This window comes from Desulfatiferula olefinivorans, from assembly GCF_054657895.1.
Window position 1 is genome coordinate 57,672 of sequence record NZ_BAAHXV010000016.1, and the last position, 44,072, is coordinate 101,743.

The window sequence follows — 44,072 nt, forward strand, 5'->3', positions numbered from 1 at the left end:
ACCTGCCCGGAGTGTATGTTCCCTCGTTTTATGTTCCCGATTTCGTTCAATCGGGCCCTGATTGTTTTCAGACGGTTCGTCCTGTCCCGGGTATCCCGCACACGGTCCGACGGGCGATCCTTCCCGATCTCGAACGGGCCCCCTTTCCCGATGCGCCGGTCATTCCCTGCGGAAGGCCGGTCCACGAACGTCTTCGACTCGAAATTTCAAGGGGTTGTAGCCGCGGATGCCGGTTCTGCCAGGCCGGGATGATTTATCGGCCCGTCCGGGAACGGAACACCGATACCCTGCTTGATCTGACCCGGCGCGCCGTTTGCCGGACCGGTTACGAGGATCTCTCGTTTCTGTCTCTCAGCGCCGGGGATTACGAAAACCTTACCACGCTGATGCACGCCCTTCTTTCGGATACCGATCATCAGATTCACACCCAGGGACACCTCTCGTTTTCCCTGCCCTCAATCCGGGCCGACCGCCTGGATGAAGCCATGATGGAGGCGGTCAGGCGGGTTCGAAAAACCGGTTTCACCATCGCACCCGAAGCCGGTTCACAGCGTCTGCGGGACGTGATCAACAAGGGTCTCACCGACGAGGATATCATCAATACGGTGGAACGCGCCTTTCAGCTCGGTTGGACGGTCATCAAACTGTATTTCATGATCGGTCTGCCCATGGAAACCATGGAAGATCTCGAGGAGATGGTCGATCTGGTCCGCCGATTGTCGCGTCTGGGATCGGTCAAGGGAAAGAAACGGCAGATCAACGTCAGTGTTTCAACCTTCATTCCCAAAGCCCACACCCCCTTTCAGTGGGAAAGACAAATTGACGAGGACGAATCCTGGACCCGGATTCAATGGCTCAGGGATAAACTCTCGATGCGAAACGTCACCTTCAAATGGGGAAAAACACAGATCAGTTTTCTTGAAGGTCTGATGTCCCGGGGGGATCGCCGCCTGACCCCGCTGATCATTCGGGCCTACCGCAAGGGATGCCGACTCGACGGATGGAACGAGCATTTCCGTTATGATCTGTGGAAGGAATCCATCGCCGAGGAACAGATCGATGCCGCGTTTTTTTCCCATCGCTCCCGATCCCTCGATGAACCGCTTCCCTGGGATCACATCGATTCGGGCATTTCAAAACAGTTTATGATCGACGAGAAAAAGCGGTCTCTTCGGGGAGACCTGACCCCCGATTGCCGGAACGGGGCCTGTTCCGGATGCGGCATCTGTGATTTTGATACAGTCATGCCCCGCATCGAGCCGCTTATGAGCGATCGGTCGAAGGCCCCTGCCGCTTTGAAGACCGAGTCGCCTTCCCAGCCGTCTTACATCAAAATGAAATGCCGTTTCCAGAAAACCGGCGACGCCCGTTTTTTCGGTCATCTGGAAATGGTCAACACCGTATCCAAGGCCGTTCGACGGGCCGGAATTCCGGTGAAATACACCAGCGGCCACCATCCGATCATTAAATTGGTTTTCAGCAACCCCTTGCCGGTGGGTTACGAAAGTCTCGATGAATTTTTTATCATTGAAGTTCATGACGATTTTGATACTAATAGAATGCCGGTTATGCTCAACGCCCAGTTACCCGATGGGCTTCACGTGGTCGAATCCGTCCCAGTGAGGCATAAAGCGGATGCCATCGAAAAACCCAACACGCTTTTTTCCGTGGTACTCACCCGTCATGACGTTTCATCGTCATGTGTCGATTCGTTTTTAAACGAGCAACATGTTCCATTTGAAAAAACGAATAAAAAAGGGAAGGTGACCCGACTTGATTTGAAAGAGATCGTCCATGACCTTAAAATTATTGATAATCATACGATTTCATTTGAGATTCATCCAAAGGACGGTGTTCATGTCCGCCCTGAGGCGGTCGTCCGTCGGATTTTCGACCTGTCCGACGATGATATGGCCGGGCTTGATATTCGAAAGATCAAGCATATTTGTTGATCCTTATGTATAAAGAGTTAATCGTAAACGTCACTGAGAATGAAACCCGGGTCGCCCTGATCGAGGACGGCAACATTGTTGAGCTGTTCATCGAACGCGGTGACGAGGAAAACATCACCGGGAATATTTACAAAGGCACCATTCAGCGGGTTCTTCCCGGCATGCAGGCGGCCTTTGTCGATATCGGTCTCAAACAGGCCGCCTTTCTCTATGTGGACGATGTCATCAAAAAGCAGAATCTCGATGCGGACGAACCCCCGGACAATGCCCTGCAATCGTCCGACGCCTCCGACAAGGATGATTTTGCCCCGGACAACACCTCCCGCAATATACCCATCGAACAGCTCCTGCGTGAGGGGCAGCAGATCATGGTCCAGATCGTCAAGGCGCCCATCGGCACCAAAGGCGCCCGGGTATCGACCTATATCTCCATTCCGGGACGGTATCTTGTGCTCATGCCCAACGTGGACCACATCGGAATTTCCAAGCGGATTGACCATGACGAGGAACGTCTTCGTCTGAAAAGCTTGCTGACCCGTATCCGCAAGGTCAAATACGGGTACATTTTCCGGACGGCGGCCGAAGGCATCGATGAAGAGCAGCTCAAAACGGAAATCGATCTTCTGGTCAATTCCTGGGAAAACATCAAACGACGCTACCGTCAGTACAGTGCCCCTTATACCCTGCACCGGGACCTCAAAGTGACCTTTCGCGCGATCCGGGACCTGATCACCCATGAAGCCAACAAACTGATCATCGATTCGTCTATCGGCTACGAGTCGATCAAGAGTTTTCTTCGAAAGATCATGCCCGAACTGAAGGTCAAGGTCGAACTGTATGAAGGTCAGGAACCCATCTATGATTTTTACAACATCGAAGGGGATATTGCCCGGGCCCTCAAAAAGAAAGTCTGGCTCAAATCGGGCGGGTATATCGTCATCGAACACACCGAAGCGCTGACGTCTATTGACGTCAACACCGGTCGTTACGTGGGCAAGCAGAATTTCGAGGAGACGATTTTCAAGACCAACCTGGAAGCCATCAAGGAAATCGCCTATCAGATCCGTTTGAGAAATATCGGCGGCATCATCATTCTTGATTTTATCGATATGGAAAAAGACGAGAACAAGGTCAGGATCTACGAAGAGCTCCGTGAGGTGTTCAAGAACGACAAAAGCAAGACCAATATCCTGCCCATGTCCGAAATCGGCCTGATCCAGATGACGCGTAAACGGGTCAGGAAATCCCTTAATAAAATTCTCTGTGAAAATTGTCCCAACTGCAGCGGAGACGGATTTGTCCTTTCCAAGAAATCCGTGGTTCAAAAAATATACCGCGAAATCAGACGCCACAATCGTGATATGACCGGTTCCGAATTCATTGTCCGTGTCCATCCCGATGTTGCGGATTACATGTTTCGAGAGGAAGCGAACATCGTATCGAGGCTGGAAACCGAACTGTCCCGCTCCATCCGCATTCAGAAAAACGCAAACTTTCATATCGAAGAATTTGAAATCACTGAAAAAATTCATTATTGACAAAAACGGGGATTTGTGTTTAGATCTTCCGGTTAAGTTTTAAATTTATTAAAAGATTACAATGAGTTATTAATAAACCATTCCAGGAATAGAAGGTGTTTCAATGAAAAGAACATATCAGCCCAGCAAAATCAAACGCGCACGCAAACACGGATTTTTGAACAGAATGGCCTCCGCGGCCGGTCGCAACATCATCAAACGTCGCAGGGCCAAGGGAAGAAAGAGACTTTCCGCTTAATTCATTAACGGACTCAGGTCATTGCGTGAATTTTCTTTAACCAAGCACGACAGGCTTCTCAGATCCAAGGATTATTCAGGCCTTCGATCAGGCGGAAAGAAAATTGAAACAGATGAATTTATTATTGTTTATAAAAACAATATGTTGAAAAATTCACGCTTGGGAATCACCGTATCAAAAAAAGTCGGCTGCGCTGTCGTACGAAACAGAATCAAAAGAACTGTACGTGAATTTTTTCGAACAAACAGGTTTCTGATCGTTGAATCCGTCGATATGAACGTTATTTCAAAACGGTCCGCGGGTTCTCAAAACAATCATACTTTGATGAAATCCCTGAATGAAGCATTTATAAGAATTGACAAGAAAATCAACGCTTAGTATACCGATTTTACTATTGATCAGGTTTTATCAGCTGGCTGTTTCGCCGTGGATGGGACCCCATTGTCGATTTTATCCGACCTGCTCGGAGTACGCGTATCAGTCGTTTAAGCGGCACGGATTCCTCAAAGGCGCCTACCTGTCGTTCAGGAGGATCATCAAATGCCATCCCTTTCATCCCGGGGGTTTTGATCCTGTACCTTGAAAATTCATTTCATTTGTCAGCGCATTCCCTCCTTCTTTTCGTGATTCTAAGACCGGTCGTCAATCAGGAGACAACATGGAACAGAAAAATTTGTTCACCGCCATAATACTGTCCGTTCTCGTTTTTATGGTGTGGAATTATTTTTTTATGCCCGCTCCGCAGGAGTTACCGCCCGCTGAGCCCCAATCCCAGGAGGAGGTGATACCGACACCCGACGATTCGATCACCCGGGTTGAATCCCTGAAGGATATCAACACACCGGCTGCGGATCAGAGCATCAGACTCACCACGGTTCGGACCCCGCTTTATGAGATCGTTCTGTCCAATCGAGGCGCGGTCATGAACCAGATCAAGCTCAAAGCGTACAAGCAGGAAAATACCCCGGATTCGGATCTGAAGTCCCTGATCGACCCGGCCCTTACATCCGGGAACTACGGGCTGTCATTCAAGAACAACAGCCTTCCCGGTCTTGACACGGCCCTGTTTGCCGTATCCGTCGATGAGTCCGACATCGATGTCGTTTCGTCGTCCCGGTCACTGGTCTACACCTTTGTATCCGAATCGGGCGTGGTCATTGAAAAGACCTTTGTGTTCAGCCCCGACACCTATCTGATCGATTGCCACATTACCGTGAAAAACGCATCCGATCGGAATTTCGGTGATGATCTCATGGTTCATCTGTCCAATCGAATCGCCGATAAAACAGCCATTGCCTTCGAAGGACCGGCTTTTTTTCTGAACAATGAACTCAATGAAATCAAAATCAAAAAAATCGACGAATCCGGTCGGTTTTCCGGCAATGTCAACTGGCTGGCTATTAAAGATCGGTATTTCATGCTGAGTCTTCTTCCCGGGGAACCGGCCGGCACAGACATTCTGTTGACCCATGACGAGACGTCGGAAATCATCACGGCCCATCTGGTCAAACCGACGGGGGTGATTGCTCCGGGGACGCAAAAACAGTTTCGCTATGCGATTTACAACGGACCGAAACAGCTGTCCATCCTCAAGACCGTTGGCTCAAAACTCGACAAGGCCGTCAATTTCGGCTGGTTTGATTTTCTCGCCAAGCCTTGTCTGACGCTGATGGATTACATCTATCTGCATGTGGTCGGCAACTACGGCATCGCCATCATTATTCTGACCATTTTGTTTAAAATCATTCTGTGGCCCCTGGGCAGCAAAAGCTACAAGTCCATGAATGATATGAAAAAGCTCCAGCCCCTGGTGGCCGAGATTCGTGAAAAACACAAGGCGAACAAACAGAAAATGAACGAAGAGATGATGAACCTTTACCGGACCTACAAGGTCAATCCCTTGAGCGGTTGCCTTCCCATGGTGGTTCAGATGCCGATTTTCTTCGCGTTCTACAAGATGCTCTACCAGGCGATCGAACTTCGCCACGCCCCGTTTTTTGCCTGGATCACGGATTTATCGGCCCCGGATCGTTTGTTTCATTTCAATGTCACCATTCCTTTTTTCGAGCCACCCACCGGAATCCCTGTGTTGACCCTGCTGATGGGCGCGTCCATGGTACTTCAACAAAAAATGGCCCCTCCCGCAGGTGATCCGGCTCAGGCTAAAATGATGATGTTAATGCCTGTGTTCATGACGTTCATCTTCATGAATTTTTCTTCAGGGCTTGTACTGTACTGGCTGGTCAACAATATTGTGTCGATCCTTCAGCAGTACTACATCATGAAAAAGAACGCTTAATACTGGAGGAATCCATGAATTCTTGTAAAGAGTTTGAAGGCAAGAATGTCGACCAGGCCGTCGAACTGGCATGCCAGACCCTCAATATCACGAAAAATCAGTTGAAGTACGATATCCTGTCCAACGGCTCAAGCGGAATCTTTTCGATCATCCGCAATAAAAAGGCCAAAATTCGTGTGAACCTGGAAAATTCCACACGCAACAAACAGCGGGTGCTGAATCTGGTTGACGAGGCCTTCGGCGTCAAAAAGAACCAGGTCGAAAACACCCGAAAGCCCCGCCTTGAAAAAACGGACAAGCCGATTGCGTCTCCTGAGATTGCTGAACTGTCTGCCGAAGCAAAGCCTGCGACAAAAAGCGAACGGACGGATCGTCCCAAACCCAAACCCGCTCCCAAACCGGTTCCCGCTCTTTATGATGATGAGGAGGAGGGTCCGGACGACGAGCCCCGTGAACGGATTATATCCGATTTTTACAAGGGCAAGTCAGCCGACGTCATTGGCCGTGAGGTCCTTGAAACCGTTCTTCCCTACATTACCGACGGATTTGAGGTGCGGGTTGAATCCAGCGGCGAAAATCTCGTGTACCACATTTCCAGCGAGGATTCGGCCGTGATCATCGGCAAGCGGGGGCAAAATCTCGAAGCCATGCAATACATTGTCGATAAAATCGTCAACAAGCATTCCCTGGAACGCAAGCGGGTTCTGATCGATGTGGAAGGGTATCTTGAAAAGCGGCGTGAAAATCTTGAAAAGATGGCCATCCGCATGTCCGACAAGGTCACCAAAACCGGAAAACCGTCCACCATCAGTCAAATGTCCGCCCAGGATCGCCGCATTGTTCATCTCGCCCTCAAGGACAATAAAAGCGTCCGCACCCAGAGCATGGGTGAGGGGTATTACCGTCGACTGGTCATTTTTCCCAAAAAAGGAAAAGCCCGTAAAAAGAAAGACTGACAAGCGTAATTCATTTAACCTGATAAAAACCTGCTCCTCATTTTCCTGTGGAGCAGGTTCTTTTATTTGATGGATCAAAAGATGGCTCACGGCACCATAGCAGCCCTTTCGACCCCGACCGGTCGGGGCGGTATCGGCATCATCCGCCTGTCCGGACCCGATGCCCTGTCCCTGGCATGTTCGGTGTTTGTTCTTCCGGATCATCGCGTCCCCGGGACCCTGCCGTCCCATCATGTGACCTATGGGTTTGTTCAAGATGAGCAGCAACGGATCATCGACGAGGTCCTGATCATTTACATGAAGGGCCCCCGATCCTATACGGCCGAGGATGTCGTTGAAATCCAGTCCCACGCCAGTCCCATCGTTCTACGGAAAATCCTCGACCTTCTCTACGCCCGGGGGGCCCGCCCGGCCGATCCAGGTGAGTTTACCAAACGTGCTTACCTCAACGGGCGCATCGACCTGACCCAGGCCGAAGCGGTCATTGACATCATCAACGCCCGAACGGCGTCATCCCTCGATATGGCGCTTTCTCAGGTTCAGGGAGAACTGCGCCGGTGCATCCAGTCCGTGGTTGATTCCCTTTCGGATCTTCAGGCACGCATTGAAGCCGCCCTTGATTTTCCCGATGATGTCGGTGATATTCTTGATTCCCGGGACATCCTGACCCTGATGTGTGCCCGTGTTCAGGAGCCCCTGCTGCGCCTTAAAAAAAATTTCAATGACGGCAATATCTACAGGGACGGCCTCAGGGTCGTGATCGCCGGTCCTCCCAACTCCGGCAAATCCAGCCTTCTCAACGCCCTGCTGGACAAGGACAAGGCCATCGTCACCCCCATTCCCGGAACCACGCGGGATCTGATCGATGACCTGATCACCATCGACGGCATTCCGTTTGAACTGACGGATACGGCCGGCATCCACGACACACGGGATCAGGTCGAGCAGATGGGTATTGCCCGTACCCTGGACCGAATGGAATCGGCCGATGTGATCCTTCTGATGGTTGACGGATCACGCCCCATGGACGATGCCGAGAAAGAGACCCTCGTGTCTCTCTATCAGCGATTTCATACCCGCAAGATCGTGGTACGGGTCGAAAATAAAGTCGATCTCGGCGGTTCCGGGAACGCGGCGCCCAGTCTTTTTGACCCGGATATTCGTATTTCAGCCTTGCATCGTACCGGCCTTGACCAACTGAAAACCGTCCTGGCCGATGCCGTTCTCGGAGATTTACCCGAGGATCGCAGCAGTGTGGTTCCCAATGCCCGTCACATGCATCTGATCGAAAAAGCTTTACAGGCCTGTGACGACATCATAAAAGGGGTGAATGACGGCCGGGGGGTCGAGCTGACGGCCGAGGATGTGGCGTCCTGTGTTGACGCGTTAAATGACATTCTTGGGTCGTCGGTTCGCGAGGATCTCCTGGACCGGATTTTTCAGGGCTTTTGCATCGGTAAATAATGACGGCTTTGAAAAAAGTCAATGTTTCACGTGAAACGATAGAGAGAGATAATATGGATGTTTCTATGTTTTTCGAAAAATATGAGTCGCTGGTCAAACACATTGACAGCGTCTGCGACCAAGTAAAAAAAGACCACGGTACATGTGTGACATGCAAACCCGGCTGCGCCGACTGCTGCCACGCATTGTTCGATCTGACCCTCATCGAGGCCATGTACATCAAACGCCGTTTCGATGAACGGTTTACCGGAAAATTGCGTCACGAGATCATCACCTATGCAGGTGAAGCGGACCGGAAGATTTTCAAACTGAAAAAACAGGCCACCGAGGCGGATAAAAAAGGAGTCGACAGCGAGAGAATCCTGGAGGTGATTTCCAAAACCCGGATTGCCTGCCCCCTTCTGGATGAAACCAACCAGTGCTGGATGTATGACAGTAGGCCCATAGCCTGCCGGGTTTACGGTATCCCCACGTCCGCCGGAGGTATTGGGCATACCTGCGGCTTGTCCGGCTTTGAACCGGGTAAACCCTATCCGACGTTGAATATGGATGCGGTTTACAGTCAACTGTACGCCATCAGCCATTTGATGGTCAGAACGATCAAATCCAAATACAAGCAGATGGGGGATATTCTGGTGCCTCTGTCCATGTGCCTGCTTACCGATTACAACGAGGAGTATCTGGGCCTGCCGGGGCTGGAGGTTATTTCATGACCGCCCGTGACGAAGACCGCGAGCGACGGAAACAAGCCATCTTCGACGGCATGGGGAAACGGGGGCAGAAACGGATTCTACAACAGGGATACGAGGCATGGGATCCCTTCGAAGAACCCAAGGACCCCCTGGATATCCGTAAAGACGTATCCAAGCGTACGGTCAACCAGTTGGTTCACGAATTTCTCCAGACACGCCGGGAAGAAACCTCGTCGGTGGCCTTTGCCGAAGGGGTTATGGAAATGGCCTTGGCGCTGATGAACAACAACGATAAATACCGGGGGATGTTTGCCTATGCCCTGTGGTATGCCGACTTGCTCAAGCGGGAAGGCCATGACGGCACCCTGTGATCCCGAAAACGAGCATCAATTGCTTGCATCCCGGATTCTGACGCATCTGTCCGTGCAGGAGCGGATGTGGACTCCGTCGGATTTGATTCGCTATGTGCGTGATCAAAGCGGTTTGGATTATCGGCGGAGTCGCCGGTTGATCGACGACCTGATTCGGGATAATCAGTTGGAGTATCTGGACCTTTACGGCCGGACCTGCGTGGGCCTCTCCTTCAACCGGAAGGTTCGCGTATCGTCACGGATCGTGCTTTGTCCCCCTGAAATACGGGTTGATGCCGCCCGGACCGAGGTCGTGATCCGCCTGAACAAAGGGATCTCCTTCGGACGGGGAACCCATCCCACCACCCGGCTTTGCCTGGCGGCTCTGGATGAGGTGTCGACCCGAAAGCGGTTCAACCATGCCCTGGACGTGGGCACGGGCACGGGTGTTCTGGCCGTTGCCATGGCTCTTCTTGGGGCAGAGCTGGTCCTGGGAACGGATATCGATGCCGTTGCCCGAAACGAGGCGGACGAGAATGTCCGGCTGAACGCCCTCGAACACCGAATCCTCATCGATGACACCATTCCACCCGAAATGTGCTTCGATCTGATTGCCGCGAATCTTCGTTTTCCCACGCTGATTGATATGGGCCGTTTTTTTCGGGACCGGTTGACCCCTGACGGAGTTCTGGTGATCTCCGGTTTCCGTGTCGAAGAAAAAGGGCAGCTGATCAGCCGGTATGACCGTCTTGGGATGACGCCGTCCGGGGAAACATGTGAAAACGGGTGGTGCGCCCTGGAACTCGGCCACAGCAAAAACACCCCGATTTAAAAGCCGCCAAACAACGCGATTTGAGGACCCGAATCCTTTTTGTAAGCCTGTCTATTCGCCAAATTAAGATCGTCTGAATATCGATGTTTTTCGAAGCCGAATTTTTTGAGGCTCTGCTCCGAAAATCGGTCATCGGTGAAAGGGTTTGCCGAGGCTGGACGGAGCCGTGGCCCTCAGCCGATCGGTCAGTCGTCTGAAAAAGCGTTTCGTTTCCGCTTGGGAAGATCGGGGTGTCGTTTGGGACACGTGAATGAGCACCAGAGAAAAAATCATTAGGGGAAAGGGCGCCACCTGAAAAATCTGGGAGGGAACCGAGGGAAACCATTGTTGAAAGTAAATGCCCATCACCTGGAGAAAAGAAAACAGGTAACATCCCAACGCCACGCGAAGGGGACGCCATCCGCCGAAAATAACCAGGGCCAGGGCGATCCATCCGATGCCCTCACACCCCTGGGGACGTCCCCAACCGGCCTTGACGAACAGTGAGAAGGTCGCCCCCCCCAATCCCACCAGGGCCCCGCCGATCAGTCCGTGAACCATCTGAACCGTCGAGGGTCGAATGCCCCGGGAATAAGCCGCCTGCGGGTGTTCACCCACAGCCTTGACACGAAGCCCGAAGGGGGTTTTTTCAAGGTACCGGAAGGTCACGGCAATGAGGATGATACTGCCGTATACCGGAACCGTGTGTGAAAAAAAGACGGGCCCCGCAAAAGGAAGATCGGACAGCAGGGGGATAGGTACAGGGACCATCGGAGGGCCGTTCAGCCGGGTGAAGGGATTGCCCAGAAAATACGCCAGGTCCCGGCAGGTCAGGGTCAGGATAAATCCCACGGCTACCTGGGAAACACGCAGGTAAAGGCTGAACACCAGAACAATGAGGGTGACGAGCATGCCTGTTATCGCACCGGACACACATCCCAGGAAAAGGGACCCGGTTCGGTATGCTGTGACAAAGGCGGTCATGGCGGAGAGAAGCAGCGTACCGTCCAGAGACAGGTTGATGATCCCGCTTTTCTCGGTGATGGTTTCACCCAGGGCCGCGAAAATCACGGGGCTTGCACCGGCGACAATGCCGGAAAGAATAAGGATGACGGGAAGATCGGTCATGGTCACTGTTTCTCCGTGGGCTGTAAAAGCCTGCGCCGCAAGGCATGAAGCGCGATAAACGTCAGGACCAAAGACCCCTGAATGACGCCTCCCAGGGAGGAGTCCAGGCCCAGCACCATGGGCAGCTGGATGCTGCCGACATTCAAACAGGCAAAGATCAGGGAAACCACCGGCACCACCCGGATATCATGGCCGGAGAGCATCACCACCAGAAGGGCAAGGTAACCGTAATTACTGGAAATGGATGGAATCAGACGGTGATAGACGCCGGTCACCTGGATTGCACCGGCCATGCCCGCGAGACCTCCGCCCAGGCATAAGGCCAGCATCATGTATCGGACGGGCCGCAAGCCGTACAGGCGCGCAGCCGACGGATTGAGACCGATGGCCTGGAAGGCCAGGCCGATCCGGGTCAGATGGACCAGGAAAAAGGACAAAAGCAGAAACAGAACCGTCAGGACCAGAGCCGAGGCCGGAATAGCCGTGGGTTTGATCAGGGAAAGCCACAGCTCCCGGGCAATCATCTCCGTACCGCTCATCGAAGCAACGCCCGGACGTTTCCAGGGCCCGAAAATCAGCCACAGAATCCAGCCCTGGGCCACAAAATTCAAGCCCAGACCCGCAAAAATTTCATTGACTCCGCCCTTGGTTTTCAAAAAACCTGCAACCAACGCCCAGAGGGCGCCTCCCATCATCGAGGCGGCCATGGAAATCACCAGCACCGCGACGGGCAGTCCGGATGTCGGGAAAAGGCGCAACACAGTCATGGCAAACACCGCACCGATCATCATCTGACCTTCCACACCGATGTTCCAGAGATTGATCCGGAAGGTAAACACCAGACCGATGGAACACAGGGTGAGGGGAATCCAGGCCTTGATCACGTGGCCCACCCGGACCCAGGAGGACAGGGATCCCAGAATGATCTGATGATAGGCATGGTGGGGGTTCACCCCGCTGACCAGCAGGATCAGATTGGTGATCAGATAAACCGGGATCAGGGACACCAGCAAGAAAACCACAGGATGGGTCAACATCATTCGGGCAATTTTTTGTGTCGAAGAAACCGGTTCCATCATGAAATCACTCCTGTTTCACATGAAACAATTGATTTGAATGGTCTTTAAAATCAAAATGATACATCCTTTCCAGATAAAGCGGCACCAAGCTCCCTGACGGAGGTGTCCTGGGTCGGACGGTCAAGAACCATAACGCCGTCATAAAAAACAAGAATCCGGTGGGCCACCATCATGATTTCATCGAGTTCCGACGAGGTAAACACGATGGCGGTACGATCCGTGAGGCAGAGCGATTGAAGTTTTGTCCAAATGCTATAGGCCGACGAGAGGTCCAGGCCCCGGGTCGGCTGTTCAAGCAGAAGCAGACGGGGACGGGGGGGCAGCAGGGACAAAAGGAGTCGCTGCTGATTGCCGCCGGACAGGGTTTCCACACGGGACCGGGGCTGCGCCTTGATCTGAAAGGCATCGATGGCCTGTCGGGCCTGTCGGTCGATGCGGCGTCGGGACAAAAAAAACGAAGGCGGTTGAGAGCCCAACGCATGGTGATCCATCAGGGAGAGACCGGGAATCAGGCCTTCTTCAAGACGCGACGACGGAAGAAAAGCGATTCCGGCCCGTTGAAAATCGACATGACTCCGACGGCTGAAGTCCTCGTTATCGACGAACAGCGCTCCCCGGCTCAGGGGAACCAAGCCCGACGCCACACGCAAAAAGACGTCCTGACCGCTGCCTTCAAGTCCGGCCAGGCCGATGATTTCCTGTTCATGAATGTTCACGGACAGGCGGTGAAGGCCGGTGCGTCCGCCACGGGCCGAGACCTTGTCCATACTCAGAACAAGGGGACCGGGACGGGGACGGTGTCGTTTTGGAGGGTTTGAGGGGGCGTCAAACATCATGGAAAGCAGGGCCGAGGTATTAAAGGGCCGGGTCATGTGTCCGCTGACCCGACCCTGTCGCAGGACCGTGATCCGGTCACAGAAAGCTGCCACATCCTCGAGTTTATGAGAGACCAGAACAATGCTTTTTCCCTGTTCGGTCAGCCGGGTGAGAGCGGTAAACAGAATGTCCTTCTGAGTGTCGGAAATCCCGGTGGTCGGTTCATCGAGGATCAGCACACGACGGCCCAGGGAAAGGAGGCGGATGAGTTCAAGCTGCTGACGTTCCCCGACGGTTAACGATGCCGCCGTTCGATCGGGATCCAGCGAAAAGCCGAGGGAGTTTGCGATGCGGTAGAATTTTCCCACAAACCGATCGTTTCGGATGAACAGTCCCCGGGCCTGACCGATCATGAAGTTTTCGATCACCGTCAGCTGGGGAAAATCCATGGGATCCTGATAGAGCATGCCGATGCCGGCATCGGCCGCATCCCGGGTGGAGGAAAAGGACACGGGCGTCCCGTTGACGATGATCCGGCCGGAGGTTTTGGGGATGTAGCCGGCCAGGATTTTCATCAGGGTGCTTTTCCCGGCGCCGTTCTCACCAAGAACGGCATGAACGGCACCGTCCTCGATGGTCAGGCTGATGCCGTCGTTGGCCCGTAGGGTCCCGTAATGCTTATGAATGTCGATGAGTTCAATCAAACCGTCCGCCTTGTGCGACAGGAAGAAAGGTCAACAGAGCCGTCAGGCCGAGAAAAAGGGCCGTAAACCCGGGGCAGGCACCGTTATTTGACACGACTCTGTCCGTGCATGCCCTGGAGCAACTGGGGCATGTACCAAATATTCCGGTCCGTGGCGACGTCGCCCGGGGCGAGAAACACGCTGCCGTCCTGATAGTTCAGGGGACCCGTGAACAGGTGAACCTTGCCCGATCCCAGATCGGCGATGAATTGATCCAGGGCGGCGGACACGTCGGCGGTCATCGCAGGTCCTTTGAGGAAGCCCACATGACCGGCATCGGGATCATTGATATCCGACCAGTTGGGTGAGAGCCAGATCCATTGCTGGGTCAGCGTGCCGGCCATGGCCCGGCCGATCAGATCGACATAACTCGGACCCCAGTTGAAATAGGGTACACCGAGACAGACCGTATCGGCGCCGTCACAGGCATGTTTGTAGTCATAGGGAATGGCGCGGACATCCTTGCCGGACAGGCGCTTCTGCTTTGCAACACTGACGGCTTCGGAGGTATCGATACCGGAAATCAGAACATCGAAGCCCGAATCGAAAAAGTGAGAGGCCACCTGGGTGGGATCCGCGGTGACACCGGGAATGTTAAACCAGAAACCGATCCAGGACACCTCGAAACGAAGGTCTTCGGGTTTTCGTTTAAGCACGCGGTCCCAGGCGTAGCGCGCACCCAGGAAGCAGGCCACGCTCAAACGCCGTGTCTCATCGTTGATCAACGGTCCCAGGTAGCCGATTTTTCCCGTGCGGGTGGTCATGGCCGCCGTGAAACCGGCCATCATCTTGGCATACTCCATCCGACCCATGACATTGCTGAGGTTTTTCGGAGCCTTGCCGGTCAGGGCTCCGTCGCCGGACACGTGAATGAAGGCGGTGTCGGGATGCATCAGGGCCGCTTCGAGAATGCCGTCACTCATGTCATCGGAATTGGCGATGATCAGCGAGGCCCCCTTCTCGATCATGTCGTCAACCAGCTGGGGAATCGTGATACCGGGGCGATCGGCGGGATTGACCTTGTCAATGAACAGCATTCGGGTGCCGGGCAGATGCGTCTCAACGTATTTTCCGGCATCGTAATGGGCCTGGCTCCAGCCGTGGTCGTTCATGGGACCCACAAGAAGAAGGCCGAAGGTGAAGGGCGATGCGGGGTTGGCCTGGGCCGGATGGACCCACGGAAAAAGACAGAGGACGAAAAGGGTTAAAAACCCATGGAGTAACAAACGTTTTCGAAAACGCATGGACTTTCTCCTTAAAAAAGGGTGCGGAGGTTAAGTGACTTGGAAACGTTTGGGGCAAAAACGGTTTTCAAGGCACGAAAGCGTAAGACGTGTCTGGTTTTGTTGAAAATATAATGGGATCGAACGGTCAGGTCAACAGTAAAACCCGGCCGGCCCCGGGGCGGTGAATCAAATGAGAGACAGGCTGGACAGGGTGCGGTTCAAATCGTCGAGGCCGACGACCTGATGGGCGTTGAGGCCGGCCTGTCGGGCCGATGCGATGTTGTCCGGGTGATCGTCGAAAAAAAAGATCTGTTCGGCGGGGCTGTCCAGCTGATCGATCACATAGGTGAAGGTATCGATGGCCGGCTTGACGCGGCCGATCTGATGGGAGGGAAAATTGTGATGGAAATACCGGTCGATACCGAAACGTTCACAGAGATTGGTCCAGTGGATGGCATTGGTGTTGGACAGACTGGCCAGGGTGTAGCGTTCCGAAAGAGCAGAAAGAAGGCGGCGGGAGCCGGGGAACAGATGGTTCGACCATGAAGAAAAATGGTCCAGAAATACGTCGATGTCGATGGACAGGGCGTAATCGTCGATCACGCCCTGGGCAAAGGACCGGGGATCGAGCAGGCCGCTTTCAAACCGTCGCACCGCCTCCGAATGAAGCCAGATCGACCAGAGTTCGTCGACCGAAAGCCGGTGACCCGTCCATTCGCGCATCTGGGAAACACCGGTCAGTTCGATAAAAACGCCCCCAAGATCGAAGATCAGGGTCGGTTCGTTCATGGGTCACGCTTCCGGTGAACGATCGGGCTTGGACGGACGTCTCGAGCGGGATCGTCGCCTCGGGCCCGAAGCGCGGGGGGGGCGGGACGAGGACGGGGCATCACCGGAATCCGACGGGGGACGACGGGAGTCACCGCCTTCGGACCGGGGTCTTCGGGTGCGGGATCGTTTGCGCTTTGGATCGGACACACGGTCCGACGCGTCGCCTCCGGCATTTCGGACTGGGGCCGGCGGGTCGGCGAGCAGGCAGTCGTCGGGGTGTTCACAGACCAGATCGTTGCCAAGGAAGGCCTCGATGTCGGGAATGTGAAAGGAATCATCCTCGCAGGCGAAACTGACGGATATCCCCTGGGTGCCGGCCCGGCCGGTGCGGCCGATCCGATGAACGTAGCTTTCCGGATCCTGGGGCAGGTTGTAATTGATCACATGGCTGATATCATCCACATGAAGACCGCGGGCCGCCACATCGGTGGCCACCAGGACACGGCATTTGCCTTCGCGGAAATCCTCCAGGGCCCGGATGCGTTTGTTCTGCTGGATTTCACCGGAAATCAGGGCGGTTGAAATGCCGTGATTGCTCAACTTGCGGGACAGATCCCGGGCCTGGTCACGCCGGTTGGTGAACACCAGAACCCGTTCGAGTTTTTCCTGGGTGATCAGATTGTAAAGCAGGGAAAATTTTTCACTGGTCGTGGTGATGTAGATGACCTGCCGGACCGATTCCGCCGCCACATGTTCCGGTTCGATTTCCACCTTGCAGGGTTCGCGGGTCCACTGTTCGGCCAGTCGGGTGACTTCGGGGGTGAAGGTGGCGCTGTAGAAAAAGGTCTGCCGCTGATCCTTGTGGGGGGTGCTGTAGACGATTTTCCGGACATCGGGGATAAACCCCATGTCCAGCATCCGGTCGGCTTCGTCGAGCACCAGAATTTCCACCTTGTCCAGCTTGATCAGCTGCTTGTTCTTGAAATCGATCAGACGGCCGGGGGTGGCCACGATCACGTCAAAGGATTTTTCCTTGAGGGCCCGGGTCTGCTTTTCATAGCCCATGCCGCCAAACACCGACAGGATTTTGAAGGGGGTGTATTTGGAAAGGTCCAGGGCGTCTTTTTCGATCTGCAACACCAGTTCCCGGGTCGGTGCGAGAATCAATGCCCGGGGCTGACCCTTTGGAGGGCCGCCCTTGACGGGATGCTTGAACATATGGGTGAAGATGGTGATCAGAAAGGCGGCGCTTTTCCCCGTCCCGGTCTGGGCCTGGCCGATGGCGTCTTTGCCGGAAAGGGCCTGCGGCAGGATACCGGCCTGGACCGGCGTGCAGTACTGAAAATTCAGGTCGGCAACGGCATGAAGGATCGAAGGCGGCAGGTCGAGGTCATGGAACCGGACCTTGCCCTCGGCCGGAGGAACCTTGAAATCGTCGATGCTCCAGGGGGCGAGGGTCTCCTGCTTTTCGGGCTGGGGTCTGGGTTCACGGGGCTTGGGAGCCGATGTCCGTGCCGGTTTTTCGGATTTGGGCCGTTGATCACGGGGCCTGGGAGCCGGTGTCCGTGAGGGTTTGTCGCTTTTGGTCCCTGCGTTGCGGGGATCGAACCGGGGCGATCGTTCCTTTTTGTCCGTTTCCGAATAGGGGACGTTCCTGACAGCTTCTCGTGATCGTTCAGCAAAGGGGATGGCGGCTGACCGCTGTTTTTTGAAAATGGATTTTAGTTTTCCAAAGAAATGTCTTATCACCGTGTACCTATATGTTGTTTATGCCGTTCCACCATCAAAGGGGCCTTTGGGGATTATTTCATGCATCCGGCCGGCGGTGCGCCGTATTAAATTCATAAAGCGGCAAAGCGAGAAGATAATGTGAAATAAATCCCGAAGCACTTCCGTTAAATACCGGACACATATAATCATCAATGGGCGACAAATACAAGAAAAAACCTGCCGGCCGACAGTTCGGGCAAGGGCAGATATGATAATTCGGTTTTGAAAGATCGGGTTTTGTGGTAGTAGACGGGAAAAAATCGTCTCAACCGTGAATCAAGGACGCCATACCGGTGAACAGACAGGGCAAACGTAAGAAAAAAACAGCGCGAAAACCGGCGGGAGGGGCTTACATCGAGGCTCTGGTGGCCCGACCCACAGGCGAGGTGTTCGAACTTTCAGGGTACGCCGCGCTGGGCATGGACGGGGACCGGTTTGTTCCGCTGACCGACGGAAACACCGGGGCCATGCCCCACGGCAGTGAAATCATGATGCTGCCGGACCGGAAGCCCATGGTTTTCAACCTCAGGCGGGGATGCGTGGAAACCCTCGAGGAAAACCCATATGAGCCCGGTGAGCCGCTGTTTCCCGTGGCCGTGTTCAATTCACCCGGGTATGTCAATACGGCGGTTTGCGCCTATGAGGAACGAGCCGGCGCCGGATTTCTGCCCCTTTTTTCTTACGGAGCCGCCGGATGGGGTCCCGGCGGTTTCCGTTCCGCGGCCATACAGGTGGATCGTGAACGGCGCCAGGATCTTCGTTTGATGCCCCTCGACAAGGTCCGTGCCGGTGTTGCGTCCCTCAGAGTCAAATACCCCGAAAACCGCCTGAGAGAGCATCTGGAGCATTGCGCCCTGGTCAGCGGGTGTCCGGCGGCGAAGAATTTTTTCATCGGGCGGTGCGAAGCGCCCCTGCCCAGCTCCCGGCACTGCAACGCCCGCTGTCTGGGATGCATTTCCCTCCAGACGACACCGGCTCTGTCCTGCTGCCAGGAGCGCATCGCCTTTACGCCCACGCCCGATGAAATCGCCGAGGTGGCCCTCGAGCACATTTTTGCGGTCGAGGAGGCCGTGGTGAGTTTCGGCCAGGGCTGTGAAGGGGATCCCCTGATGGTCGGAGAGGTGATCCGCGAGGCTGTGCTGATGATCCGCCGTCAGACCGATCGGGGAACCATCAACGTGAATACCAACGCTGGCCTTCCCGCTCAGGTCGAGGCCCTGTTCGATGCCGGGCTGGACAGCATGCGGGTGAGCATGAACAGCGTACGGGAAGCCTGCTACACGGCCTACTTCAGGCCCCAGGGATACCGCTTCGCCGATGTGCTGAAAAGCATCGACATCGCCCGTTCCAAGGGTGGATTTGTGGCGATCAACTATTTGAACTGTCCGGGCATCACCGATACGGTCCAGGAGGCTGCGGCCCTCCTTTCCTTTATGAAGGAGCATCCGGTCCATCTGATTCAATGGCGCAACCTGAATTACGATCCCCTTCGGTATTATCAGGTGATGCGCAGCGCCGACGCCCAGGACGGTCCCATGGGCATGGGACGTCTGATCACCACGCTGAAAAAAACGTTTCCCTCGCTCAAACACGGGTATTTCAACCCCCCCAAAGAGCGGTTTTCAATACAATTATCCTGAGGGCACCGACAATGAAATGGATAGAGATTGCCGTGTTTTTTCAACCCGACGAAACGGTTCTGGTCGAGGAGTTGATCGCGTTGGTGTTCGAAGACGCCGGCGTGGGCGGGGTGTCGGTGGAGCGGCCCGATCTGGAACCCCCCGAAGGCTGGGACCCGGGACCGGTCAGCCGTCCGGAACGCTTCTGCGTCCGGGGGTACATTCCGTCGGACGACGGGGCCCGGGCGGTCTGCCGCACCATCGAGCAGGGCATTGACCGGCTGAACGGCCAGGGCCTTTCTCTGTCCATTTCCTACACCGGCCTGGCCGACGAGGACTGGTCCGAAACCTGGAAAGAATATTTCAGGCCCGAGCGAATCGGTGAACGGATCGTGGTCAAACCCACCTGGCGGGATTACCGGCCCGAACCGTCGGACATCGTGGTCGAGATCGATCCGGGCATGGCCTTCGGCACGGGCACCCACCCCACCACCTCCATGTGCGTCCGGCTGATTGAAACCTATCTGAGGCCGGGTCAATCCTTTCTCGATATCGGGACCGGGTCGGGGATTCTGATGATCGTGGCGGACAAGCTGGGCGCCGGACCCATGACCGGAACGGATCTGGACCCCACCGCCGTGGAAACGGCCCAAAAAAATCTGTCGCTCAACCAGGTCGCTCCGGACCGGTTCCGCCTGGTCAAAGGTCATCTGTCGGACGGGGTCCGGGGACGTTTTCCCCTGGTGGCGGCCAACATTCTGGCCGAGGTGATTCTGGTTCTTCTCGATCAGCTTGGTCAGGTGATGGAAAAGGACGGGATTTTCATCTGTTCGGGAATCCTCGAGGAAAAGGCCGACACGGTGGCCGCGAAAATGGAAGCAACCGGATTCCGGATTCTTGAACGACGCACCCGTGACGCCTGGGCGGCCCTGGCCGGTCGGTATTCGGGATGATGCGGGGCAGGCGCCGTGATTCTCCACCTTGACATGGACGCCTTTTTCGCTTCGGTCGAACAGCGGGACCATCCCGAGCTCCGGGGCAAACCGGTGATCATCGGCGGACGGTCCGAGCGGGCCGTGGTGTCCACGGCAAGCTACGAAGCCCGGGCCTACGGTGTCCACTCGGCCATGCCCCTGTATCAGGCCGTGAAACGCTGCCCGGCGGCCCGGGTCATCCGGGGCGACATGGCCCGGTATCGTGAGGTGTCCCGGCGCATCTTCAGCCTGCTTGAGCGGTTCTCCCCCTCCATCGAACCGGTCTCCATCGACGAAGCCTATGTGGATATCACGGGCTGCGAACGGATCTTCGGCCCTCCCCGTGAGATGGCACGGCAGATCAAGGCAGCCATTGTCGAGTGCGAGCATCTGACGTGCAGCATCGGTATTTCCCCTTTGAAGTTTCTGTCCAAAATCGCCTCGGACATGAACAAGCCCGACGGTATCACCCTGATCGGTCCCGATGAGGTTGAAGAGGTCCTCTTCCGTCTGCCGATACGGAAGGTGCCGGGGGTGGGGGACCGAACCTTTGAACTCCTTCGGGCCCTGGGGGTAAGAACCCTGGGTGATGTGGCCCGCGTGCCCGATCATCTTCTGACGGCCCGGCTCGGGGCGTACGGCCTGCGCCTGAAGCAGCTGAGCTGCGGCATCGATCACAACAGGGTCTGTCCGGTGTCGGAGCGCAAGTCCGTCAGCACCGAAACCACCCTGGATCGGGATACGGGAGACCGGGAGGCCTTAGCCCGGATTCTGCTCGTTCAGGCCGACGAGGTGGCCCGGCAATTGAGGCAAGAAGCGGTCAAGGCCCGGGTGGTGACCCTGAAAATCACCTTTCCGGATTTCAGGCAGATAACCCGGCGCCATACCCTTGCCGCGCCCACCCAGAGCGCCCGGGATATTTACCGTGACGTGATGCGGTTGTTTGAAAACGAGTCATTCGGGGCCGTTCGGTTGATCGGTCTCGGAGCCGCCGGACTTCTGCCGGAGCGGCAGCCGGTTCAGGCCGGTCTGTTCGAAAGCCGGGAAAATCCCTCCCGGGCGCGGTGGGAAAAGGCCGAGCGGGCCGTGGATTCCATTGTGGGTAAATACGGAAAAGCCCTGGTGAACCGGGCGGCGGCGGTCCTTCCGGCTAAGGGTCCGGTCAGCGACGATCCTGATCGCTGAGAAATTCCTTGAATTCCATGTTGTAGATGTAGATCAGAATAAGGGAAAGGCCCACGATCAGGGGGCCGTAGAGCAGGCCCATCAGTCCGAACCGGCTGAGCCCCCCGATCAGCGAGAGAAAAATCAGAAGGGTGTTCATGTTCGCGCCGCCCTGCATGAACAGGGGACGCAGGACGTTGTCGATTCCGCCCACCACCAGGGTGCACCAGAGGGTCATGAAGAGCGCAAGGCCCCAGTGTCCGGAAACCAGGAGAAACAGGGCCGCCGGAATCCAGACCAGGGCCGTGCCCACCACGGGGACCAGGGAGGTGAAGGTCATGACGGCTCCCCAGAACAGTGCCGGAAGGCCGCAGACGGCGAAGGCGATTCCTCCGGCGACGCCCTGGGCCAGGGAGGTGGCCAGGGTGCCCAACAGGGCTGATTTTCCCACATCCTTGATTTTCTGGAGAATCTGTTCCTCCTGACTTCCGGACAGGGGGATCAGGTGCAGCAGCCGCTCGACAAGATGGGCTTCGTCCCGGATCACGAAAAAGAAAACCACCAGCATCAGACCGAATTTCGCGATCAGCGAACCGATGTTGCCGGCCAGTTGACCGCCGTGATTGAGAAGCTTGCGGCCGAAGGCGGCGGTGGCGTCCATCACCAGTTTGTCCGGTTTCATGTGGGTCAGGTCCAGGGACGGAAACAGTTTCTGGATGTCGGGCAGCCGGGTGTGGACCCAGTCATACAGCCCGGTGACCAGGGGATGATTCAAAAGGGTCTGGTACTGTTCGTCGGCGATCCAGGCCGTGATGGCGTTGAACGAGACAATGCCCTGATGGATCAGGGCGATGAGAATAAGGGACAGGGGGATGATCACCACGACGGTCACCAGCAGGCAGGTCAGGGCGGCGGCCAGGTTTTTCCGGTGACCCAGAAGCCGCTCGATCCTGGCGTGGACCGGGCTGACGGAAAAACCGAGAATGACGGCCAGAAGGATGGTGTCCAGGTAGGGACGGAACATGGAAAAACAGCCCAGAAAGACGAGAAACATCAGGAAAAACAGAAAATAATGGGCGTTGATTCCGACGGTTTCCGGTCCGGACGACGGGGTCCCGGCTTCGGCGGCCAGGGCCCGGGCGGTTTTCCTCGGAAGTTTGAACGACGTTTTCGATCTGTATCGGCTCATGGCGTTCGGTATCCCGGTTTGGTGAAGACGGTTGATCGATCGACCTGTGAGGGAAAAACATACCGCCGGAATGATGCGGTGTCAAACAAATGTTGAAAAGGCCTTCCCCGTGAAAAAAGCAAACAACCATTGTAAAGAAGGGGGTTATTTTCTATAAAGAATAAATCTTGACGGCTTCGTAAAACGTCCGATTTCTGCGTTGCGCTTCATCCCTCGTCACTGCGGCGTACCCTAAGTACGCCTCATTCCTCGGGATTCGCGACGCCTTGAACTCGAACGTTTTTCTTTGCCGTCATTTGATGACTTTTTATGAGTTCATCAAATCTTTAAAACGAAAGGAAAATGAATGAATTTTTATATCGGGAATCTGAGCATGGGTGTGACGGAGGATGATTTGAAAGCGGCTTTTTCCCGCTTCGGTGATGTGACCGCCGTCAAGATCGTCAAAGATCGGTTTTCCGGGAGTTCGAAAGGCTTCGGCTTTGTCGAAATGCCCGACAATTCCGATGCGGATCGCGCCACCAAAGCCTTGAATCATACGGATATGAAGGGCCGGCTCATCCGGATCACCCAGCAGGACGCCCGCAGCGCCAAGCGGCGTCAGAAAAAAAAGCGGTTCCGGGCCGGATGAAACCGGTAAGACGGTCGGTCGACGACGTGTCGCATCGGCCCTCGCCGGCGATGAAACGATCGCCGGAATTCCCATGCGCCGGACCGTCACGGTCCGGCTTTTTATTTCTTTCAATCGCCTTTTATCATTAGCGTTTGCCTTCTTCGGGCAAGTTTGGTAAACTTTCCGAAAGTCTTCACAGCCACGCCGTGGCGACATTTCTTGTCAAGTTTTTATCATTCCTGACGATATGGATTAAATCGTACCGGGCAGGATGCCCGGATATGTTGCCTCTCTCAGGCGGCCTCGTTCCATGATGTCGGGGAAGCGAACACAGCGAGCGGATACCCAGCCATGAATCAACAGACAGATCGTTTTGAAAACGAGCGGAATACCGTGCCTGATTTTCCGGTGAACCCGGAGGCGCTGGCCGATGACCTGACCGATCTCAAACACGCCCTTGACGACATCAGTGTCCGTACCGAACCCCGGTTCATGGAGCTGGGCGGTCTTCTTCAAAAGGCCAACGACCAGGGACGGAGCATCGGACAGAAGGCCGAAGACATCGTTACGATGGCCCAGGGAGACGAGGGAAACCTTCGTCTTGCGGCGATTCGGCAGATGATCGGCCGGTCGCTGAAGGCGCTGGAGTCCCAACGGGAAACCCTTGCCCTGCGGTCCGGGTCGGTCCGGACGGTGGTCGGCAGCCTTACGGAGCTTCAGACGAAAAACGAGGATATCGAGCGCCTGGCCAAATATCTGAGGGCCGTGGCCCTGAATATTTTTATCGAAACCTCCCGATCCCAGGCCCTCAGTGAGAATTTTTCCATCATTGCGACGGAAATCAAGCAGCTGTCCGAAACCATCCTGACGCTGTCTAAGACCATCCGCGAGACGGCGGCCGAATCGGGAAAACGCTTTGCCTCGATCCGCGATGACATCGAGGCCGGTGTGGACCGGATGGCCAGGCTGACAGGCGACGCCGATCGCTCCGTGGGCCATGCCGTGGAACAGACGGACGCCTGGATCAGTCAGGTCGGACACACCGCGTCGTTCTGCGTGGACCATCATGCGGTCATCCGGGACGAGGTGGGAAAGATCGTCATGTCGCTTCAGTTCCATGACGCCATGCGCCAGCGGCTCGAACACATTGGAACCGGTCTCGACGACATGGCCGCCATGTGCCGGACAACGGATACCGGAAGGCCGGACACGGACCGTGAAAACAGGGCCATGATCCATACCCTCTGCGGTCTGTTGTCCGACCAGCTGGCCCAGATCGTCGTGGAGCTGGGCGAGGTCTACGATCGCTGCAAGGCCTCCTTCGACACGGTCAACCTTCGGATGGCCCAGGTTGAACAGTCGGTTGAACACCTGACCTTTGATGACGCCTCGTCTTCGGGCAGGGGGCCCAGGGCCTCGGACAAAGGCGTCGGTCTGGTGGACGCCCTGTCGGCGTTTATGGCCGTGCAAACCCGCGGGCAAACCCTGGCACGACAAATGGACGAGGCCTACGACATGGTTTCCGGGACAGCGGGTTCGCTTTCCGGACAGATCGGAGAGATTCATCAGATCAGCATGGACGCCCATATCAAGGCCCTCAACGCCATCATCGCCGCCACCCATCTGGGAGACGAAGGGAAAACCCTGTCCGTTCTGGCCGGTGAGATGAAAACCCTGTCGGACCTGGTCGACCGGTTTGTCCGTGATGTGGAAACGGTTTTAACCGATCTGGTGTCAAGCGCCAACGTGGAAACATCGGCCGGATCGGATGCCGGCGATGATGACGGCCGGGCCCTCGCCGACAAGGTCCAGGCCCTGCCCGAACTGATCGACCGGATGAAACAGGCCTCCCGTGACATTCGTGAGAACCGGAAACGGGTTCATCAGGTCCATGAGGACGCCCTGGCTCATCTGGGGTTCATGCCGGCCGTGGTCGATGAAATCCTTCGACAGAGAGACCGGCTGGATCGTATTCGCGAGACTCTGGCGCCGTTTAAGGATCTGGGCGTGGATGTCGGAAAACTCCATGATCTTCTTGAACAGCGCTACACCATGGAAAAAGAACGCATGGTTCATCGGAAAAGCCTTTCCGATGAGACCGTCGATCAGGCGGAAACCTCCCCGGACGACCTGGGGGACAATATCGAACTGTTTTAACGAGTGAGGACGGGGAAGTTATGGATATCCGAACGGAAAAAAAAGATCACCTGACGGTCCTTCATCTGAACGGCGACGCCACAATCGCCCATGCCGCCGCCATCAAACGCGCCATGATCGAGACGCTGGAGACGGCCGAGTCCCTGACCGTGGCGCTGGACGCGGCGGCATCCCTGGATGTGTCCTGCGTCCAGCTCTTATGCGCCTGCAATCGGAGTGCTGAAAAAAAAGGAAAAAAAATGAGCCTGACCGAGGGGGACAACGGAGACGCCCTCCGGGCCTTTTTGATCGAAGCGGGGTACGATCCGGAGGGAAGCTGTCCGGAAAGTCCCTGTAAACGGTGTTTGTGGAAAGGAGACAGACGATAATGGGGAAAAAAATTCTGACGGCCGACGATTCGGCCAGCATGCGGCAGATGGTGACCTTCACCCTGACGGGGGCCGGTTACGAGGTGGTCGAATCCGTTGACGGCAAGGACGCCCTGGCCAAACTCAAGGATCCCGACATCGGGATGATCATTACCGACCTCAACATGCCCAACATGGACGGCATCGAACTGATCCGGTCGGTGCGGGGCATGCCCGCGTTCAAGTTCATTCCCATCATCCTTTTGACCACCGAATCCCAGGACGAGAAGAAAAAGGAAGGCAAGGAAGCCGGCGCCACCGGATGGATCGTCAAACCCTTCAAGCCCGAACAGCTGATCGGGGTGGTCAAAAAAGTGTTTGGTTGACCCGGCCCGGCACCGCCATCGACGCATCATTGTCACCCCAACGTGAGGAATGATCATGGAAAACCAACGGCAGGCGTTCAAGGAAGAAGCGTATGAACTGTTGACGGAACTGGAAAGCTCCCTTCTGGAACTGGAAAACAGTCCCGGAGATATGGAGCAGATCGGCCGGGTGTTCAGGGCCATGCATACCATCAAGGGGTCCGGGGCCATGTTCGGATTCAATGACATCGCCGAATTCACCCACAACGTGGAAACGGTCTTCGATCGGGTGCGCAGCGGCCGCCTTCCGGTCACACGCAAGCTGGTGAGTCTCACCCTGTCGGCCCGGGACTACATCAAGGAACTGCTCGATGCGGCCGGGCAGGAAGACACGGTGGACAAAACCCAGGCCCGGATGATCATCGATGAGCTTCAGACCCTGACGGACCAGCCGGGGGCCCTGGAGGAGGAGCCGCAAAGGGTTTCTGAGGCCCCGGAGGCCATGACCACCTTCCGGATCCGTTTCAAGCCCCACCCGGATATTTTTTCGTCGGGCACCAACCCCCTGCTCCTGATCAATGAACTCCGGGACATGGGAGACTGCGTCGTTGTGGCGCATACGGAAAACCTGCCGCCCATCGAGGCGCTCGATCCCGAAGCCTGCTACCTCTACTGGGACATCATCCTGACCACGGCCAAGGATAAAAATGCCGTTCGGGACGTGTTTATCTTCGTGGAAGACGACGCCGAGATCACCATCGACGTGGTGGCCGAGGAAGATGCCTACGGTCTGACCGTGAACGGCGAGGACAAGCTGGGGGAAATTCTTCTCAAGCGGGGAGACCTGACCGGGGAGGCCCTGGAGCGGGCCCTGAAAAGTCAGAGGCGGATCGGCGAGATTCTGATCGATGAAAAGCTGGCCAGCAAAACGGCGGTGAAATCGGCCCTGGCCGAACAGAACCAGATCAAAAAGCGGATCGGGAAACGCTCCGAGGAAAGTTCGACCTCGAGCATCCGTGTGCCGGCGGAAAAGCTCGATCAGCTGGTGGATCTGGTCGGCGAGCTGGTGACGGTTCAGGCCCGGCTCAGCCAGAAGGCCGTCAATCAGGATGATCCCGATCTGGTGTCCATCGCCGAAGAGGTGGAAACCCTGACCAGCGGACTGAGGGACAACGCCATGGGCATCCGTATGCTTCAGATCGGCACCACCTTTGCCACCTTCCGGCGTCTGGTCCGGGACCTGTCCGGCGAACTGGGCAAATCCATCGAACTGACCACGTCCGGCGGGGAAACCGAGCTGGACAAAACCGTCATCGAACGTCTCAAGGATCCGCTGGTGCATATTATCCGGAACGCCATCGACCACGGGATCGAGGCCCCGGCCGTCCGGAGGAAGGCCGGCAAGCCCGAAGGCGGAACGATCGATCTGTCCGCCGAGCATTCGGGAGCCCATGTGCTGATCCGAATCCGCGATGACGGCAAGGGACTCGATCCGGTGATGATACGGAAAAAAGCCCTGGAAAAGGGACTGCTTCAGGGTGACGAGGAACTCAATGATCAGGAGACGTTGAACCTTCTGTTCGCCCCCGGGTTTTCCACGGCGGAAAAGGTGACCGATCTGTCCGGCCGGGGGGTGGGCATGGATGTGGTGAAAAAAAGCATCGAGAGCCTGAGGGGCAGTATCGACCTTGCCAGCGTCCCGGGCGAGGGGACCGTCATCACCCTGAAACTGCCCCTGACCCTGGCCATCATCGACGGGCTTCTGGTGACCATCGGGTCCGGATACTTCGTGCTGCCCCTGTCCTCGGTGGAAGAATGCGTGGAGCTTCCCAGGGACAGCCGGGGTAAAAACGGCAACATACTCAACGTGCGCGGCGAAATCGTTCCCTTTGTCCGGTTGAGGGACGAGTATGAGATCCAGGAGAAAACCCCGGACCTGGAGCATGTGGTGATCATGGAAACCTACGGCAAGCGGGTGGGGTTTGTGGTCGACCATGTGATCGGAAGCCATCAGACGGTCATCAAGAATCTGGGGGCCGCCTTTCAGGACGCCAGGGATATTTCGGGTGCCACCATCCTCGGAGACGGCACCGTGGCCCTGATCATCGATGTCAACAAGATCGTCAACTAGCCCGGTATCACCGGCAGGTGTGAGGAGGAAAGACCATGGCCGAAGAGCTGAAAATCGAAGCGAACCAGTATCTGACATTCATGCTCGATGACGAGGTGTATGCCCTGGATATCAAACAGGTCCGCGAAGTGCTTGATTTCACGGATATCACCAAGGTGCCCCGCATGCCCGACTTCATGCGGGGGGTGATCAACCTCCGGGGCGGCGTGGTTCCCGTGGTGGATTTGCGCCTGAAATTCAACCTGGGGGCCACCCGGAAAACCGTGGATACCTGCATCATCATCATCGACGTCACCCTGGACGGGGAAACGACCCTTCTGGGCGCCCTGGCCGATTCGGTCCGGGAGGTTCTGGATCTCGACCAGAGCCAGATCCAGCCGCCTCCCAAGATCGGCACCCGCCTTCGTACGGACTTTATTCTGGGTATGGGCAAAAAAAACGACACCTTCATCATCATTCTCGATATCGACAGGGTGTTTTCCAGCGAGGAACTCAGCCGGGTCACCGAGGGCCGGAGCGAGGCCGCGGAAGAGGGGACCCTCAAAGACGCCGCCGTGAATGTTTAGGGGCGCGGTCTCGACGTTCATACGATAACGACGTAAAAAAAGACGACTCCCTATGGCAGACCGGATCAAGGACAACTTTGCAACGAAAATTCTGTCCAAAAGCGATTTCCAAGACCTTGGGCAATTCATCTATACCCGGCTGGGGATCAAGATGCCGGACATCAAGCGGGGGATGATCGAGTCCCGGCTGCGCAAACGCCTGAGCGCCCTGAACATCGATTCCTACTCCGGCTACTGCGCCTATCTGTTCAGTCCGGAAGGCATGGAGAAGGAGCTGCCGTATTTTATCGATGAAATCACCACCAACAAAACCGATTTCTTCCGGGAGCCCCATCATTTCGATTTTATGCTGGACACGGCCCTGCCCGATCTGGTCCAAAACCGGGGGGCGGGGATCAACCGGAAGCTGACGGCCTGGAGCTCGGCCTGCTCCCGGGGAGACGAGCCCTATACGCTTGCCATGGTTCTCAGTGAATACGCCCGGGCTCACCCCGGGTTTGACTATTCGATTCTGGCCACGGACATCTCGACCCGGGTTCTGGAAACGGCCGTGTCGGGGATCTACGACGCCGCGCTGATCGAGCCGGTGCCCATGGAATACCGGCGACGCTATCTGCTGAAAAGCAGGGACAAAACCAAACGTCTGGTCAGGATCAGGCCGGAGCTTCGGCAGAAAGTCGTTTTCCGCCGGCTCAACCTGATGGATGACGATTTCAGGATCCGGCAGAACATCGACATCCTGTTCTGCCGGAACGTGATCATTTATTTCGACAAACCCACCACCGACCGTCTGATGGTCAAACTTTGCAACAAGCTGTCGGCGGGGGGCTATCTGTTTATGGGTCACTCCGAGCTGCTCGATTGCGGCAAACTGCCGGTCAAGGCCGTGGCCCCGACCATTTACAAACGCATCGACTAGACGCACACCCCGCAAAGGACGCTACGATGGGTCAAAAAATCAAGGTTCTGATCGTCGATGATTCCGCTCTGGTCCGCCAGACCCTCACCGGGGTTCTGTCCTCGGATCCGGACATCGAGGTGATGGACACGGCCTCAGACCCCTACATGGCCGCCCGGAAACTGAGGGACGCCGTGCCGGACGTGATCACCCTCGATGTGGAAATGCCCCGCATGGACGGAATCACCTTTCTGAAAAAACTGATGAGCCAGCATCCCATTCCGGTGGTGATCTGTTCGAGTCTGGCGGTGTCCCAGTCGGAAACGGCCCTCAAGGCCCTGGAATACGGGGCCGTTGAGATCATCCAGAAACCCACCCTTGGCACCCGTCAGTTTCTGGAGGAGTCCCGGATCAGGATCTGCGACAGCGTCAAGGCCGCCGCCGCCACCCAGCTGAGGAAGCTGCACAAACGGCATGATGTCGAACCCAAGCTGACCGCCGACGCCATCTTGCCTCCGGCGGCCAAGGCCATGCTGAAAACCACGGAGAAGGTGGTGGCCGTGGGGGCCTCCACCGGAGGGACCGAGGCCCTGAAGGTGTTTCTCGAAAGCCTGCCGCCCGATGCACCGGGCATGGTGGTGGTCCAGCACATGCCGGAAAATTTCACCCGGGCCTTTTCCAACCGGCTGAACGGCCTGTGTCAGGTGACGGTCAAGGAAGCGGCCGACAACGATTCCATTCTCCGGGGCCAGGTCCTGATCGCGCCGGGCAACTATCATGTGCTGATCAAACGAAGCGGAGCACGGTACTACGTGGAGGTCAAATCCGGTCCGCTGGTGTCGCGCCACCGCCCGTCGGTGGATGTGCTGTTCCGGTCCGCGGCCCGGTATGCCGGGAAAAACGCCGTCGGGGTGATCATGACCGGCATGGGGGACGACGGCGCCAAAGGCATGCTGGAAATGAAGGAGGCCGGCGCCTTCACCCTGGCCCAGGACGAAGCCTCCTGCGTGGTGTTCGGCATGCCCCGGGAGGCGATCAGACTCGGAGGGGTGGACAAGGTGCTGTCCCTGGAAAAACTGGCCGGCGAGGTCCTGAGGGCCTGCGCCTTTGCCTGATAAGCGATAATGGATGTTTATGGCCCATGATCCCACATTCAAGGACGACGAGGGTCGTCCCCTGAAAACGGTGACCATCCACATCGGCGAATATTACGCCAGCCGGGAGACGGCGGTGATCACCACCTTTCTGGGATCCTGCGTGGCGGCCTGTCTGTTCGACGGAACCCACCGCATCGGGGGCATGAACCATATTCTGGTACCGGGACGGGCGAGCTTCCGTGATTTCAATGCGCCGGCCCGCTACAGCATCAACGCCATGGAGCTGCTGATCAACGCCATGCTCACGCTCGGGGCGGAAAAACGGAAGATCCAGGCCAAGGTGTTCGGCGGCGCCAACGTGATTCCCGGTCTGACCGAAGGCCAGGCCGTGGGGGCGAAAATTTCCGAATTCGTCCTTGAGTTTCTCGCCTGCGAGGGGATTCCGGTCGCGGCCCGGGATCTGGGGGGATACAAGTCCCGAAAGATTTTTTTTCATACCGATACCGGCGTGGTCTATGTCCGGCGGAGCCATTCCATGAAGTCCAACCAGATGGCCCTGATGGAACGGGCCTCGCTGAACCGGCTGAAAGATATCGTGTCAAAGCCGTCCGACGTGGTGCTTTTTGACCCCTCGGACTGATCGAAAACGGTTTTATCTCATGATCATCAACCGAAGGAGGCGTTATGAATTTCAGGGATATCAAGATCAAATCGAAGATCATCCTCATTGTGGTGATCAGCATCATCACGTCCGTGGGGGTGGTGGGGGGGTATTCCCTTTACAAGACCATTTCCCAGGCCAATGAGGATATCGCCGTCTACAAAAACGAACTGATGAATCAGACCCAGGCTGCGTTGAAAGATCTGGTGGATGCGACTTATACCATGGTGGAAAAAACCTACGAACAATCCGCCACCGTTGAGGCGATCAAACAGCAGTATGGGCGCCAGCTGAAGGATCTGGTGGATGTGCCGTATTCGATGATCAAAAAAGAATATGATGAGGCGGTTCAGGCCAATCGGGGTTCGGAAAACCTGAGTGCTGTTGCCCTTGAAAAGGTCAGGCAGGTTGCAAAACAGGCCGTTAACACGATCCGCTACGATCAGAGCGGCTATTTCTGGATCAATGACACCCAGGGGCATATGGTCATCCATCCCATTCAGCCTGATCTGAACGGCAAGGATCTGAGCGGTTTCTCCAAAAACGGAAAGCTGGTGCTGGCCGAAGGCACCACGTCACCGATGTTTCTTGAAATGGTCCGTCTTTGTCAAAGCAACCCCACCTCTGACGGCTTTGTCAGCTACTTTTGGCCCGATACCAATGACACAAGTCGGATGGTTCGAAAACTGTCCTATGTGCGATTGTTTAGGCCCCTCAACTGGATCATCGGTACGGGTATCTCCGTGGATCAGGCGGAAATCGACGGACAGAACCGCATCAAGGAAATTATCGCCAGCATGCGATACGGTGAGGATGATTATTTTTACATTCTGGACACCAATTACAAACTTGTGTCGCATCCCAACAAAGACCTGATTGGGAAAAGCATGTACGACAGCAAGGATACCAACGGTAAATTTTATATCCGTGATCAGGTCGATGAAGCCACGTCCAAAGGGGAGTCTTACATCGAATTTTATTTTGCCAAACTGGGTTCGGACAAACCCGAACCCAAGCTGTCCTATGTGCGCTTTTTCAAAAACTGGAACTGGATTGTGGCCTCCGGGGTCTACATCGACGATCTTCAGGATCAGATCGCGGCCAAAGAGGCCGTCCTCAAAGCCGCCATGCGCGGCCAGGTGATGGTCATCGCCGCCACCATCGTTCTGTTCGTTCTGGGCGGGTTTGTCTGGGTGTTCTACATGAGCCGCAAATACGTCGAGGAGCCCCTGTCCCAGGGGGTGGCCGTGTCCAACAGCATGGCCGACGGGAATCTGACCATGGAGATCACCATTCCCGGCAAGGATGAACTGGGCCAGCTCCTGTCGTCGATGAAGAATATGCTCGGCAAGCTCAAGCAGGTGGTGATGGAGGTGAAAACCGCCACGGACAACGTGGCCACCGGCAGTCAGCAGCTGAGTTCGGTGTCCGATCAGATGGCCCAGGGCGCCACGGAACAGGCCGCCTCGGTCGAAGAGGTGTCCTCGTCCATGGAGCAGATGGCCGGCAGCATCAAGCAGAATGCCGACAACGCCCAGCAGACGGAAAAAATCGCCATGCGCACCGCCGAAGATGCGGCCCGGGGCGGGGAAGCGGTGACCAAGACCGTGTCCGCCATGAAGGAAATCGCCGACAAGATCTCGATCATCGAGGAGATCGCCCGCCAGACCAACATGCTGGCGCTGAACGCGGCCATCGAAGCGGCCCGGGCCGGGGTTCACGGCAAGGGCTTCGCCGTGGTGGCCGATGCGGTGCGGAAACTGGCCGAACGCAGTCAGGCAGCCGCCGCCGAAATCGGAACCCTGTCGACCACCAGCGTGGACATCGCCGAAAGTGCCGGGGAAATGCTTAACAAAATCGTTCCGGATATCAAGCGGACGGCGGAACTGGTTCAGGAAATCAACGCGGCCTCCAACGAACAGAGTTCCGGTGTGGCCCAGATCAACCAGGCCATCCAGCAGCTCGATCAGGTGATTCAGCAGAACGCCTCGTCCAGCGAGGAAATGTCCTCCACCGCCGAAGAGCTGGCGGCCCAGGCCGAACAGCTCAAGGACGTCATCGCCTTTTTCGATATCGGTGACATGGGATCGGTCTTCGGCGGATCTGCGATGAAAAAAAAGGGTCGCGCACCGGTCGCCCGGATCGCTCAGACATCCCATCCCAAGGGCCGGACGGAACCGCGTCTTGCAAAAGACGGCGGCGACCGGACGGATTTCATCAGGGGCCGGGGCGTGTCCCTGGACCTTGGGGACGACCAGGGGGCCGGAGCGGACGCCCTGGACCGGGATTTTGAAAAATACTGATCGTCCGACAAATGGAAAAAGGATGCGCGTCCGGTATGGGATCCCGGACGCGCCTGGGGAGGGAGAGGTGGTGCATGACGGGTGGGGAGGCCCGTCAAGGAGGTTATGGGTCCAGTGATGGACGGAAAGGAGCCGGATCGGAGGCTCGGGCGGATGCCCGAACACCCCCTCTCCGGCCGGCTGTAAGATGGCCGGGTTGTGCCTCCCGTGATCGGGGAGGATCGCTAATTCATGATCCAGACGGCCATGGAATCGCTCATCTGAATGACCTTTCGGCCCACGCGGCCGATAAAGAACTCGAGGACGGCGCTGTGGCCCCGTCGTCCGAGAACCAGGGTGCCGTATCCCTGCTTGCGGGCCTTTTCAACCAACGCCTGGGAGCGGCTGATATAGCCTTCAAGGGTGCAGGTCTCGACCTTGCCCTGGGGAACACCTTCACTGATCATCCAGGCTTTCTGGCGTTCCATGGCCTTTTCGATTTTACGTCTCTGGTTGTCGATTCGCCGGTTTTCCAGATCCGCATAACCCGAGGCGTCCATGCCCGCGGCAAACAGGTCGTACTCGCCGTCGCCCATGATCCCCAGGGAGCGGATCACATGGCAGAGCATGATGGATTTGGTGTCGCCCACGAAGGACACCAGGCCTTTGACGGCATCGATGGCGCCTTTGGAATCATCGAATCCGGCCAGGATTTTGTTCGTTTCCGGACGGCCTTCGACCACCACCATGGGAATGTGGAACACCCGGGACACCAGTTTGCCCGTGACGGATCCCATGGGAATGCCGGTCACGCATCGGGTGCCTGTTTTTCCCACCACCAGAAGGTCATACCCCTTGTGGGATTCCTCGATGATATCCCGGGTCACCCCGATGGACAGTTCCCGTCGGACATAGCTCACACGGTCTGCCGGGAATCCTTTGTCCAGGAACAGTTCCCGCGTTTTTTCGAGCCGCATGTCCATGTTTTTCTTTCGCATGTCCATCCAGTCCTTGTACGAGGCCTTTTCCAGCTCACCGATATCGGGCTTGTCCTCGATGTCGAAGTAAAGATCCATGATGTCCGCATCCACATAAAACAAAACCACCTGGGTTCTGTCCGGAGGCAGAATCTCGGCGGCGTAGGACGCGGCGTTCATGGACTGGATGGAACCGTCGATTCCGATCAGCACGCGTTTGATGGGTGTATTCATACAATCCTCCTGATCTGCAGGTTGGTGTTATTCTCATCAGGCCGGGTTTTCAGGATCACACCCGGCATCTGCAACAAAACAAAAGCAAGGGCTGTGCCAGAGACGGATTCGTGAAAGAGTCACGGTTTCAGCGGGTTGCCGGCCGGATCGGGGCCGGACGCCGGGCGGGTTCGTCGGATTTCTTTACAGGGTGTAAACCATGCAGATCCGTCAATTTATAAATTCCTTCTCCGGTCGAAGTCGGGTATAATAAGAATGTCATTCAAAGGACCCGGCCCGTCATCCCTTCGGCCGGGCTCCCGCCTCACCCTGACAAACGTTCGGACACAGGAGGTGGCTGAAATGGAAACCTTGCATGTACGTGATCTGATGGTCCCGGCGGAGAGATTCAACACGATCTCCCATCGGGCCAAGTTCTACGACGCCCTGACGGCCATGGAAAAGGCCCAGGAACAATACCTTGCCGGACAATGCGACCAGCGTATTCTCCTGGTTGTGGACGATGAGGGCCGGATTCTGGGCAAACTAAGCCCCATCGATCTGCTTCGGGGCCTTGAAACCAATTACAACCGGGTGGATGTTGAAAAGACGCTGAGTCGCTTCGGCCAGTACTCGGTGTGGAAATCCATCCAGGAGGATTACAATCTGTGGGAAAGCCCCTTCAGGAACCTGTGCCGCAAGGCGGTGGCGGTTCACATCGGGGATTTTCTCAAGGAGCCTCCCGAGGGCCAGATCGTTCACCCGGACGATTCGATCACCAAGTGTTTTCACCTGTTCGTGATGAATCGCCATGACTCGCTGTTTGTGGTGGACGACCATCGGATCATCGGTCTTCTGAGATTTTCCGACGTGTACCGGAATATATCCGCCGCCATGAAGGCATGCCGTATCGACTCATCCGGGGCCTGACCGCCCGGCAGGGCAATCGCACGTTCCACGGTCATGATAACGAGATCATCATATATGCGATTGCCCTGGACCCCCCGGTCGTCCGACTGGTTTTAAACCGAATTTTGTGATAGGATATCCGAACCTTTGCGATCGGGAAACGACGGGTGTTTCGATCGACGGATCGGGGCATGAGTCATGTCGTTTGCGTTTGTTTTTTATTTTCCATGATCGACCGGTTTGTTTTTCGCATGAGTTTCTCTTACCCACTCATAAAGAAGGAGAACGCCATGGATTTATCGACCACCTATCTGGGATTGCCCCTGAAAAACCCCCTCATCGTCGGAAGCTCCGGCCTCAGCAGTACGGTCAAGGGCGTCAAGCGGCTTGCCGACAACGGCGCCGCCGCCGTGGTGTTGAAATCGCTGTTTCAGGAGGAAATTGTTTTTGAAAGCGATGACGTGATCAGCCGCATGAAAAAAGAAAACCCCGATGTTCAGTATTTTGATTACGACGGGAAAAAGAACCCCATCGAGTTTTACGGATACAAGGTCCGGGAAGACAACCTGAACCGCTACACCTCGCTGATCCGGGACTGCAAGAACGAGGTGCTGGTCCCCATCATCGCCAGCGTCAACTGCTTTTACGATTCCCTGGAATGGCTGGCCTTCGCCCGGGAACTCGAACGGGCCGGGGCCGACGCCCTGGAGCTCAACATGTTTTTCCCGCCCACGGACTTCAGTGACAACCGCAAGGACAAAGAGCGCATCTATTTTGATACCATCGCACAGATCAGTAAGGTGGTCTCTATTCCGATTTCCATGAAAATCAGTTATTATTTCACCAATCTCGGCCCCATGATCAAGGCCCTGTCCGAAACGGGCATCAGCGGCCTGGTGCTGTTCAACCGTTTTTTCAGTCCTGATTTCGATATTCAGAAGCTGGAGGTCAAGCCGTCGTTCGTGTTCAGCGATCCCTCCGAACTGGCCATGTCCCTGCGCTGGGTTGCCGTCATGTCCGGCAAGGTCCGCTGTGACCTGGCGGCGTCCACCGGCATTCACGACGGCGAGGCCCTGATCAAGGTGCTGCTGGCCGGTGCCCGTGCCGTCCAGGTCGTCTCGACCCTTTACAAACAGGGACCGGGTCATATGTCGGTGATGCTCGACCGTCTGAAATCCTGGATGCAGTCCCACGGGTTCTCCCGCCTCGACGATTTCCGGGGAAAACTGTCCCAGGAGTCCGGTCAGGATCCCAAGCTGTACGAACGGACCCAGTTTATGAAGTATTTCGCCGGAAAAACCAACGTGATCAGTTGAGACGGATCAGGTGAGGATGGAAGGGCTTGACAAACCGGTTGAAAACACACTAAAAAGGGTGCGTACAGCCGACAGGCGCCACCTCCTTTCATCAAATGGAACCATGAACCATGAAACCGATCAAGCTGATCCTGTGCAGCGTGTTGATAGTTGTCTGGACCGCCTCGGCCGGCGTCTGCGAAGGGCGCGGGGCCGGGGTGGACGCCGACGTTCGGGAAATGACCCGGCTTTTGATGGAAAAGTGCGGGATCAACGAACAGATCGACAATGTGCCCGAAAAGACCCAGGCCGAGGTGAGGGACTGTTTCAGGCGCAATGAGGCGCTGCTGGGAAAAATATCCGATCAGGTGATCGACGAGATCAACGGCATTATCGGAGACGCCTTCAAACCGTCGGCGATCCGCGCGATTCTCGCCGATTACATCGGGTCCCGCCTGAGTCTTGCCGACATGCAGGCCGTACTGGCCTGGCTGGATTCGCCCCTGGGCCGCAAGCTGACCCATATCGAGGAAATGGCCTCCACGCCGGAGGCCTACACCCACATGGTCGCCACCCTGCCCTCGCTGACCCTCACGGCGGATTACGAAGAACGGCTGGAGCTGGTTCATGAAATCGACCGCAGCGTCAAGGCCACGGAGTTGATTCTCGATCGCATGCTGAACATGCAGGTGATCACCCTGACGGCCCTGGCCTCGGCCTTTCCCGCCATGAGCCTGCCCTCCGAGGAAACGATCCGAGCCAATTTTGAAAAAAACCGGAACAGCATTTCCCAGGCCGTCTCCCGGGAAATTGCCCTGAGCATTCTGTACACCTACCGGGATATCTCCAAGGAAGACATCAAAGACTATATCCGGTTCATGAAAACCGATTACGGCCGCCGTTACCACCAGGTGATTCAGGACGGTACCAACAAGGCCTATGTGCATTGCGGACGAAAGTTCAGTCAGGCGGTGGTCCGCCGCATCCACGATACCGCGTCCCGGCCCGTCGAACCCGCATCCGCCGTCCGCTACCCCCAGAAGCGCTGATTTCGGGGCAGGCTTTTTTTCATCAAGGAGACGCTCTCCCATGACCGCCGCCGTCTATCGGTGTTGTGATATCCTGATCGTGGGATCGGGGCTTGCGGGGCTCCGTGCGGGCATTGCCGCCCAGTCCGGCCCCCATGACCTTGATGTCTGTCTGGTCGCCCCCGGGAAAGGGCCGTCGGGCTCATCGTTCACCAATCCCAACCGGGCGTTGGGCATGGTGGTCTGCCGCAGTGACCGTGACAAAGAGGCTTTTTTGTCCGCCGCCTGCGCCATCGCCGCCCCCGGATTCATTGATTCCGCCCTGACCGAGGTTCTGGCCGAGGAAGGAAAAGCCTGTTTCGACGACCTTCGGAAGACCGGCCTCACCGTTGTCGCCGATGAAAAGGGCCGACCCCGACGCCAAAGAGCCTGTTTCCTGAAAACCCTTCCTCTGGCTTATATACTGACTGATCTTGACGCGGCGTTTTTCCGTTTGAAGCAGCGGTTTCTCCGGCATGGGCGGATGTGGGACGGCCTCCGTCTGGCGGATCTGGTTGTCAACGAAGAGGGTCGGGCCATCGGTGCGGTGTTTTGGGATCGTCGGTCCGGAACCGTTCTGGCCGTGCAGTGCCGGGCGCTGATCCTGGCCACGGGCGGCGGGGCCGCCCTGTTTGCGCGGCACCTGACCGATCCGGAAAATCAGGGCGCGGGAACGGCCCTGATGCACCGTGCGGGTGCGGATCTGGTCAACATGAACTATGTCCAGTACATGTGGTACGACACGGGGGCCGACCGCTTCTGGTCCTGCGGCCGGATCGCCGGGCCGGATGTTCGGATTATCAGCCCCCGCGGTGAGGTTGACACCCTTCCCGAAACGCTTCGTGATCGGGCCGCCGAGCGGGACAGCCATGCCCCCGTGTCCCACGGACGCCCCGATGCGGCCCTGGACGACTATCTGCTGAGCCGGGCCGACGACACGGGGTGTGTGACGGTTGAGGGCCCGACGGGGGTGCGTCACAGGGTGTGCCTGTACGCCCATGCCTTCAACGGCGGGGCCCGGATCGATGCCTGGGGACAGACAACGGTTCCCGGCCTTCTGGCCTGCGGCGAGTGCGCCGGGGGCATGCACGGGGCCAACCGGGTGGGCGGGGCCATGGTTCTGTCCGGCCAGGTGTTCGGACGGCGGGCCGGTATGGCGGCAATCCGCCGGGTCCATGACGCGGGGGTTGAACCGGAACACCGCTTTCGTGAACGCGTTGAAGCGCAAAGACGGCGTCATGGGCGGGATATCGACGAGCGGCGACGGGGACTCGGCGACTTGGGCCGTATCCTGCTGCGCCAGGCCGGACCCTTTCCCCGGCCGGAGCGGGAGGTCTGCCGTGACCGGATCCGTTCGATGGCGAGGCGTGTGCGGGATCACGACCTTGGCCTTGCCCTGTCCTGCGCCCGGCTGATCGTGGAAAAAAGTCCTTGAAATTTCGGTTGGTTTCCATCATATTACCTTTTTTATCACAACGCGAGGAACCGTCATGGAAAACGAGGCCCTGGATTTTCTGGACCGGCATTCGCCGGAATTCATCGATATGGCATACAGCTACCACCGGATGGAACGGCTCGAGCATCCGGACGGCTACGGCAAACGCACCGGAGACTGCGGGGATACCATTGAAATGTTTCTGACCGTGGACGAAAAGGAGCGCATCCGCTCCGTGTCCATTCAGGTGGACGGTTGCCTGAACACCGTGGCCACCGCCAACACCGTGGCCCATCTCAGTGAGGGTAAAACCGTGGAGGAGGCCTGGGACATCACCCCGGAAACGGTGGCCGACTACCTGAAAACCCTGGAAGACGACCACTTCCATTGCGCGGAACTGGCCGTGGGGGCCTTCTGTCTGGCCCTGGTCAACTACCGGGATCTTAAAAAAAAACCCTGGAAAAAATCCTACCGAAACCATGCCTGATGGAACCCTTGCGAACGTCGGGGCCTGAGAATAAAGGCCCCGCGGTTTTCTTCGCCTTGTCTGAGGAAGGTAAAACACGGCGGCGTCACTTCACTGTTGCATTCCCTTCGAATAAGAGTTAATAAATATTCATTGTTTTTAGTCTTTTTATTCAATCGGTTACATATGTGTTCGGCCCCATGTTCTTTGATGTGAGCGGTGATTTTATTTATTCAACGTTTTGAGGAGGAGGAACGTGTATGAGTAATGAAAGTGACGTGGTCATCAACACGGGAAAATCAGGACTATCCGATTTATGGAAACTGGAGGATTACTGGGCCATCTGGCTGGGCGTCATTCTTTTGGTTATCGGGATGATTCTCTTTCTGCCCAAGGCGGACCCGGAGATCCGGGCGAAAATCGATGCGGCCAACGCCGTCCTGGAGGCCGAATCGGCGAAAGCCCCGTTTAAAACCATCGAATGGTACAAGGCCGTGGCTGAAAAGGCCAAATACAAAGCCTCGGACAGTTCCGTTGGAAAACGGATCAAAGCCGTTGCCACGGCGCCCCAGGGCTGGAAAAGCAACCCTCTTAACGCCTTTTACCTGAGCAAGGATGCCGCCGAGGCCCAGGCCAAAAAAGCCATGGAAAAATATGAGCCCCTGGCCGCCAAGGAAAAAGAAGCCCTGGCTGCGGCGTCCGCCGCCCAGAATGCCGCCGCCCAGGCGGGGTATCAGGACAAGGAGCTGAATGCCGCGGCCGTCACGGCCATCGGCGCCTGGAAAGCCGCCCAGTCCGCCGCCTCCAAAGCCAAAAAGAAAACATCGGTCAAACCGTATAATCTGATCGGCGGCCTGGTGCTTCTGATGGTGATCCTGGCGGTGTTCTTCGGCATCGGCAAAGCCGTGATGGGCGACTCCTTTGTCAAATTCGCCATCGGCTTTGTGGCGGTATTCCTGATCGCCGTGCTGGCCTATGCGGCGGAAAACAACGCCACCATGAAGCATTACGGCATCGGCTACGCGGCCTGGGCCATCGTCTTCGGTCTTCTGATCAGCAATACGATCGGCACACCGAAATGGGCGATGCCGGCGGTTCAGACCGAATACTACATCAAAACCGGTCTGGTGCTTCTGGGGGGTGAGATCCTGTTCGGCAAGATTCTTTCCATCGGCATTCCCGGGATTTTCGTGGCCTGGGTGGTGACCCCCATCGTTCTGGTGACCACTTACTGGTTCGGCCAGAAAGTCATCAAGATTCCTTCCAAAACCCTGAACATCACCATTTCCTCGGACATGTCGGTCTGCGGGGTGTCCGCCGCCATCGCCACGGCCGCGGCCTGCCGGGCCAAAAAAGAGGAACTGACCCTGGCCGTGGGCCTGTCTTTGGTGTTCACCGCTATCATGATGGTGGTCATGCCCCTGGTGATCAAGGCCGTGGGCATGCCCCACGTGCTCGGCGGAGCCTGGATGGGCGGCACCATCGACTCCACCGGGGCCGTGGCCGCCGCCGGCGCCTTTCTCAGCGAGCAGGCCCTGTATGTGGCCGCCACCATCAAGATGATCCAGAACGTTCTGATCGGTGTCATCGCCTTTTTCGTGGCCCTGTACTGGGTGGCCAAGGTGGAACGGGTCGAAGGACAGACCGTGGGTCTCATCGAAATCTGGCATCGTTTCCCCAAATTCGTCATCGGATTCATCCTGGCCTCCATCTTCTTTTCCCTGCTCTGTCAGTCCCTGGGCGACGATATCAGCTACGTGGTGGTCGAGCACGGCGTGCTTCGCGGCTTTTCCCGACTGGCCCGGGAATGGTTTTTCTGTCTGGCCTTCGCCAGCATCGGACTGGGCACCAACTTCAGGGAGCTGAAATCCTACTTCAAGGGCGGTAAACCGCTGATTCTTTACGTCTGCGGCCAAAGTTTCAACCTGGCCCTCACCCTGTTGATGGCCTACATCATGTTTTACCTGGTCTTTCCGGATATCACCGCCGGAATATGAAAGGACACGTTATGAATGACTCCATGGAACGGACCCGGCCTTCAATGGTCTGGCGGGTGTCTCAACTGACCGGGGGGATCGCGATCATCGCTTTGTTCATGATGGTTCTCGCCCCGGCCATGGACGACAAGCCCTATGTCAAACAGCTGGTGGATTATATTGAATACCGGAACATCGATGCCGCGGCCCTGTTTTACACGGAAATCGAGGAGTTTTCAGATGCCGGCGTTTTCATGAACAACTCCCGGCGCTACAACCCTGACGGCTCCGGGACGCACTGAGCAACCGGTCTGTGATCACGGCCCCTTTCCCCGGAAAGGGGCCGTTTTTGTTTGTCCGGGTGAAAACGGCTTGATTTGGACGTCGTTCCGTCATACCTTGTCCGCATTACGATCATCCCAAAGGAACCCCTCATGATTATCCGGCTGCTCCTGGTTGTCGGCCTTGCCGCGTCGATGCTGTTTCTCATGGCCGTCGGGCTTTATGTCCGGGACATCCTGCGATGGCGGAGCATCCTGAAAAAGGCTCTGGCCGATGCCGGCCTGAACCGCCCGTCCCCGTCGGAGCCCCGGTCCCGGGCCGAGGCCTTTCTGGCCTCACGGGGCCGGGCCGTTCTGACGGGCCGGGTTCCCGTGACGGATCTTCCGGGAGACATCGCCGCCATGGTGCGCCACATTGCCGCGCTGTTTCATCCGGATCGCCCCCGTCCCCATCTCCAGGTCACCCCGGCCCACATTCTCGCCTGCGTGAGGGAGTCTTTGGACGGGCTTGACGCGATCCGGTCACGGCCGGGGTTTTCGATTCTGGCCCCGGTGTCTCTCGGAAAACTGAACCACCTTCGCCGGTGCTACCTGTCCCTGGTCGGCGGATCGGACGAGCCGTTTACCCTGCCCCTGCTGAGGGATCTGATCAACCACGCCCGCCTTTTGATCGCCGCCCGGTATCTGGCCGTGGAGATCTATCTGTTTATGGGCCGTCTGGCCGTGGATATTTACAGTGATCCGTCAACCTACCGGCTCGACGAAAAAAAAATCGATCTGGAACAGGCCCTGAGGGATCTGAGCCGGATCAAGGACCCGCCACCGCAGGCCCTTTCGCCTAAGGTGTTGCGGATCCGGTCCCGGCTGGTGGGGGTCTCCGCCGTCATGGCCGGGGATCCGGACCTGGCAGGCTGGAAGCAGTCCGTGGTCGAGGCCGCCGCCCTCATTGCCGCCGAGCGGTTCCCCCGATCCGAACGGCCGCTGCTCGAAGCACGGATCGGCCCGTTAATCACCTGTTTTCAGGATTTTTTAGCCGATCTGGGCCGGGGAGACGGCTACCGGATGGCCGGAAAGCTGTTCAATATCCGGCTGGACACCCTGTTTCAGGCCCGGAGCGTCACCGAGGCCCTGATGCCCCAGGCGGTCCGGCGCATGGTGATGCAGACACGGAAAACCTACGGCCTGCTCAAATGGCCGCTGAACCTTTACATGCTGGCCGGCAAGGGCATCTTCTGGAAAATCGCCGTGGATCTGGGCTGGTTCGCCGGGCGCAAAGCCCTTTTGGTCCTGCTGTTCGGACGGACTTTCGACAAGGCCGTCTGCGAACTGGACCGGGTGTACCGCCTGTCGAAGGGGCCTTTCTGAGGCGGGAATGAAACATATCCGGGGGCAGGGGGGGGGGGGGGGGGGGGGGTGCCAAAACCCCACAGCCACAAAGAAAGAAAAACAAGGCACAAAACCCCCCAATCGCCAAAAAACAAACCCCCCCCCCCCCCCCCCCCCCCCCCACCCCCGCCCTCTCCTCCCTCCTCCCGCCCCCGCGGGGGGGGGGGGGGG

The 44,072-nt window shown here is 56.8% G+C and carries 40 protein-coding genes (1 of these 40 only partly in view); 32 read left to right on the forward strand and 8 right to left on the reverse strand.

The features are described from left to right. From ACYQ11_RS12620 to ACYQ11_RS12670, 11 genes are all read left to right on the forward strand, one after another. Window positions 1-1,952, forward strand: the 3' portion of a protein-coding gene (locus tag ACYQ11_RS12620) for a TIGR03960 family B12-binding radical SAM protein (RefSeq protein ID WP_459924152.1). It extends 589 nt beyond the left edge of the window; the window shows 1,952 of its 2,541 coding nt (coding positions 590-2,541); its start codon lies off the left edge, out of view; the stop codon is at window positions 1,950-1,952. Window positions 1,953-1,957: 5 nt separating this feature from the next. Beyond that, the gene (locus ACYQ11_RS12625; RefSeq protein ID WP_459924153.1) at window positions 1,958-3,490 is read left to right on the forward strand and encodes an Rne/Rng family ribonuclease; all 1,533 of its coding nucleotides are present in this window, start codon (window positions 1,958-1,960) and stop codon (window positions 3,488-3,490) included. A 103-nt stretch (window positions 3,491-3,593) separates the two neighbouring features. Continuing rightward, a complete protein-coding gene (gene rpmH / locus ACYQ11_RS12630; RefSeq protein ID WP_459924154.1) occupies window positions 3,594-3,728 on the forward strand; it encodes a 50S ribosomal protein L34 in 135 nt (44 codons plus the stop codon). Between the two features lie 21 nt (window positions 3,729-3,749). Next, entirely contained in the window at window positions 3,750-4,106 is a 357-nt protein-coding gene (gene rnpA / locus ACYQ11_RS12635; RefSeq protein ID WP_459924155.1) for a ribonuclease P protein component, read from the forward strand. 16 nt (window positions 4,107-4,122) lie between these two features. After that, window positions 4,123-4,311, forward strand: a complete 189-nt coding sequence (yidD, locus tag ACYQ11_RS12640) for a membrane protein insertion efficiency factor YidD (protein WP_459924156.1) — start codon at window positions 4,123-4,125, stop codon at window positions 4,309-4,311. 75 nt (window positions 4,312-4,386) lie between these two features. After that, window positions 4,387-6,027 carry a membrane protein insertase YidC gene (yidC, locus tag ACYQ11_RS12645; protein WP_459924157.1) on the forward strand — a complete coding sequence of 547 codons (1,641 nt, stop codon included), beginning with the start codon at window positions 4,387-4,389 and terminating at the stop codon, window positions 6,025-6,027. Window positions 6,028-6,041: 14 nt separating this feature from the next. Next, a complete protein-coding gene (locus ACYQ11_RS12650) occupies window positions 6,042-6,983 on the forward strand; it encodes a Jag family protein (RefSeq protein WP_459924158.1) in 942 nt (313 codons plus the stop codon). Between the two features lie 81 nt (window positions 6,984-7,064). Further along, window positions 7,065-8,447, forward strand: a complete 1,383-nt coding sequence (gene mnmE, locus ACYQ11_RS12655; protein WP_459924159.1) for a tRNA uridine-5-carboxymethylaminomethyl(34) synthesis GTPase MnmE — start codon at window positions 7,065-7,067, stop codon at window positions 8,445-8,447. 65 nt (window positions 8,448-8,512) lie between these two features. After that, window positions 8,513-9,160, forward strand: a complete 648-nt coding sequence (locus ACYQ11_RS12660) for a YkgJ family cysteine cluster protein (RefSeq protein WP_459924160.1) — start codon at window positions 8,513-8,515, stop codon at window positions 9,158-9,160. Further along, window positions 9,157-9,510 (forward strand): hypothetical protein, encoded by a 354-nt coding sequence (locus ACYQ11_RS12665; RefSeq protein WP_459924161.1) that lies wholly within the window; start codon window positions 9,157-9,159, stop codon window positions 9,508-9,510. The genes ACYQ11_RS12660 and ACYQ11_RS12665 overlap by 4 nt, the downstream gene beginning before the upstream one ends. Continuing rightward, window positions 9,494-10,321, forward strand: a complete 828-nt coding sequence (locus ACYQ11_RS12670) for a 50S ribosomal protein L11 methyltransferase (RefSeq protein WP_459924162.1) — start codon at window positions 9,494-9,496, stop codon at window positions 10,319-10,321. The genes ACYQ11_RS12665 and ACYQ11_RS12670 overlap by 17 nt, the downstream gene beginning before the upstream one ends. 129 nt (window positions 10,322-10,450) lie before the next feature. On the opposite strand, the gene ACYQ11_RS12675 is transcribed toward ACYQ11_RS12670, so the two are convergent. The 6 genes from ACYQ11_RS12675 to ACYQ11_RS12700 all read right to left on the reverse strand — a co-directional run bounded on the left by ACYQ11_RS12675 (window position 10,451) and on the right by ACYQ11_RS12700 (window position 17,812). Beyond that, a complete protein-coding gene (locus ACYQ11_RS12675) occupies window positions 10,451-11,428 on the reverse strand; it encodes an ABC transporter permease (protein ID WP_459924163.1) in 978 nt (325 codons plus the stop codon). Between the two features lie 2 nt (window positions 11,429-11,430). Next, window positions 11,431-12,507 carry an ABC transporter permease gene (locus ACYQ11_RS12680; protein WP_459924164.1) on the reverse strand — a complete coding sequence of 359 codons (1,077 nt, stop codon included), beginning with the start codon at window positions 12,505-12,507 and terminating at the stop codon, window positions 11,431-11,433. Between the two features lie 50 nt (window positions 12,508-12,557). Then, on the reverse strand, window positions 12,558-14,027 hold the full coding sequence (locus tag ACYQ11_RS12685) for an ABC transporter ATP-binding protein (RefSeq protein ID WP_459924165.1): 1,470 nt from the start codon (window positions 14,025-14,027) through the stop codon (window positions 12,558-12,560). A gap of 83 nt (window positions 14,028-14,110) precedes the next feature. Then, on the reverse strand, window positions 14,111-15,310 hold the full coding sequence (locus tag ACYQ11_RS12690; RefSeq protein ID WP_459924166.1) for a BMP family lipoprotein: 1,200 nt from the start codon (window positions 15,308-15,310) through the stop codon (window positions 14,111-14,113). A 168-nt stretch (window positions 15,311-15,478) separates the two neighbouring features. Then, window positions 15,479-16,081 (reverse strand): HAD family hydrolase, encoded by a 603-nt coding sequence (locus ACYQ11_RS12695; protein WP_459924167.1) that lies wholly within the window; start codon window positions 16,079-16,081, stop codon window positions 15,479-15,481. 3 nt (window positions 16,082-16,084) lie between these two features. Further along, window positions 16,085-17,812 (reverse strand): DEAD/DEAH box helicase, encoded by a 1,728-nt coding sequence (locus ACYQ11_RS12700; RefSeq protein ID WP_459924168.1) that lies wholly within the window; start codon window positions 17,810-17,812, stop codon window positions 16,085-16,087. A gap of 314 nt (window positions 17,813-18,126) precedes the next feature. Between ACYQ11_RS12700 and ACYQ11_RS12705 the strand changes: the two genes are divergently transcribed. From ACYQ11_RS12705 to ACYQ11_RS12715, 3 genes are read left to right on the forward strand one after another with little or no spacing between them, the layout of a single operon-like run. Further along, entirely contained in the window at window positions 18,127-19,473 is a 1,347-nt protein-coding gene (locus ACYQ11_RS12705; protein ID WP_459924169.1) for a radical SAM family protein, read from the forward strand. Between the two features lie 11 nt (window positions 19,474-19,484). Beyond that, a complete protein-coding gene (gene prmA, locus ACYQ11_RS12710) occupies window positions 19,485-20,405 on the forward strand; it encodes a 50S ribosomal protein L11 methyltransferase (RefSeq protein ID WP_459924170.1) in 921 nt (306 codons plus the stop codon). Between the two features lie 15 nt (window positions 20,406-20,420). Further along, window positions 20,421-21,611 (forward strand): DNA polymerase IV, encoded by a 1,191-nt coding sequence (locus tag ACYQ11_RS12715; RefSeq protein ID WP_459924171.1) that lies wholly within the window; start codon window positions 20,421-20,423, stop codon window positions 21,609-21,611. Here ACYQ11_RS12715 and ACYQ11_RS12720 read toward each other — a convergent pair. Next, entirely contained in the window at window positions 21,589-22,779 is a 1,191-nt protein-coding gene (locus ACYQ11_RS12720) for an AI-2E family transporter (protein ID WP_459924172.1), read from the reverse strand. The genes ACYQ11_RS12715 and ACYQ11_RS12720 overlap by 23 nt on opposite strands. 346 nt (window positions 22,780-23,125) lie before the next feature. On the opposite strand from ACYQ11_RS12720, the gene ACYQ11_RS12725 reads away from it, so the two are divergent. The 10 genes from ACYQ11_RS12725 (at window position 23,126) to ACYQ11_RS12770 (ending at window position 33,917) form a co-directional block, all read left to right on the forward strand. Beyond that, window positions 23,126-23,410, forward strand: a complete 285-nt coding sequence (locus tag ACYQ11_RS12725; RefSeq protein ID WP_459924173.1) for an RNA recognition motif domain-containing protein — start codon at window positions 23,126-23,128, stop codon at window positions 23,408-23,410. A gap of 333 nt (window positions 23,411-23,743) precedes the next feature. After that, a complete protein-coding gene (locus tag ACYQ11_RS12730) occupies window positions 23,744-25,549 on the forward strand; it encodes a methyl-accepting chemotaxis protein (RefSeq protein WP_459924174.1) in 1,806 nt (601 codons plus the stop codon). Between the two features lie 20 nt (window positions 25,550-25,569). Next, entirely contained in the window at window positions 25,570-25,917 is a 348-nt protein-coding gene (locus tag ACYQ11_RS12735) for an STAS domain-containing protein (protein ID WP_459924175.1), read from the forward strand. Continuing rightward, window positions 25,917-26,282: a response regulator gene (locus ACYQ11_RS12740; RefSeq protein ID WP_459924176.1), complete on the forward strand. Its 366-nt coding sequence runs from the start codon at window positions 25,917-25,919 to the stop codon at window positions 26,280-26,282. The genes ACYQ11_RS12735 and ACYQ11_RS12740 overlap by 1 nt, the downstream gene beginning before the upstream one ends. A 55-nt stretch (window positions 26,283-26,337) precedes the next feature. Then, entirely contained in the window at window positions 26,338-28,392 is a 2,055-nt protein-coding gene (locus ACYQ11_RS12745; protein ID WP_459924177.1) for a chemotaxis protein CheA, read from the forward strand. A 35-nt stretch (window positions 28,393-28,427) separates the two neighbouring features. After that, a complete protein-coding gene (locus tag ACYQ11_RS12750) occupies window positions 28,428-28,958 on the forward strand; it encodes a chemotaxis protein CheW (RefSeq protein WP_459924178.1) in 531 nt (176 codons plus the stop codon). Between the two features lie 52 nt (window positions 28,959-29,010). Next, complete coding sequence (locus tag ACYQ11_RS12755; RefSeq protein ID WP_459924179.1) at window positions 29,011-29,877, forward strand: CheR family methyltransferase; 867 nt, start codon at window positions 29,011-29,013, stop codon at window positions 29,875-29,877. Window positions 29,878-29,903: 26 nt separating this feature from the next. Further along, window positions 29,904-30,971, forward strand: coding sequence for a protein-glutamate methylesterase/protein-glutamine glutaminase (locus ACYQ11_RS12760; protein WP_459924180.1), 1,068 nt, complete (start codon window positions 29,904-29,906; stop codon window positions 30,969-30,971). 19 nt (window positions 30,972-30,990) lie between these two features. Then, complete coding sequence (locus tag ACYQ11_RS12765; protein ID WP_459924181.1) at window positions 30,991-31,593, forward strand: chemotaxis protein CheD; 603 nt, start codon at window positions 30,991-30,993, stop codon at window positions 31,591-31,593. A gap of 44 nt (window positions 31,594-31,637) precedes the next feature. Beyond that, a complete protein-coding gene (locus ACYQ11_RS12770; RefSeq protein ID WP_459924182.1) occupies window positions 31,638-33,917 on the forward strand; it encodes a methyl-accepting chemotaxis protein in 2,280 nt (759 codons plus the stop codon). Window positions 33,918-34,141: 224 nt separating this feature from the next. Here ACYQ11_RS12770 and ACYQ11_RS12775 read toward each other — a convergent pair whose 3' ends face one another. Further along, window positions 34,142-35,107: a universal stress protein gene (locus ACYQ11_RS12775; RefSeq protein ID WP_459924183.1), complete on the reverse strand. Its 966-nt coding sequence runs from the start codon at window positions 35,105-35,107 to the stop codon at window positions 34,142-34,144. A gap of 342 nt (window positions 35,108-35,449) precedes the next feature. On the opposite strand from ACYQ11_RS12775, the gene ACYQ11_RS12780 reads away from it, so the two are divergent. The 8 genes from ACYQ11_RS12780 (at window position 35,450) to ACYQ11_RS12815 (ending at window position 43,880) form a co-directional block, all read left to right on the forward strand. Continuing rightward, window positions 35,450-36,016 (forward strand): CBS domain-containing protein, encoded by a 567-nt coding sequence (locus tag ACYQ11_RS12780; protein ID WP_459924184.1) that lies wholly within the window; start codon window positions 35,450-35,452, stop codon window positions 36,014-36,016. A gap of 269 nt (window positions 36,017-36,285) precedes the next feature. After that, complete coding sequence (locus tag ACYQ11_RS12785) at window positions 36,286-37,311, forward strand: dihydroorotate dehydrogenase-like protein (protein WP_459924185.1); 1,026 nt, start codon at window positions 36,286-36,288, stop codon at window positions 37,309-37,311. Window positions 37,312-37,421: 110 nt separating this feature from the next. Then, window positions 37,422-38,339 carry a DUF2059 domain-containing protein gene (locus tag ACYQ11_RS12790; RefSeq protein ID WP_459924186.1) on the forward strand — a complete coding sequence of 306 codons (918 nt, stop codon included), beginning with the start codon at window positions 37,422-37,424 and terminating at the stop codon, window positions 38,337-38,339. 40 nt (window positions 38,340-38,379) lie between these two features. Next, the gene (locus ACYQ11_RS12795) at window positions 38,380-39,792 is read left to right on the forward strand and encodes an FAD-binding protein (protein ID WP_459924187.1); all 1,413 of its coding nucleotides are present in this window, start codon (window positions 38,380-38,382) and stop codon (window positions 39,790-39,792) included. A gap of 55 nt (window positions 39,793-39,847) precedes the next feature. After that, on the forward strand, window positions 39,848-40,279 hold the full coding sequence (locus ACYQ11_RS12800) for an iron-sulfur cluster assembly scaffold protein (RefSeq protein ID WP_459924188.1): 432 nt from the start codon (window positions 39,848-39,850) through the stop codon (window positions 40,277-40,279). 239 nt (window positions 40,280-40,518) lie between these two features. Beyond that, window positions 40,519-42,255: a YeiH family protein gene (locus ACYQ11_RS12805; protein ID WP_459924189.1), complete on the forward strand. Its 1,737-nt coding sequence runs from the start codon at window positions 40,519-40,521 to the stop codon at window positions 42,253-42,255. A gap of 11 nt (window positions 42,256-42,266) precedes the next feature. Then, on the forward strand, window positions 42,267-42,536 hold the full coding sequence (locus ACYQ11_RS12810; protein ID WP_459924190.1) for a hypothetical protein: 270 nt from the start codon (window positions 42,267-42,269) through the stop codon (window positions 42,534-42,536). Window positions 42,537-42,668: 132 nt separating this feature from the next. Beyond that, a complete protein-coding gene (locus tag ACYQ11_RS12815) occupies window positions 42,669-43,880 on the forward strand; it encodes a hypothetical protein (RefSeq protein WP_459924191.1) in 1,212 nt (403 codons plus the stop codon). Window positions 43,881-44,072 lie beyond the last annotated feature (192 nt).

What these genes read in the sequence shown, in the direction of transcription:
- ACYQ11_RS12800 (WP_459924188.1), top strand. Translation starts at nt 39,848, where the DNA reads ATGGAAAACGAGGCCCTGGATTTTCTGGACCGGCATTCGCCGGAATTC.
- ACYQ11_RS12780 (WP_459924184.1), top strand. Translation starts at nt 35,450, where the DNA reads ATGGAAACCTTGCATGTACGTGATCTGATGGTCCCGGCGGAGAGATTC.
- ACYQ11_RS12625 (WP_459924153.1), top strand. Translation starts at nt 1,958, where the DNA reads ATGTATAAAGAGTTAATCGTAAACGTCACTGAGAATGAAACCCGGGTC.
- ACYQ11_RS12670 (WP_459924162.1), top strand. Translation starts at nt 9,494, where the DNA reads ATGACGGCACCCTGTGATCCCGAAAACGAGCATCAATTGCTTGCATCC.
- mnmE (WP_459924159.1), top strand. Translation starts at nt 7,065, where the DNA reads ATGGCTCACGGCACCATAGCAGCCCTTTCGACCCCGACCGGTCGGGGC.
- ACYQ11_RS12660 (WP_459924160.1), top strand. Translation starts at nt 8,513, where the DNA reads ATGTTTTTCGAAAAATATGAGTCGCTGGTCAAACACATTGACAGCGTC.
- ACYQ11_RS12775 (WP_459924183.1), bottom strand. Translation starts at nt 35,107, where the DNA reads ATGAATACACCCATCAAACGCGTGCTGATCGGAATCGACGGTTCCATC.
- ACYQ11_RS12675 (WP_459924163.1), bottom strand. Translation starts at nt 11,428, where the DNA reads ATGACCGATCTTCCCGTCATCCTTATTCTTTCCGGCATTGTCGCCGGT.
- ACYQ11_RS12785 (WP_459924185.1), top strand. Translation starts at nt 36,286, where the DNA reads ATGGATTTATCGACCACCTATCTGGGATTGCCCCTGAAAAACCCCCTC.
- ACYQ11_RS12805 (WP_459924189.1), top strand. Translation starts at nt 40,519, where the DNA reads ATGAGTAATGAAAGTGACGTGGTCATCAACACGGGAAAATCAGGACTA.
- ACYQ11_RS12665 (WP_459924161.1), top strand. Translation starts at nt 9,157, where the DNA reads ATGACCGCCCGTGACGAAGACCGCGAGCGACGGAAACAAGCCATCTTC.
- ACYQ11_RS12790 (WP_459924186.1), top strand. Translation starts at nt 37,422, where the DNA reads ATGAAACCGATCAAGCTGATCCTGTGCAGCGTGTTGATAGTTGTCTGG.
- ACYQ11_RS12725 (WP_459924173.1), top strand. Translation starts at nt 23,126, where the DNA reads ATGAATTTTTATATCGGGAATCTGAGCATGGGTGTGACGGAGGATGAT.
- ACYQ11_RS12815 (WP_459924191.1), top strand. Translation starts at nt 42,669, where the DNA reads ATGATTATCCGGCTGCTCCTGGTTGTCGGCCTTGCCGCGTCGATGCTG.
- ACYQ11_RS12695 (WP_459924167.1), bottom strand. Translation starts at nt 16,081, where the DNA reads ATGAACGAACCGACCCTGATCTTCGATCTTGGGGGCGTTTTTATCGAA.
- ACYQ11_RS12740 (WP_459924176.1), top strand. Translation starts at nt 25,917, where the DNA reads ATGGGGAAAAAAATTCTGACGGCCGACGATTCGGCCAGCATGCGGCAG.
- yidC (WP_459924157.1), top strand. Translation starts at nt 4,387, where the DNA reads ATGGAACAGAAAAATTTGTTCACCGCCATAATACTGTCCGTTCTCGTT.
- ACYQ11_RS12680 (WP_459924164.1), bottom strand. Translation starts at nt 12,507, where the DNA reads ATGATGGAACCGGTTTCTTCGACACAAAAAATTGCCCGAATGATGTTG.
- ACYQ11_RS12745 (WP_459924177.1), top strand. Translation starts at nt 26,338, where the DNA reads ATGGAAAACCAACGGCAGGCGTTCAAGGAAGAAGCGTATGAACTGTTG.
- ACYQ11_RS12770 (WP_459924182.1), top strand. Translation starts at nt 31,638, where the DNA reads ATGAATTTCAGGGATATCAAGATCAAATCGAAGATCATCCTCATTGTG.
- ACYQ11_RS12810 (WP_459924190.1), top strand. Translation starts at nt 42,267, where the DNA reads ATGAATGACTCCATGGAACGGACCCGGCCTTCAATGGTCTGGCGGGTG.
- ACYQ11_RS12650 (WP_459924158.1), top strand. Translation starts at nt 6,042, where the DNA reads ATGAATTCTTGTAAAGAGTTTGAAGGCAAGAATGTCGACCAGGCCGTC.
- ACYQ11_RS12720 (WP_459924172.1), bottom strand. Translation starts at nt 22,779, where the DNA reads ATGAGCCGATACAGATCGAAAACGTCGTTCAAACTTCCGAGGAAAACC.
- prmA (WP_459924170.1), top strand. Translation starts at nt 19,485, where the DNA reads ATGAAATGGATAGAGATTGCCGTGTTTTTTCAACCCGACGAAACGGTT.
- ACYQ11_RS12690 (WP_459924166.1), bottom strand. Translation starts at nt 15,310, where the DNA reads ATGCGTTTTCGAAAACGTTTGTTACTCCATGGGTTTTTAACCCTTTTC.
- ACYQ11_RS12765 (WP_459924181.1), top strand. Translation starts at nt 30,991, where the DNA reads ATGGCCCATGATCCCACATTCAAGGACGACGAGGGTCGTCCCCTGAAA.
- ACYQ11_RS12735 (WP_459924175.1), top strand. Translation starts at nt 25,570, where the DNA reads ATGGATATCCGAACGGAAAAAAAAGATCACCTGACGGTCCTTCATCTG.
- ACYQ11_RS12750 (WP_459924178.1), top strand. Translation starts at nt 28,428, where the DNA reads ATGGCCGAAGAGCTGAAAATCGAAGCGAACCAGTATCTGACATTCATG.
- rpmH (WP_459924154.1), top strand. Translation starts at nt 3,594, where the DNA reads ATGAAAAGAACATATCAGCCCAGCAAAATCAAACGCGCACGCAAACAC.
- ACYQ11_RS12795 (WP_459924187.1), top strand. Translation starts at nt 38,380, where the DNA reads ATGACCGCCGCCGTCTATCGGTGTTGTGATATCCTGATCGTGGGATCG.
- ACYQ11_RS12755 (WP_459924179.1), top strand. Translation starts at nt 29,011, where the DNA reads ATGGCAGACCGGATCAAGGACAACTTTGCAACGAAAATTCTGTCCAAA.
- ACYQ11_RS12730 (WP_459924174.1), top strand. Translation starts at nt 23,744, where the DNA reads ATGAATCAACAGACAGATCGTTTTGAAAACGAGCGGAATACCGTGCCT.
- ACYQ11_RS12760 (WP_459924180.1), top strand. Translation starts at nt 29,904, where the DNA reads ATGGGTCAAAAAATCAAGGTTCTGATCGTCGATGATTCCGCTCTGGTC.